Source organism: Micromonospora sp. NPDC051196, assembly GCF_040682415.1.
Taxonomy (GTDB): domain Bacteria; phylum Actinomycetota; class Actinomycetes; order Mycobacteriales; family Micromonosporaceae; genus Micromonospora.
This window is the reverse complement of the sequence record NZ_JBFBAY010000025.1, coordinates 1-49,300: the sequence shown is the minus strand read 5'-3', so window position 1 is coordinate 49,300 and position 49,300 is coordinate 1. Positions and strand designations below refer to the sequence as shown.

At 71.1% G+C, this 49,300-nt stretch carries 27 protein-coding genes; 12 read left to right on the top strand and 15 right to left on the bottom strand.

The window, feature by feature from the left end:
• Nucleotides 1-182 (bottom strand): hypothetical protein (locus AB0M35_RS27525; protein ID WP_363748939.1); only part of this gene is annotated, 182 nt, incomplete at its 3' end.
• Between the two features lie 477 nt (nt 183-659).
• Here AB0M35_RS27525 and AB0M35_RS27520 point away from each other — a divergent pair.
• Both AB0M35_RS27520 and AB0M35_RS27515 read left to right on the top strand, forming a co-directional pair.
• Entirely contained in the window at nt 660-1,178 is a 519-nt protein-coding gene (locus AB0M35_RS27520; protein WP_363748937.1) for a thiamine pyrophosphate-binding protein, read from the top strand.
• Nucleotides 1,175-1,741 (top strand): thiamine pyrophosphate-dependent enzyme, encoded by a 567-nt coding sequence (locus AB0M35_RS27515; protein ID WP_363748935.1) that lies wholly within the window; start codon nt 1,175-1,177, stop codon nt 1,739-1,741. The genes AB0M35_RS27520 and AB0M35_RS27515 overlap by 4 nt, the downstream gene beginning before the upstream one ends.
• A gap of 154 nt (nt 1,742-1,895) precedes the next feature.
• Here AB0M35_RS27515 and AB0M35_RS27510 read toward each other — a convergent pair whose 3' ends face one another.
• The 6 genes from AB0M35_RS27510 to AB0M35_RS27485 all read right to left on the bottom strand — a co-directional run bounded on the left by AB0M35_RS27510 (nt 1,896) and on the right by AB0M35_RS27485 (nt 11,199).
• On the bottom strand, nt 1,896-2,501 hold the full coding sequence (locus AB0M35_RS27510; protein WP_363748933.1) for a hypothetical protein: 606 nt from the start codon (nt 2,499-2,501) through the stop codon (nt 1,896-1,898).
• A 145-nt stretch (nt 2,502-2,646) separates the two neighbouring features.
• The gene (locus tag AB0M35_RS27505; RefSeq protein ID WP_363748932.1) at nt 2,647-4,320 is read right to left on the bottom strand and encodes an amino acid adenylation domain-containing protein; all 1,674 of its coding nucleotides are present in this window, start codon (nt 4,318-4,320) and stop codon (nt 2,647-2,649) included.
• Nucleotides 4,317-7,334 (bottom strand): condensation domain-containing protein, encoded by a 3,018-nt coding sequence (locus AB0M35_RS27500; protein ID WP_363748930.1) that lies wholly within the window; start codon nt 7,332-7,334, stop codon nt 4,317-4,319. Before AB0M35_RS27500 ends, AB0M35_RS27505 begins: the two co-directional genes overlap by 4 nt.
• On the bottom strand, nt 7,331-8,386 hold the full coding sequence (locus AB0M35_RS27495; protein WP_363748928.1) for a 2-oxo acid dehydrogenase subunit E2: 1,056 nt from the start codon (nt 8,384-8,386) through the stop codon (nt 7,331-7,333). The genes AB0M35_RS27500 and AB0M35_RS27495 overlap by 4 nt, the downstream gene beginning before the upstream one ends.
• Nucleotides 8,376-10,358 (bottom strand): thiamine pyrophosphate-dependent enzyme, encoded by a 1,983-nt coding sequence (locus tag AB0M35_RS27490; protein WP_363748926.1) that lies wholly within the window; start codon nt 10,356-10,358, stop codon nt 8,376-8,378. Before AB0M35_RS27490 ends, AB0M35_RS27495 begins: the two co-directional genes overlap by 11 nt.
• 10 nt (nt 10,359-10,368) lie before the next feature.
• On the bottom strand, nt 10,369-11,199 hold the full coding sequence (locus AB0M35_RS27485; protein ID WP_363748924.1) for a methyltransferase domain-containing protein: 831 nt from the start codon (nt 11,197-11,199) through the stop codon (nt 10,369-10,371).
• A gap of 304 nt (nt 11,200-11,503) precedes the next feature.
• On the opposite strand from AB0M35_RS27485, the gene AB0M35_RS27480 reads away from it, so the two are divergent.
• Nucleotides 11,504-13,183 (top strand): condensation domain-containing protein, encoded by a 1,680-nt coding sequence (locus tag AB0M35_RS27480; protein WP_363748922.1) that lies wholly within the window; start codon nt 11,504-11,506, stop codon nt 13,181-13,183.
• A 70-nt stretch (nt 13,184-13,253) separates the two neighbouring features.
• Entirely contained in the window at nt 13,254-14,516 is a 1,263-nt protein-coding gene (locus tag AB0M35_RS27475; RefSeq protein WP_363748920.1) for an MFS transporter, read from the top strand.
• Here the strand turns inward: AB0M35_RS27475 and AB0M35_RS27470 are convergent.
• Nucleotides 14,410-14,670 (bottom strand): hypothetical protein, encoded by a 261-nt coding sequence (locus AB0M35_RS27470; protein ID WP_363748942.1) that lies wholly within the window; start codon nt 14,668-14,670, stop codon nt 14,410-14,412. The genes AB0M35_RS27475 and AB0M35_RS27470 overlap by 107 nt on opposite strands.
• Here AB0M35_RS27470 and AB0M35_RS27465 point away from each other — a divergent pair.
• Together AB0M35_RS27465 and AB0M35_RS27460 are read left to right on the top strand one after the other, a co-directional pair.
• A complete protein-coding gene (locus tag AB0M35_RS27465; protein ID WP_363748940.1) occupies nt 14,555-17,443 on the top strand; it encodes a type I polyketide synthase in 2,889 nt (962 codons plus the stop codon). The genes AB0M35_RS27470 and AB0M35_RS27465 overlap by 116 nt on opposite strands.
• Entirely contained in the window at nt 17,427-19,676 is a 2,250-nt protein-coding gene (locus AB0M35_RS27460) for a lantibiotic dehydratase (protein ID WP_363748918.1), read from the top strand. The genes AB0M35_RS27465 and AB0M35_RS27460 overlap by 17 nt, the downstream gene beginning before the upstream one ends.
• Nucleotides 19,677-19,696: 20 nt before the next feature.
• On the opposite strand, the gene AB0M35_RS27455 is transcribed toward AB0M35_RS27460, so the two are convergent.
• A complete protein-coding gene (locus AB0M35_RS27455; protein ID WP_363748916.1) occupies nt 19,697-22,660 on the bottom strand; it encodes a condensation domain-containing protein in 2,964 nt (987 codons plus the stop codon).
• Between the two features lie 131 nt (nt 22,661-22,791).
• Complete coding sequence (locus tag AB0M35_RS27450) at nt 22,792-23,604, bottom strand: SAM-dependent methyltransferase (protein ID WP_363748914.1); 813 nt, start codon at nt 23,602-23,604, stop codon at nt 22,792-22,794.
• A gap of 429 nt (nt 23,605-24,033) precedes the next feature.
• Here AB0M35_RS27450 and AB0M35_RS27445 point away from each other — a divergent pair, with 429 nt between their 5' ends.
• The 3 genes from AB0M35_RS27445 to AB0M35_RS27435 all read left to right on the top strand — a co-directional run bounded on the left by AB0M35_RS27445 (nt 24,034) and on the right by AB0M35_RS27435 (nt 28,905).
• Nucleotides 24,034-26,850, top strand: a complete 2,817-nt coding sequence (locus AB0M35_RS27445; protein ID WP_363748912.1) for an immunoglobulin-like domain-containing protein — start codon at nt 24,034-24,036, stop codon at nt 26,848-26,850.
• A gap of 256 nt (nt 26,851-27,106) precedes the next feature.
• Nucleotides 27,107-27,817, top strand: coding sequence for a ThuA domain-containing protein (locus tag AB0M35_RS27440; protein ID WP_363748910.1), 711 nt, complete (start codon nt 27,107-27,109; stop codon nt 27,815-27,817).
• Entirely contained in the window at nt 27,787-28,905 is a 1,119-nt protein-coding gene (locus AB0M35_RS27435; protein WP_363748908.1) for a Gfo/Idh/MocA family oxidoreductase, read from the top strand. The genes AB0M35_RS27440 and AB0M35_RS27435 overlap by 31 nt, the downstream gene beginning before the upstream one ends.
• A gap of 19 nt (nt 28,906-28,924) precedes the next feature.
• Here AB0M35_RS27435 and AB0M35_RS27430 read toward each other — a convergent pair whose 3' ends face one another.
• Together AB0M35_RS27430 and AB0M35_RS27425 are read right to left on the bottom strand one after the other, a co-directional pair.
• Complete coding sequence (locus AB0M35_RS27430; protein ID WP_363748906.1) at nt 28,925-29,611, bottom strand: response regulator transcription factor; 687 nt, start codon at nt 29,609-29,611, stop codon at nt 28,925-28,927.
• Complete coding sequence (locus tag AB0M35_RS27425) at nt 29,608-30,840, bottom strand: sensor histidine kinase (protein ID WP_363748905.1); 1,233 nt, start codon at nt 30,838-30,840, stop codon at nt 29,608-29,610. The genes AB0M35_RS27430 and AB0M35_RS27425 overlap by 4 nt, the downstream gene beginning before the upstream one ends.
• Before the next feature lie 193 nt (nt 30,841-31,033).
• Here AB0M35_RS27425 and AB0M35_RS27420 point away from each other — a divergent pair, with 193 nt between their 5' ends.
• Both AB0M35_RS27420 and AB0M35_RS27415 read left to right on the top strand, forming a co-directional pair.
• Nucleotides 31,034-31,492 carry a DUF6223 family protein gene (locus tag AB0M35_RS27420; RefSeq protein ID WP_363748903.1) on the top strand — a complete coding sequence of 153 codons (459 nt, stop codon included), beginning with the start codon at nt 31,034-31,036 and terminating at the stop codon, nt 31,490-31,492.
• Nucleotides 31,493-31,765: 273 nt separating this feature from the next.
• Nucleotides 31,766-33,349, top strand: a complete 1,584-nt coding sequence (locus AB0M35_RS27415; protein ID WP_363748902.1) for a DUF4139 domain-containing protein — start codon at nt 31,766-31,768, stop codon at nt 33,347-33,349.
• 101 nt (nt 33,350-33,450) lie between these two features.
• Here AB0M35_RS27415 and AB0M35_RS27410 read toward each other — a convergent pair whose 3' ends face one another.
• From AB0M35_RS27410 to AB0M35_RS27400, 3 genes are all read right to left on the bottom strand, one after another.
• Nucleotides 33,451-34,518 carry a DUF2855 family protein gene (locus tag AB0M35_RS27410; protein ID WP_363748900.1) on the bottom strand — a complete coding sequence of 356 codons (1,068 nt, stop codon included), beginning with the start codon at nt 34,516-34,518 and terminating at the stop codon, nt 33,451-33,453.
• A 136-nt stretch (nt 34,519-34,654) separates the two neighbouring features.
• Nucleotides 34,655-41,074 (bottom strand): type I polyketide synthase, encoded by a 6,420-nt coding sequence (locus AB0M35_RS27405; RefSeq protein WP_363748899.1) that lies wholly within the window; start codon nt 41,072-41,074, stop codon nt 34,655-34,657.
• A 36-nt stretch (nt 41,075-41,110) separates the two neighbouring features.
• Nucleotides 41,111-48,841, bottom strand: coding sequence for an SDR family NAD(P)-dependent oxidoreductase (locus AB0M35_RS27400; RefSeq protein ID WP_363748898.1), 7,731 nt, complete (start codon nt 48,839-48,841; stop codon nt 41,111-41,113).
• 274 nt (nt 48,842-49,115) lie between these two features.
• Between AB0M35_RS27400 and AB0M35_RS27395 the strand changes: the two genes are divergently transcribed.
• A partial coding sequence (locus AB0M35_RS27395) for a polyketide synthase docking domain-containing protein (RefSeq protein ID WP_363748897.1) occupies nt 49,116-49,300 on the top strand: 185 nt, incomplete at its 3' end.

Genomic DNA, 49,300 nt, shown 5'->3' with positions numbered 1-49,300 from the left:
GCCTCCACGTACTCACGGCGCGCCAGATCGAGCTGCTCCAGGAACCACAACCGCTGCTGACCGAAGGACAACGGCAACACACCATCCCGGGCCACGGGTCCGATTGCGTCGCGGCGTACACCCTTGTAGCTTTCGACCAGAGACATCAGGCGTGCTTCGACATCACTTTCCCGGCCCATCATGCTTGCCTTTCTGTCGGCTGCACGGGCCGTTCGCCTCTCTTTCGTTGCGTCGGCAAGATTGCCATGCAGAAGAGGCATTCTGCTGTTCGACGCGATTCGTCGACGACGGAAAGAGATTTGGATAATGTGCTCGCCGTCCAGTGAAAGGCTTGGCATTCGGCGGCGAAGGGTCCCCGTGCCCTTTCGGTAAATCTAACCAATGCTTTTGATGTCAGTCAATCGGTGGCAGCGCCCATCGTGGCCTTCGTCGACCAGGGTGCGAATCGGGCGTTCCAAGGATCACTTGCGCATCAATCCGTTGTCAACCCCCGGCCTTATGACCGATATCGGGGCTTTTGTTGGAATAGAGAGGATTGCTCGGCGTGTTTGTTGCCGCTCCCGTTTCGGGTTTGCCGGACGGTCGAAAGCCGTTCTATTGATGTGGTAGCCTCCCCGGACGTATGCGTATTGGCAAACGTGAATCAGAGAGGATGAGTGTTGATTCACGCAACCCTGCCGCGCGGCGGGCCGACCGAGCTGCGGCAGCACTTGGACGCGCATGGGTTCGGCCCCCGCTTCGGCACGCCGTGCGGAGTGCTCGCGCCGCTGTACGAGGAGTTGGAGCGTTGCGGGGGAGTGACCACCGTTCCTCGTGAGGACAACGCGGTGGGCATCGCCGCCGGGACCGCACTGGCCGGCCGGGCGCCGGTAGTGCTGATGCAGAATTCCGGCTTCGGGCAATCGGTCAATGCCATTGCCTCACTCGTCGTTCCCTACGGCATTCCGATCCTTTTCATCGTCAGCATGCGAGGCGTGTCCCCGGACGACACCACGGAGAACGAGGGCATGGCTGTGCTCACCGAGCCGATCTGCCGCCTGCTTGGGCTCCATACCGCACACCTCGGCGTGGCCACCAGCAGCGCGGAGATCATCGCCCGGCTGGCCGAGCGTGTGATCGGACGACGCGAACCGGCGGTGCTACTGGTCGCGCCGGACGCGTTCGGGTGGCGCGGGTGAGCAAGACTGCTGCGATCCGGGCCGTCATCGCCGCGACCACCGACGAACCCGTACTGTTCACGACCGGCTACGCCAGCCGCATCGCGCACGGCATCCGCGATCGGGAGAACCACCTCTACATGACCGGGTCGATGGGGTTGGTTGCGTCGATCGGTGTGGGCGTGGCACGGGAGACCCGCGCGACCACTGTGGTCGTCGACGGCGACGGCAGCGTACTGATGAACCCGGTTGGTCTGATCGTCGCTGGTGCCGACCAGGAACTGCCGCTCGTGCACATCGTGCTCGACGATCGGCGGTACGACTCCACCGGCGGCCAGGATGTGCCCTCTGGCCGACTCGATCTCGCGGCTTGGGCGCGCGGCTGCGGATACGGTGCGGTGCACACCGTCGACTCGGCCGCCGCACTCGCCGACCTGTTGGCGAAGGCGTTGATCGACTGTCGGCACCCGGTCTTCATCCGTTGCATCATCGACGAGCCGGACGAGCCGGTGCCGGCTCGGATCGGCCGGGACCTGCGCGGGCACGCCAGCCGTTTCGCCCGATACCTGTGCCGGTCGGGCTGACATCCGAGAGCGGTGTCCCTGACTGACCCCGCCTGGGCGGTGCCGTGCGGCGTGCCGCCGGTGCCCCCCGAAACCCCCGGCCGGCTGGCCGCAGTCGGTGCCGGTGACGCTCTCGGTGACGGTCGTGCCGGAGTAGGTCGCAGAGGTCGGAGTATTAGGTCCAGCAGACCCATTTGCGCGCCTGCCAGAACCAGATCGTCACCTGGGCCACAGACAGGGCTGCTCCAGCGAGCCACGCAGCCCAGTGCCAGCCTGAGTCCAGATAAAGAAGGGCAATGGCAAGACTGGCCACAGGCACTGTGGGAAACAGTAGGAGGTAGGCGAGTTGACCTGCGAGACCGCTACCCCGTCTCGCGTACACCTTTGTGCGGAGCCGTTGCTCCCAAGCCAGAACTCGTTCGTCCTGCGTGTGGTCGATGAGCAGTGGACGAAGGCTATCGTTGATGTAGTCGCCGATATGCTTGGCATGCAGCACGTACCACTGGTACACGAGCCCGATAGCGCCCGATGCCAGTGGAATGACTAGGAGAAGTTGAGGACGCGCCTTTTCGGCTAGAATGAAGCCGGAGATCGCGACTACCACAGTGATATTGAGGCCAATCATCGCGCGATGAGCGTTGGCGAGGTTGTCGATCTCGCTTCGTAGCGCCGAGAACTCGGCAAGCGCGACTTCAACGACCGCGGAGCGCTTCGCGCTCATCGTATGAGACGTCACCTGTAAGGAAGGGCTGTGCTCACGCGGGGCATCGGTAGCTTCCATACCGGGATTATCACGATCACGCGCAACTGCGGGCGTCCTTGATCAATGTTTCTTCCCAGTCCCGCGAGTATGTCCTGCGCGATGTCCAGGGTTTGGGCCAGAATTCCCGCAGGGGGCCCTTGAACGGGCGCTTGCCGTGCCGCAGCTACCGGGGACCGGGCAGCATTCGGTGCAGCGCGCGGCGGTCGACCTTGCCGGTGGAACCGAGCGGCACCTCGGGCAGCACCACCCAGCGGGCCGGGATCATGTAGCCGGGCAGCCGAGCGCCGAGCGCCGAGTTCAGTCGCCGCGGCAGCGTGCCCGGTGCGCCGTCACCGGCGGCCAGGACGAACCCGGCCAGCATCGAGTCGGGGCCGGAACCGATCTTCTCCACGAACGCGGCGTCGACCAGCCCAGTGGCCAGGATCGCGGACTCCACCTCCTCCAGTTCGATTCGGAAGCCCCACAGTTTGATCTGGCGGTCAAGCCGGCCGAGCACCTCGTAATCGCCATCCGGCCGCAGGCGCGCCAGGTCACCGGTGCGGTAGATGGTCTCGCCGGTGGCCGGGTCGGTGACGAACCGCAGCGCGGTAAGGTCGGGCCGGCGCAGGTAGCCGAGCGCGACGCCGGGACCGCCGACGCACAGCTCGCCGGTCTCGCCCGGCGGTATGGGCCGCAGGTCCTCGTCGAGGATCCGCAGCGTGGTCCGCTGCAGCGGCCGGCCGATCGGGATCCGGTCCACATTGGAGAGGCTTGCCTCCGTGCAGTCGAAGTAGGCGGCGAACGTGGTGGTCTCCGTCGGCCCATACCCGTTGACGATCCGGCCGGGCGGACCGGCGGCGAGGACCCGGCGGACCGCAGCCAGTTCCAGCTGCTCGCCGCCGACGACGAGATTGCACAGCGGGGCGAGCGCGGCGGGTCGTTCCCGGGCGATCAGGTGGAACAGCGACGTGGTGAGGAACATGGTGGTGATGCCGGCCGAGGTCAGCAGCGCGCTCCACTGGGCGAACGTCACGTCGGTCAGCGCCGGGAAGACCACCACGGTGCCACCGGCGACCAGCGTGTTCCACACCTCGAACGTGGCGGCGTCGAACGCGGGGTTGGCCGCGTGCGCGACGCGGTCACCGGGAACGATGGTGCAGAACAGCGGGTTGACGGCGAGTCGCCGCACCGCGCGGTGCGGTACCACCACACCCTTCGGCTCGCCGGTGGATCCGGACGTGTACATGACGTAGATCGGGTCGTCCGGGGCGGTCGCCGACGGTAACGGGCTTCCGGCGGATGCGGCGTCCCGGTGCACGGCCAGCCGCAGGCCACGGGTGACCGGCATGCCCTCGTCGGCACCGGCCGGGTGCAGCATCGCGGCGATCTTGGCCTGGTCGAGGATCGAGGTGATCCGGTCCGGTGGCGCGTCCGCATCCAGGCACAGATAGGCCGCGCCAGCCCGGGTGACGGCGAGCATCGCGACCACCAGGTCGACGGAACGGTTCACCCGCAGGCCGACGATGTCACCGGCACCGACGCCCCCGCCGGCCAGATCGACCGCGAGCGCGCCGGCCGCCGACCACAGCCCGGCGTACGTGAGCGTGTCCCCGGTCGTCGTGTCCGTCACGGCCGGATCGTTCGGGCGCGCCGCGACCTGCGCCTCCACCAGGTCGTGGACGCCGTCGCCGCGCGCGCTGCGCGGACGCTGGTCGGTCCACACCCGGCCGATGTGGTCCAAGCACTCCACACGGCTGCCGGTGAACCCGGTCTCGCGCCAGCCGTCCGGTGGCGCGGTGCCGTCGGCCGGCCAGATGGAGTACTGCTCCTCATCGTTGACCACCACGAGGTATGTCATCTCGCGCCCCCGTTCAGGAGTCGAACGATCTCGTCCACGAGCCCTTCGACGGTTGCCGTGCGATGCAGTCCGGTGCCGTGGTGTGCGACGAACCGCAGCCGTCCCTCGCGCAGCTCACCGGCGATGTCGAGCAGATACGGCCAGCGGCCCTGGGGATCCTGGGCAGTGCCGGACGGGTGCGCCGACGGCCGCAGGATGCGGGCGGCCGGCTGCCGGTCCCAGGAGCCGATCTCGCCCAGGTAGTTGAAGCTGACCTGCGGCCCGGCCGACCGGGCCAACTCCTCCCGTACCGCCGGATCAGGGTGCGCGTAGGTGAGCAGGCCGTGCCCGAGCCCGTGCATCGGCACCGCACCGATCTGCTGCCGCAGCTCGCCGGCGAGTTGCGGCAGGGAGGACGTGCGGCCCAGGCGCAGACGGAGGGGGTAGAAGTACTGGAACCAGCCGACCGTCCGCGTCACGTCGACGTCGTGGCCGGGCGGCCCGTTGCGACCCGGTGCGGCCAGCGCGACGGTCAGCTCGTCACCGCCCTGCCACCCGGCGACCGCGACGGCGGCGGCGGCCAGCAGCAGGTCGCTGAGGCCGGTACCGGCCGCGCGTGCGTCCGCGGCAAGCCGCGCGGTGACGTCGGCGGCGAGGACCCGGCGTACCCCGGCCCGCGATCCGAACCGGACGACGGTGCCAGGCAGGTCGACCGGCAGTTCCTCGGCGCGGGCCTGGGCCCGCCAGAATGCGCGCTGGTCGGTCAGCTCCGGCGCGGTGGCCGCGTCTTGGAGCAGGCGTGCCCACGCGGCGTACGGCAGCGACGGCGGCACCGGCCGGACGTCGGGGTCGAGCAGGTCCGCGAGGTCGTTCATGAGCAGCGTGCGGGAGAAACCGTCGATCAGCAGGTGGTGGCAGATGAGTAGGAGCCGGTCGGGTAGCCCGCCGGGCATCCGGAAATGGACGGCCCGCATCGGCGCCGCCGACAGCGACAGGCCTCGCTGTGCCGCATCCGCCATGTTCGCGGCGAGTCGGTCTGCCTTCTCCACGTCGACGTCGCGCAGGTCGTGCGTGTCGAACGGCACCGGCCCGGCGTCCGGGACGCTGATCTGCCGTCGCGGTCCGTCGCCGTCGGGAACCAGTCGCAGCCGCAGCGCGTCGTGCCGGCGGGCCAGCTCGGTCACCGCGCCGGACAGCTCGGTCACGGTCACCGGCCGGAGCAGTTCGGCATGGTACGGATGGTTGAAGTGCCCGGGACGGCTCAGGTGCGGCAGGATCTCGGTCAGGAACCACGCCTGGGCCGGGGTGGGCGGCACGTCACCGGTGAGCACCGTCTGCCGTCCCCGTGGCTGCCGGGGCCCCAGGGCGGCGAGCCCGGCGACGGTGGGGTGACGCAGCAGGTCGCCCGGGGAGAGGGACAGCCCGGCGACGGCCGCCTCGGCGATCACCTGGACCACCTGCATGGAGTCGCCGCCCAGCTGGAAGAAGTTGTCGTCCGCGCCGACCCGGTCCACGCCGAGCACCCGCGCCCAGACAGCGGCCAGCAGTGCCTCCGCCGGAGTGCCCGGAGCCCGGTAGGCGGCGTCCGCGGGTGCCGCCACGGAGGTCCGGACCACGTCCGGTATCGGCGCGAACCGGCTGATCTGTTGGTCCGTGCCGTCGGCCAGCCGATCCAGCAGCCCGGTCAGGTCGGCCGCCCACGCGGCCACGTCCGGCTCGTCGAGGTGGCCGGCGAACCGGCAGGAGCCGACCAGGCCGCCGTCCGTGCCGACCGTGACGGTGACGAACAGGTCCATGTCGGTACGTCCCGCAGGCGCCGGGCCGAGCGTGAACCGCACCCCGCCACCGTGCCGCTCCTCGGCCGGCGCGTCGAGCAGGCTCAGCATGGTCTGGAACAGCGGGTTGTGCCGGTCGCTGCGGGTCGCGCGCAGGGCCCGGACCACGTCCCCGAACGGCACGTCCGCGTTCGCCTGGGCCGCGCCGACGGCGCGGTGGGCGCGATGCAGCAGCTCCCGGACCGTCGGGTCGCCTCCCAGGTCGAGCCGCAGCGCCTGCGGGTTGTAGAAGCAGCCGACCACCCGGGCCAACTCCGGCCGGGTACGCGTGCTCGCCGGCACGCCGACGACCACGGTGTCCTGCCCGTTCGCGCGCCGCAGCGCCAGAGCGGACACGGCAAGCAGTGCCGCGTACCGGGTCACCCGCTCCGCCCGCAGCAGCGCGAACAGCGCATTGGTCCGGCCGGCCGGCAGCCGCAACGGCACCAGCCCGCCCGGCCGGGACTCGGCCCGGGTCCGGGCCGCCGGCAGCGTGGACAGCGGTGGCGCGCCGCGCAGCGTCTCCGTCCAGTACGTCAGCCCGCGTTCCCGATCCGCGGCACGTTCCGCCGCGCAGTGTTCCCCGAACTCGTACCCGGGGCCGGCGGACGTGGCGTGCCGACCGGCTACCGCATCGTCGTACGCTGCGGCCAGGTCGTCGAGGAGGATCGTCACCGAGGTCGCGTCGAAGACGATGTGGTGCACGGCTGCCAGCAGTACGGTTTCCCGATCGCTGAGCCGGACCGCGTGCAGCGCCACCGGCGGCCCCGTGGTCAGGTCGAATGTCCGGACGCCGTGCTCGGCGGCGAGTCGGTCGAACGCGGGGGCGCGCTCCGGCGCCGGCAGCCCGGACAGGTCGGTCCAGGCCAGCGCGGCGTGCAGGTCTTCCCGGACCACCTGCGCCGGGCCTTCCTCGACGATGACGGTGCGCAGCGCGCCGTGCCGGTCCAGCACCGCCCGGATCGCAGTCTCCAACGCCGACCGGTCGAGCGGGCCGGCGATCCGGATCGCGAACGGCACGGTGTACGCCGGGTCGCCCGGTGTCAGCGTCTCCAGCAGCCACAGCCGTTCCTGGGCGTGCGACAGCGGCCAGGACGCGGTCGGTGCCGCTGGGCGTTCCTCGGCGCTCTGCCGACGCCGGCGTATCCGTAGCCGTTGCAGGAACAGCCGCTGCTGCTCCGGGGTGAGCCCGGCCAGCTGCGCGGCGAGCGGGTCGCTCATCGGCCCGCCAACAGCCGCGCGCGTACCCGGGTGAGGAAGTCGGCCACGGCCCGGCCACTGGAGACCCGGTGGTCGAAGACTGCGGTCAGCGTCATCGGGCGACCGGGCAGCGAGGTGTCCGCCCCGACACCGACCGCGAGCGTCTGGTCCTGGTTGATCCGTGGCTGGAACTGCAGGATGTTCTGCCCGGACAGGTCGCTGACGGTGACGGTGGCACCGGCGACGTCGTCCGCGTGGAGGCCACGATCGTGGTACGCGGCGAGCAGGTCGAGCAGCTCCAGCGTGATCTGTTCCGGCCCGAGCCGGTCCGCATGCTTGATCACCGGCACCCGCAGGCCGTGCCCGGCGTCCACCGCCACGCCGACGTTGATGTCGGTGTACTGCTCCACGTGGTCACCGGCGAACCGCGCGTTCAGCTCGGGGAACTCGGTCAGAGCGCCGGCCAGCGCGTGGATGATCAGTGCCAGCGGCAGTGGTGGCACGTCGCCCTCGGCTGGCGCGCGGTCGAGGGCGTCCGCGCCGAACGCGACGGTCAGCGAGCTGGCGAGCGCGGCGCCGCCCGCGTGCAGGCGGGCGATCTCGGTCTGCTTGGCCGGGCCGATCGGCGTGCGCCGCACCGAGGGCCCGGCGTGCGCCAGATCCTCTGCGGTCCGGCGGACCATCGCGCCGGTGACCAGGCCGCGTCCCTGGAAAAGGTCCGCGCTCAGGTCGAGGCGCCGCAGCTCGCGCAGGCCCTCGGCGGAGAAACGCGGCCCGGTCTCGGCCGGTGCGGTCTCGTCCGGGTCGGCCGCGGGGGCGGTCGCGGCCAGCTCGTCCCGCGAGGGGAAGAGCAGCGCGATCGGCGCTCCGGTGGGGACCACGTCGCCCTCGGCGGCGAGCTGTCGCAGGTAGCCGGGGCCGGGTGACTCGATGACGGTGACTGCCTTGGTGGACTCGACCTCGAGCAGGTCGTCGCCGGCCGAGACCTGGTCGCCGTCGGCGACCAGCCAGCGGAGCACTTCGACGGCGTCGTCGTTCGGGTTCTGCTTCGGCAGGATCACTTCAGCCGGCACCGTTGAGCACCTCCAGCGTCGCGGCGACGACCGAGTCGGCTGTGGGCAGGACCGCCCGTTCCAGCGAAGGGGCCGCCGGGATCGGAACCGGCGCGGCGGCGACCCGCGCCAGCCGGGGTGACCCGGCGACCGGGCGCTCGGCGAGCTGGGCCAGGACCTCGGCACCGAAACCGGCGAAGCCCTGCCCCTCCTCGGCGACCACGATCGCGCGGCTGCCGGCCAGCAGTGGGCGCAGCGGACCCAGGTCGAACGGGAAGATCTGGGCCGGGCAGAGGACCTGGGCGAGCACGTCGTGCTCGGCGAAGAGCCGGTCGGCCGCGGTGAGCAGATCGTCGAGCATCCCGCCGTAACCGATGAGCGTGACGTCGGCGCTGGTGTCGGGCGCGGCCACCCGCACGGTCGGCAGCGCGTCCGTGGTCTGCCAGGCGCCGAACCCGTGCGGCAGGCCCGCGCCGAGCCGGCGGCCGTAGAGCAGCTTGTTCTCCAGCACGACCGCGGGGTCACCGTCCGCGTCCAGCAGTCCACGGTAGATGGTGAGTGGATCGAGCAGGCTGTGCAGCGCGGCGACTCGCAGACCGGGCACGCCGACGAGGTGGCGATCGAGGGTCTGGCTGTGCGTCGGCCCGTACCCGCGATGTCCGCCCATCGGGGTGCGCACGATCAGGCGGCCGGGTCCGCCGACGCCGTAGACCGCGCGCAGCTTCGCCGCCTGGTTGATGAGCTGATCGGCGGCGAGCAGCACGAAGTCGCCGAACATGATCTCCACGAGCGCCCGTCGGCCGCCGAGCGCGAGCCCGGTGCCGACCCCGACGATCGCGGCCTCGGAAATCGGCGTGTTGCGAACCCGGCCGGGAAACAGCGTGCTCAACCCGGCCGTGGCCTTGAACGCGCCACCGTAGGGATCCTCGACGTCCTCGCCGAGCAGCAGCATTCCCGGGTCCGAGTCGAGCAGCACCTCGAGGCCGTCACGTAGCGCGGTGACGACACGCCGGCCGTCGGTGGCGGCCATCCGGCGCAAGCGTGCCGGCTCTGGTTCGGCGGGCCGGGCCAGCAGCACGGCCGGGTCCGGGATCGGCGAGGCACGGGCGGTCTCCACCGCCTGCGCCACCCGCTCGCGCGCGGCCCGGTCCAGCGCGGCGACAGCCTCCCCACCCTGGTCCAGCGCCCGGCGCAGCGGGTCATGGGACCAACCTGCGGCGATCTGCGCCGGATCGCGGTGGTCGTCGCCCTTGGAGTGCGGAGCCAACCGGTACGTGTCGATGATCAGCATCACCGGTCCCGCGCCGGAGCGGACCGTCCGAGCGGCGTGCGCCGCAGCGGCGGACAGCGCGGCCGGGTCTCCGGTGACGGATTCCACGACCGGGATGCCGAACGCCTCGGCCCGCCCGGCTGCGGTGCCGGCGGTGGTGGTGCGGGTGTCGGTCGACTGCGCCACGCCGTTGCGCTCCAGGACCAGCAGCAGCGGCAGGTGCCAGAGCGCGGCCAGGTTCATCGTCTCGTAGAGCACGCCCTCGCCGAGCGTGCCGTCGCCGATGACTGCGACCGCGATCCCGGGGGAGGCGTCGAGCCGGTGCGCCATGCCGGCCCCGGCGGCGATCGGCACCAGGCCACCGAGGATGCCGCCGGAGTAGAAGCCGTCCCGGTGCAGGTGCTGGCTGCCGCCGAGGCCGCCGCAGGCCCCGTCGCGGCGGCCCATGATCTCGGCGAACAGCCCTTCCAGGTCGTGCCCAGCGCCGAGGTAGTGCCCGTGACACCGGTGGTTCGAGAAGACGGTGTCGTCCCGGATCAGGACCTCGCCCAGTGCGGCGCCGACCAGCTCCTGACCGATGCAGCAGTGCACGGTGCCGGACAGTTCTCCCTCGGCGAAGAGTTCGAGCAGCCGCTCCTCGGCCCGGCGAATCAGCAGCGCCCGCTGCAGCAGCGGCGCGGCGGGAAGGTCGGTCGCGAACGCTGGCGGAGGCGGTGCGGTCACGGTGCCGCCCTCACTGCTCCGGCTTCGTGGCAACGAACGTGACGACCAGCGGCAGCGGGTCGCCGGGGAGCCGCCAGTACCCGTCCTCGCCCTGCACCATCGACGGGAACCGCTGCCGCATGTCGAACGGCAGTTCACGAAGCCGGTCGATGCGCAGGCCAGCATTGATGAGCGCGGTCGACAGGCTCCCGACCGACCACCGCCAGAAATACTCGGTGTGCGGCTCGACCGGCTTGAGGTCGGCGTAGGTCTTCGCGACCTCCATCCGATTTGGACCATCCTGGAACAGTGAGTACGTAAGGCGCAACTCTCCGTCAATCTCGGTGAAGAGCGGCAGCACCGGGTGAATTTCCACGATGCAGACCTTGCCGCCGGGCTTCAGGTAGGAGGCGGCGATCTCGGCCCACCGGTTGAGGTCGTGCATGAACACGAGCGCGCCGTAGCTGGTGAAGACGATGTCGAACTTCTCGTCCAGCGTGTTCGGCAGCTCCAGGATGTCGCTGCGGATGAACCTGGTGTCCAGCCCCAGCTCGGCCGCGATCGTACGGGCGTTCTCGATCGCCTCGTCGGACAGGTCGACGCCGGTGGCACGCGCGCCCAGCCGGCTCCACGACATCGTGTCCAGCCCAAAATGGCACTGCAGATGCAGAAGCGATTTGCCGGTTACGTCACCGACTTCCTCGATCTCAATTCTCTGCACCGTGTTGCGGCCGTTCTTAAAAGCGTCGACACCATAGAACTCGGTGTCGAGATGCTCTTTTACGCGCAGATTCCAGCCGTTTCTGTTGGCGGCTACGCACTCGTCGATGGAGGGGGTGACATCCGTGTCGAAAGTGGTCATGAAACGATCATCCTTGTTGGTTGATGTTCGTCAGACCAGCGCAATCTAGCCGACCAATCTATGCTCGTCAATGGTGTCCGGATGGCCCGGTTTCGTGGTGTTGCAATGGCTCTGTGGATGTTGTCGGCGGATGTCGGACACCATGCAACGCATCCGCTATGGTCAATTCCTCGAATTTCCGCGACCTCGGTCGGATCCTTTCGTAGCGTCCAGGGTCATGGCATAATTCCCGACGTCGTGCATTCGATCATCGATTTTTCCGTGCCATGGACTTGCCGCCCGACCGACGCATTCGGGGGATTTAATGATCGACGGTGCAGCCGAAGTCGACGACGCAGGCCAACTCTCGGTGTCGCCCGCCCAGGAATCGATGTGGTTCGCCCTGCAGCTCACCCCGGGCCCCGCCTACCACGTGCCCTACCGGGTCCGGCTGGACGGCCCACTCGACCCTGGCGCGCTGCGCGCCGCCCTCGGCGACCTGGTCGCGCACCACGACGCGCTGCGCGCCACGTTCACACTCACCGGCACCGAGCTGCGGCAGCGGATCCGGCCGGCCGGCGCGTTCACCCTGCCGGTCACCGACCTCGGCGGGCTGCCGCCCGGCACCGCGACGGTGCGCGCGCAGGAGCTGGCCCGGGCGCCGTTCGACCTGTCCGGCGGCCCACTGCTGCGGGCCGAGCTGCTGCGGTCGGCACCGGACCGACACGAGCTGATCCTGGTCGTCCACCACCTCGTCTTCGACGGTGGATCGGCGAGGGTGTTCTTCACCCAACTCGCCGAGGCGTACGCGGCCCGCGCCGCGCACCGCCCCCCGAAGCTGCCGCCGCACCCCGCGTCGTACCCGGACCTGATCGAGGCCCAGCGCATCCGTCCGAGCGACGCCGACCTCGCGTACTGGCGGGACCGCCTGCACGATGCGCCGCAGCCCCTCACCCTGCCCGACTCCCCGGCCCCGGGCACCCCGGACGGGCTGCACCGCGTGCGGCTCACCCCCGACCTGGCCGACCGGGTCCGGGCCGCTGGCCGCCGGCACCGGTGCACGTCGTTCATGACCATGCTGGCCGCGTTCGCGGTGCTGCTGCGCACGCACACCGGCAGCACCGACGTGGTGATCGGGTCACCGGCCGCGGACCGTCGACGTCCGGAGTCCGCGCAAGCGGTCGGCCTGTTCGTCAACATGCTGCCGTTGCGCGTGACGATGACCGGCACGCCGGCCTTCGCGGATGTTCTCGCCGGGGTACGAGACGCGGTGCTGGACGGATTCGGTTACCAGATCCCGGTCGAGGACATCGTCCACCACACGGGTCCGGCCCGCGGCACCGGACACAGCCCTCTGTTCCAAGCCGTGTTCTGGCTGCATCCGGCGCAGGCCGAGCCCCCGGCCCTCGGCGACTGCCGCACCACGGTAGAGGAGATCTTCACCGGCGCCGCCAAGTACGACCTGACGCTCGGCGTCCGCGAGACCCCCGACGGCACCGTCTGCGACTTCTTCTACCGAGGCACCGTGCTGGATCCGGCCGCCGTGGACCGGCTCGCCACCGCCTACCTGCGGCTCCTCGACGTCCTGACCAGTCCGGACGCGGTCCTTCCGGGCCTACCCACCGCGACGAGCCAGGCCGCGACGACCACGACGAGCCAGGCCGCGACGACCACGGACACGCCGGTCGCGCAGTCGGCCGGACCGCTCGCCGGCCGGATCGCCGAGGTCTGGCGCGAGGTGCTGGACGTGCCGGTCGTCGGTCCGCAGGACAACTTCTTCGACCTCGGCGGCCACTCCCGACTGATGCTGCGCGTCCGGGGCCTGCTCGCCGAGCGGCTCGGCGCTGAGGTGTCCATGCTGGACCTCTTCGACCACCCGACCGTCGCCACGCTCGCCGGTCACCTGGCCGCCACCACACCACCGGAGACCTCCGGCGACGATCCCGCGGAACGCCGCCGCGCCGGCGCGCTCCGCCTCCGACAGGCGAAGGGGCAGCAGGAATGAGCGAGCTTGCGAGCGCATCATCGGCTCGACGCCGACCAGGGCGCGACCGCAGCGTCGAGGTGAGTCCGGCATGACGCAGGCACCGAGCCGGCTGGGTACGTTCGTGGCGCTCTGGCTGGCCGAGCTGGTGTCGCTGACCGGCACCGCGATGACCGGCTTCGCGCTCGGCGTCTGGGTCTACCGGACCACCGGATCCGCCACCCAGTTCGCCGGCGTCGTGACCGTGCTCTACCTCCCGCAGGTGCTGGTCACACTGGTCGGCGGCGTGCTCGCCGACCGGTACAGCCGGCGCCGGCTGATCCTGCTCGCCAACGCGGGCGGCGCTGCCGTGCTGGCCGTGCTGGCCGTGCTGGTCGCGGCGGACGCGCTGAGCGTGGCGCTGGTCTACGCGGTCACGTTCCTGGTCGCCACCTGCAGCGCCATCCAGTACCCGGCGTTCGCCTCCTCCGTACCGCAGCTGGTTCCGGAGCGTCTGCTGCCCCGCGCGAACAGCATGGTGCAGATGGCGAACGCCTCCTCCCGCCTGCTCGCCCCGGCGCTGGCCGCCGGGCTGATCCCGATCGTCGAAATCCTCGGTGTGGTCCTCATCGACCTGGCCACGTTCGCCGCGATGGTGGTCGTCCTGGCGATGATCCGGATCCCGCAGCCGGCCGCGACCGGGCAGGCCACCGGTGTCCGCCGAATTCTCGGCGACGTCGCCGCCGGCTGGGCCTACATCTCCCGTGAACGCGGCCTGCTGATCCTGCTCGGCTTTTTCTCGATCGCCAACATCGCCGCCGGCTTCACGCTCGCGCTGTTGCCCCCGCTGGTCCTGGAGTTCGGCACGCAGAGCGACCTCGGTCTGATCCTCTCCGCCGAGGGCCTGGGCTGGCTCGCCGGCGCCATCCTCATGATCGTCTGGGGCGGTCCGCGCCGCCGCGTCCACGGCGTGCTCGGCGCCGGCATCGTCTTCGGCATCGGCATCGCGGTGCTCGGCGTGCACGCCGCCGTCCCGGTCATCACGGCCGGCGTGCTCATCTACGCCCTGGCCCTGCCGGTGATCAACGCCTGCAACGCGACGATCTGGCAGGCCAAGGTGCCGGCCGACATGCTCGGCCGTGCGTTCGCGACGCTGCGCGTGGTGGCGCTCGCCTCGGTGCCGGTCTCCGCGCTCACCGCCGGAGTCCTCGCCGACGCGGTCTTCACGCCACTGTTCGGCGAGGAACGCGGCATCGCCAGCCTGCTGATCACCGTCGGATTGCTGCCGATCGCGGTCGGCATCGCCACATTCTTCTCCCGTCATGTCCGTGACCTCGAACGCGAGCCAGCCCCGGCAGCGGGAGCGGCTCGATGACGAACTCGCCGGACGATCTCACCGGCCTGGAGATCGCGGTGATCGGTATGGCCGGCCGATTCCCCGGCGCACCGGACTGCGCGAGCCTCTGGCAGACGGTCCTGGCCGGACGGGAACGGATCACCCGTACCGAGCCGGCCGGGCCCGGCCACATCGGGGCCTGGGGGCGGCTGGACGACATCGACCGGTTCGATGCGGCCTACTTCGGATACTCGCCGCGTGACGCCGCGCTGCTCGACCCGCAGCAGCGGATCTTCCTGGAGACCGCGCAGCACGCGCTGGAGCACGCCGGCCACCACGGCGGGGGTCGTGCCCGCATCGGCGTCTACGCGGGCGCCAGCATCAGCACGTACCTGCTGCGCAACCTGCTCGGCGGCACCACCAACGCCGGCTACGGCGAACTGATCATCGCCAACGACAAGGACATGCTGGCGTCCCGGGTCTCCTACCATCTGAACCTCACCGGGCCCAGCGTGGCCGTGCAGACGGCCTGCTCGACCTCGCTGGTCGCCGTACACCTGGCTGGGCAGGCGCTGCTGGCCGGCGAGTGTGAGCTCGCGATCGCCGGCGGCGTCTCCGTCCAGCCGCCGCAGGGCGGATATCACCCTGAGCCCGGCGGGGTGCTGTCCCCGCGCGGAATCTGCCGGCCGTTCGACGCCACCGCCGACGGCATGGTCCCTGGCAGCGGCGCGGCCGCCGTGGTGCTCAAACCGCTGACTGACGCGCTCCGCGACCGCGACACCGTGTACGCGGTAATCGCGGCCACCGCGGTCAACAACGACGGCGGCGACAAGGTCGGCTTCACCGCACCCCGGATAGACGGACAGGCCGAGATGATCCGGACCGCGCAGCGGCTGGCCGGCGTCGATGTCACCCGGATCGGCTACGTCGAGGCGCACGGCACCGCCACCCCGCTCGGTGACCCGATCGAGGTCGCGGCGCTGACCAGGGCCTTCCGTGCCGCTACCGACCGGACCGGGTTCTGCGCGCTCGGGTCGGTCAAGGCGCTGATCGGTCACCTGGACGCGGCGGCCGGTGTCACCGGTCTGATCAAGACGGTGCTCGCGCTCCGCGCCGGCGTGCTGCCGCCGAGCCCGTACCTCGGCGAGGTCAACCCGGAGCTGTCCCTGGCGGCCAGCCCGTTCTACCTACCCCGGGTCGCGGAGCCGTGGCCGGGTGACGGGCCGCGGATCGCGGCGGTCAGCTCGATCGGCATGGGCGGGACGAACGCGCACGCGATTCTGCGACAGGCGCCCGAGCCCGCGGCCCGGCCGGTCCGGCGGCACCGATGGCACGCCATCGCCGTCTCCGCCCGGTCGCCGGAGGCGCTGGACCGGATGCGGGCCAGCCTGGCCGACCGGTTGACACCCGGCGACGATCTGGCCGACGTGGCGTTCACGTTGCACGCCGGGCGGCCACGGGAGGCGTACCGCGCGGTGGTGGTGGCCGAGGATCCGACCGGTGCCGCCGAAGCGCTCCGCAGCGGTGGGCGGCAGGCGCACGAGCCGGCTGCCGACGTACCCGTGATGTTCCTGTTCCCGGGACAAGGTGCGCAGCGTCCGCGGATGGGACACGGGCTTTATCAGACCGAACCGGTCTATCGGGCTGCGCTGGACGAGGTCGCCGAGCTGGCCCGCGCGCACGACGTACCGTTGCTGGATCGTCTGTTCGACGACGCGCCGGAGGCCGCAGCGCGCCTGACGGACACCAGGATCGCGCAACCCGCGCTGTTCGCGGTGGAGTACGCGCTGGTGCGACTGCTCGGATCGTGGGGGATCAGGCCGACCGCGATGCTCGGGCACAGCGTCGGCGAGTACGTGGCTGCCGCGCTGGCCGGCACGTTCTCGCTGTCCGACGCGGTGACGTTGGTGGTGACGCGCGGGCGGCTGATGGCGGGCCTGCGGCCCGGGGCGATGCTCGCCGTCGCCGTCACCGCGGACGAACTGCCGACACTGCCTGCCGGCGTCTGGTTGGCGGCGGACAACGCGCCGGGCAGTTGCGTCGTGGGGGGCGAGCCCGGCCCGGTCGACGCGTTCGCCGAACGCCTGGCGCGCGAGGCGATTTCGACCCGGCGGCTCGCGGTCTCGCACGCGTTCCACACGCCGATGGTCGAGCCCGCACTGGCCGAGCTGACCGAGGCGGTGGCCGGGGTGCAGGCACGCCCACCGCAGATCCCGTTCGTGTCGTGCCGGACCGGGCGGTGGATCACCCCGGCGGAGGCCGTCGACCCGGGTTACTGGGCCGGGCAGGCCGCCGATCCGGTGCGGTTCCGGCCGGGACTTCGTACGCTGCCCGACGGCGTCCTTCTCGAGGTGGGGCCCGGTACGGCGCTGACCGGCTTCGTCGCCGGCCGCGCCGCGCTACCCACGCTCGGCCGCACAGCTCCCGGCGACAACCCGGATGGCGAGGAGAAAGCCCTGGTCACCGCCCTCGGTCGGCTCTGGTTGGCGGGCGGCACCATCGACTGGACCGTCTTCCACGGTCCCAGCGTTGGCCGGGTGCCGCTGCCCGGGTACCCGTTCGCGGCGAACCGGCACTGGATCGCGCCCGGCGGGCATTCCGAGACGCCGCGCTCGGCGGGTTCTGATGTGGCCGACCTCCCGGCCGAGTCCGCCGACGACGTGACGGTCCGGCTGCGGCGGGTCTTCGCGGAACTGCTGGGTGTCGCCGGAATCCGCGACCACGACGACTTCTTCCAGCTCGGCGGTACGTCGTTCCTGGCCACCCGGGTCGTCGCGGTCGTCAACGACGAGTTCGCGGTACGCCTGACCGCCGGGGACCTCTTCGACGCGCCGACCGTCGACACCCTGGCCGAGCTGGTCTGGCGGCAGCTGGCCGAGGGGGACGACGACTTGCTCGAAGAAATCAGGCGGCTGTCGCCGCAGGAGGTCCGCGCAGCTCTGAGCGACGATGACGGCCGCGGCTGAGCGCGTCACCGCCGGGCACCTCGTGCCGTTCGGCGAGCGGTGGACGATCTGGCGGTGGGTGGCGCTGCGCGGTGCGGGCATGCCCGTCGACTGGCTCGCTCGGCTGAGCCGCCCCGGGCTCGCGGACCTCGGCGAGGAGGAGTTCACGCGGGCTGGCGCGGAGCTCGCGGCGGACCTGCGCGTGCTCGCGGCCGAGCCGGCACTGCGGGAGGCGATCACCTGGCAGAACCGGCACGCGCTGCGGACCGGGGTGGACGTGATGCTGGCGTCGCCGGGGCGCCGCTCCTCCAAATACCGGCAGAAGGAGGCACTGGTCGCCCGCTACCTGCAACGCTACTGCGCGAAGAACGACACGATCGGCTTCTTCGGACCGGTCGGCTGGGCCACCGTCCGTGATGACGGGCCAGCCATCACGGTACGCCCCGGAGCGGGCCTGGTAGCGGACCGGACGACGTACCTCGAGGGCTGGTGCGCGGACGAAATCGCCGCCGTGATCGCCGCGGACGAGCAGCTGCGGCCGTGGTTGGCGCCGCGGATCCCGCCGTTCCTACGACTGGACGGCGAACAACTGCACCGGCCGCTCGCCCCGCCGCTGACGCTCCCGCCGGACGAGGCCGCGGTCCTTGCCCGCTGCGACGGCGTGACCCCGGCGCACGCGATCGCCTCCGCGCTCGTCGGCCACGGCTTCGACACGCCCCGGGAGGTCGTCGAGGTGCTGCACCGGTTGGCCGCCGCCCGCCGGATCGTCTGGGGTCCACAGATCGCCGCCGACGACCCCGACCCGATCCGCGCGCTGCGGGACCTGCTGCGTCCCCTGCCGGCCGGGCCGTCGCGGCAGCACGCCGTATCCATCGTGGACGGTCTGGCCGAGCGGCATCGCGCCGTCGCCGCCGCCAGCGGCGACCCGGATCGGCTCGGCACCGCCCTCACCGCGTTGGAGCAGTGGTTCACCGAGGTCACCGGCGAGGCATCCACCCGCAACCACGGCCGGTTGTACGCCGGTCGCACGCTCGTCTACGAAGACTGCCGCCGGGACCTCGACGCCGAGCTCGGTCCGCAGCTGCTGGCCGGCCTCGCGCCCCCGCTGGAACTGCTGCTCACCTCCGCCCGCTGGTTCACCGAGCGCGCGTTGACGCTCTACCGTCGAGAGCTTCTCGCCCTGCACGACCGGCTTGCCGCGCGGCACGGCCCCGAGGTGCCGTTCGAGAACCTCTGGTTGTACGCCCAGGACCTGGTCTTCCGGGACGCCGGCGACGCGTTCGACGTCCTTGCCACCGAGGTCCGTCAGCGGTGGGCCACCGTGCTCGCCACCGCGCCCGGCCCCGACTACGCCTCCGCCGACCTCCGCGACGCCGTCGACCGTGTCTTCGCCACCACCGTCACCACACCCGGCATCACCCGGTACTGCTGCCCCGACGTGATGATCGACAGCCCGAGTGTCGCCGCGATCCAGGCCGGCGAACACCGATTCGTCCTCGGCGAGCTGCACGCCGGCTTCAACACGCTGACCTCCGCGTTCTTCGCCCGCCAGCATCCCGCGCCGCACGAGTTGACCGAAGCGGTCGAACACGATCTGCCGGAGCCCCAGATCGTCGCGGTCTTCTCCCGCGAGGTGCCGTCCCGCATGATGCGCGGTCTGGTCGCCCCGCGCGACCTGCGCATCCTCTACGCCCAGGACAGCTGCGCCGTGGCACCCGAGGTTGCGGTGCCGGTGAGCTCACTGGTCGCCACGCGTACCGGGGACGAGTTGACGATCTCCAGCCGGGACGGCCGGATCACGTTCGAGAGCATGGTCTTCTTCGGCGAGCTGGTCATGGTCCGGGCCCATCGCGCGTTCGGCGTGTCCACACCGGCCCCGCACACACCCCGGCTGACCGTCGACCGGCTCGTCGTCGAACGCGAGACGTGGCGCTTCGCCCCGCGCGACCTGGCCTTCGCATGGATCGCCGGTGAACACGAACGGTTCCGCGCCGCGCAACGCTGGCGACAGGACCGGAGCCTTCCCCGGTACGTCTTCGTCCGCACCGCCCGCGACGCCAAGCCGCTCTACGCCGACTTCGACTCACCGGTGCTGATCGACCTGCTCAGCCGCGCCGTGCGGCGTGCGGCCGACGACGGTGAAGGTGTGACGATCAGTGAGATGCTCCCCGGCCCGGAGCACGCCTGGCTACCGGATGCGCAGGGCCGCCGCTACACTAGCGAGCTACGCCTGGTCGCCATCGCACGCCCCTGATCCTGCCGGACTACTGGACGTCACGTGAGCCGGGCGGCGAACTCCGGCACCGTGGGGGCGTCGAAGATCCAACGGGCCGGGATCTCCACGCCGAAGGCCTCGCTGACCCGTAGCGCGGCCGACACCGCGAACAGTGAATGCCCGCCCAGCTCGAAGAAGTCCCGGTCGCCAGTCGCCAGTTCGCGTTCCTCGTCCGGCCCGCAGCCGAGCACCTCGGCCCAGATCGCGGCGATCCGGCCGCATACCATCCGGTCGTCCGGGTGATCGTCGACCGGCGGCGCCGCCGCGGCCAGTCCGACCAGCGCGTCGGCGTCGACGCCACCGGCGCCGGTACGCGGTAGCCGGGGCACGACCACCACACCGCCGATGGACTGCCGGCCGGTCGATGTCGCGCGGGTGCGGCGCAGCAGGACCGCAGGCACGATCGTGGCACCCGGTGCGGGCACGACCACCGCCACCCGACGGCCGTCGACGGTGGTGACGGCCGCGTCCGCCACGTTCGGCTCGGCCCGTACGGCATCGGCCGGTGACGCCGCCAGTTCCAGGTCGCCCTTCGGGGTGACCCGGGCGACCTCGTCATCGAGGAACACCCGTGCGCCGGGCCGGTCCCCGAACGGATCCGGGCGGAACCGGTCGGCGGTATGCGCAGGATCTCCCGCGTAGCCGATCGCCAGACCCGCGCCGGTCAGGCACAGCCGCCCGGTGTGCCCGGCGGGCGTCAGCCGTCCCAGATCGTCGACGGTATAAGCGCCGACGGTGCTCTCCGAGGTGTGAGTGGACGTCGTGCCGTTCACCGGGTAGCCCGCTTCGACCGGGCCGGCGAGGCAGTGCACAGGAAACGGAAGCCGGACCCGGTCACGCCCGGCGACCACGGCGGCTCGCAGCCGCGAGCCGTGTGCTGCCGCCCAGACTCCCAGCTCCGCGACGTCCGCGCCGCCCGCGAAGGCGACCGTGGCCCCCCGCATTCTCGCCGTCGCCGAGCATAGGACCGCGCCGGAGAACAGCGCGGCGCACACCTCCAGCAGCCAGGCCGTCGGTCCGACCGCGCGCCACGCCACGACATCGGCTGGTGTGAGCCCGGGCAGCGCGGCGGCGCGCCCGCCGAGGTCCGCGAGGACGGACCGGGCAAGCACGACCGGCGCGGGCGGCGAATCCGCACCCGCCGCGTCCAGCAGCACGGCTGCGGCGGTCGCCCTGATCACACTCGGCAGCACGGGCACGTCCGGCGCAGCATCGGCGGACACCACGGCCAGGCGAGCCGGCCACGCCCCGGTCGCGTCCGAGCCGGCCAGCAGCATCGTGGCACCAGCCCGATCGGCCAGCTCGACTCGTCGCTCAGGAGGCGTCTCCGGGTCGAGCAGCAGGCAGGCCGCACCGGTCCGCAGGATCCCGATCAGCCCCGCAGCCGTTCCCGGCGCCGACTCGGCGTGCAGCGCCACCACAGTTCCCGTCACGCAGCCGGCCGCGCCGAGCGCGCCGGCCACCCGCCACGCCCAGCGGTCCAGCTCACTCCAGCTGACCTCGTGCATGCCAGCGTCCACCGCGACCGCGTCCGGTGCGGCGGTCGCACGCTCCGCGACGACCGTGCTCAGGTCCGGATGCCCGCGTCCGGCGGCGGGTCTGATCACCGCGCGCGCCACCTGCCCCGGCGGCAGCGCCGCGAGGTCCGCGAGCGGCCGGTCCGGGTTGGCCGCAATCGCGGTCAGGATCTCGTGCAGATGCTCGGCGTACCCGGCGACCGACCCGGCCGGGAACCGGGACTCGTCGTGCAGCAGCTTCAACAGGACCGCGCGTTCCGCGAAGACCTGTAGGACCAGCGGGTAGTTCGGCTGGCGCAGCACCCGGAAACGTCGATCCGTCCAGGCGTCTCCCTGCGCCCGTAGGGCCGCGTCGAGCAGGAAGTTTTCATAGACCACGAGCGTGTCGAACAGGCGCTCACCGGCTGCGGTCGCGTCCCGCTGAATCTCCATCAGGGACGCGTGCTGATGGTCGCGGACCCCGACCGCCTGCCCGCGCAACGCGACGAGTAGCTCCCGGACGGTCGACGAGGCGCCGACCCGGGCCCGTACCGGCAGGGTGTTGAGCATGAGGCCGATCATCGTGTCCGATCCGGGCACGGTGTCGCGCCGCACCGACCGTACCGCTCCGAAGACGACATCCTCTCGACCGAGACAGCGGCCGAGCAACACGGCCCAGGCCGCCTGCATCACCGTGTTGAGTGTGCAGCCGCACTCGCGCGCCACCTCGCGCAGCCCCTCGGACAGCTCCTCGGTCAGTCGCCGGTCGTGTTCGGCGTGCCGGACGCCGGAGGCCTCGCCCCGATCCCCGGCGATCAGCGTCGGACCCGGCAGATCGGCCAGCGTCGCGCGCCAGAAGTCGCGCTCGGCCGTACCGTTGCGCGTGGACAGCCAGTCGATGAACGCGCGGTACGGCACGGCCGGCGGCAGGTCGGGGACCGTGCCGTCGCGCAGCGCATCGTACGTGGCGAAGACCTCTCGCAGGAGCAGCAGCAGCGACCGCCCGTCCAGCACCGAGTGGTGGAAGGTCAGCAGGAAACGCACCGCATCCGACTCCCGCCGGACGGCACCGCGCACCAGCGGCAGCCGATCCACCCGGAACCCGCGCGCCCGATCCGCCCGCAGGAACGAATCCCAGTCTCCGGTCACCACCGTGATCGGGAACGGCATCAGCGGATAGAGCTCCTGACGCACCTCGCCGTCCCCGTCGATCCGGAACGCGGTCCGCAGCGCGTCGTGCCGGTCCGCCGCCCGCTGCCATGCCGCCGCGAGGATGTCGACGTCCAGACCAGGCTCCAGGACGCAATCCACCTGAATGGCATCGAGGCTCGGCCCGCCCGCGAGCGGACTGTCCGCGACGATGCCCAGCTGCATGGGGGAGAGGGGATAGGTATCGATCGGGCCGTCGGCCACGGTGTTCCTCCCGGACGCGAGAGTCTGCGCCCAAGGATACGTATCGATATCCATGATCGACATGGTCGAATCTCAGCCGACCGGCCGTCCCTCAGCCCGCTCCATCCGCCGTTGGCCGGTGGCGGTGATGTGGCTGCTGCCGTACTGCCTCGCCCACGTCGAATCGGCCACCGCCGAGCGGGGTGTCACGGTTTGCGGGCGACGAGTCCGATGAAGGTGTGGTAGGTGTCGCTCTGGTCGGGAGTGGTCTCGTCCGGTTCCGGTCGCCATTCGGCCAGCGGTACCAGCCCCGGCTCCAGCACTTCCAGGCCTTCGACGAAGGAGAGGATTTCTTCGTCGGTACGCCAGCGGCCGGTGCCGAGTGACTGGTTGAAGACGCGTTCGACTTCATGGGCCTTGCGAGAGGCGTCCGGGTGCCGTTGGCCGGGGTCACGGAAGTGGGAGATCGCCACGTAGCTGCCGGAGGGAAGGGCCTCGATAAGTGTCGAGGCCACCGCCTTGGGGCTCTCGTCGTCGCTGAGGTGATGCAGGATCGCGAAGAGCAGCAAACCGATCGGGCGGTCGAAGTCCAGGAACTGACGCACCTCGGGGTGTTCCAGGATGGCTTCCGGTGAACGGATGTCGGCCTGGATGACCGTCGCGGTTCCCTCGCTGGCCAGCAACGCGCGCCCGTGGGCCAGCACGATCGGGTCGTTGTCGACGTAGACCACCCGCGCCTGCGCGTCGTGACGCAGGGCCACCTGGTGCACATTGCCTTGCGTGGGCAGACCCGAGCCGATATCGAGGAACTGATTGACGCCCTGCTCGGCGGCGAGGAGACGAACCACCCGGCGCAGGAAAGCACGGTTGGCCTGGGCGGCCTGAGGACCGTCCGGCGTAATCCTGACCGCATGTTCGGCCACAGCGCGGTCAACGGCGAAGTTGTCCTTGCCGCCGAGGAAGAAGTCGTAGACCCGGGCGATGCTCGGCGTGTTCATATCGACCCCGGACGGTGCCACCTCTGGACTGGTCACAGTTGTCTCCTCGTCCTCGCCGAATTGCGGTCGACCGAACCGCTTGAGCCGAGCGCCGGACAGAGTGTAGCCACACACCGAAGTGGATTCAGCTTTCTCCCCATGATCAGTGATTGACGGGCATCCCCGCTGGGACGGGTGACCACCGGCGACCCAACTCCATGACCTCGGGCCGCCACCCGTCGTTCCGTTGACCTGGCAGTACGCCGAAGTTAGCGTTAACAACGCTCTCGTCCACACCAGAGAGTCCACCACCACAAAGGAGGACCATTGAGATCGGGACAGCGAAGGTCACGTCCCAGGCTGAGTCGGAAGGGTAGAACCATCGCGATCCTTGCACTGGGTGCGCTTCTCTCGACCTCGTTCGCGCCGACCCCCTCGTACGCTGCCGACGACCAGCTCAACGAAGGGCTGGTGCACCGCTTCGCCCTTGACGAGACCAGTGGGACGACGCTGGTCAACTCGGGTAGCGCGGGCTCGGCGGCGAATGCCACGCTCGTGAATCCGGAGAAGGCGAGGTTGACCGGGGACGGAGTCAGGTTCAACCCCGATTCGTACGAGGGCGCCCTTGAGGGTGCGTACGTGAAGCTGCCGAACAACCTCACCGCCGGCATGTCGAATCTCACCGTCGACTACGACGTGTGGATCGACCCGGCGAACGTCGGCGAGCACCAGATGTGGAGCTTCGGCGCGAAGTCCGGCTCGTGTGACGTCGACACCGGCGGTCAGGGCTCCATCTTCGCGTCGAACACCCAGCGATTCCGCGTCGCGGTGGGTGCGACGAACCTCCAGCAGAACCGGGTCCGCATGACCGAGGGGGCGTGGACGCACGTCACGTACACCCAGTCGCTGAACTCGAACGGCACGAGCTGGACCGGTCGGCTCTACCTCGACGGCGTGCTGCACGCGACGTCGACGAACCTGACCACGCCGCCGTCGGTGAACGCTGCGGGAACCACCTGCAACTTCCTCGCCCGCTCGCAGAACTCGGGCCACTACTCGTTCCGCGGAACGATCCGGGACTTCCGGGTCTACGACCGGGCCGTGAGCGCCGACGAGACTCTTGCCCTGGCGCAGCGGACCGTCTCCACCGGCGTCCGCGCCGACGCCGAGGCCATCGACCTCGGTCTGACCAGCGCGATCGTACGCGACATCGTCCTGCCCAAGGTGGGCTCGGTGGCGGGCTCGGCGATCACCTGGACGAGTTCGGACCCGTCGGTCGTCGAGGTCTACACCCCGCCGGCGCTCAACAGCGCCCGCAAGGTGCCGGTGACCGGCCGGATCACCCGACCCGCGCAGGGACAGCCCGACGCGACAGCCGTCCTCACGGCGACGGTCCGCAAGGGCGCTACGGAGGTCACCACGCGGGACATTCCCGTCGTGGTGAAGGCCGAGTTCGACAACGCGCAGGCGGTCGACCGTGACACGCTCGACCTGACCCTGTACGCCACCGACGACGTACGCGGGAACATCAACCTCCCGGCGGCCGGCGAATTCGGATCCACGATCACCTGGACGTCGACCACCGACCTCGTCACCGGCACCGGCGAGGTGACCCGTCCCGCCTTCGGTCGTGCGGATGTCGAGGCCACCCTGACGGCGACCCTCACCAAGGGTTCGGCCTCGAAGACGAAGTCGTTCCCGGTGACCATCACCGCCATGCCCCGGACCGAGGAGTACGAGCGGTACTTCATGGGGTACTTCAAGGGTGAGGGGATCGCCGACGGCGAGCAGATCATGTTCGCCACGTCCAACGGCAACACCGCGCTGGACTGGACCGGTCTGACCGGGGGTCGGCCGTCGCTCATCTCCCAGCTGGGCGACCAGGGCCTTCGTGACCCGCACATCGTCCGCTCACCCGACGGCGACACGTTCTACATGATCGCCACCGACCTGAACTGGTACGACCAGGGCGGCTACGCCATCAACGACACCCAGTACATCGAGGTGTTCGAGTCGCACGACCTGGTCAACTGGACTCCGCAGCGGCACGTGAAGGTCGCCCCCGACGACGCGGGCAACGCCTTCGCGCCCGAGTCGTTGTGGGTCGACGAGATCGGCGCCTACGTCGTCTTCTGGGCGCAGTCGTTGTGGAACAACCCGGTGAACCGCACGGGTCAGGGCAACGCGCAGATGTGGTACGCCACGACGCGCGACTTCCAGACGTTCTCCGCTCCCCAGGTCTGGCAGGACCCGGCACCGCTGTCGCGGATCGACACGACCGCGATCAAGGTCGGTGACCACTACTACCGGGTGACCAAGAACGAGGCCGGTAACCAGGGCTCGGACATCTTCTCGGAGAAGCACACCGACTTCCTGGACAGCAACATCAACAACTGGACCCTGCTGGCTCCGGCGCTGGGGCGCACGACGTGGGTCGCCAACCAGGGGTACGAGGGGCCGGTCATCTTCAAGGCCAACCCTGGTGACACCGCCTGCCCCGGCCAGTTCTACCTCTGGGGTGACCGGTACACCAACGGTGGTGGCTACCAGGCCGCCTGCCACGAGGACATCGAGGCGCCGACCTGGAACGCCAAGCCGATCACGATGACCAACGCCGGTGTCGTCCGGCCGCGTCACGGCACGGTGATCCCGCTGACCCTGCGCGAGTGGAACGACATCCGCGGGATCCCGAACAGCGACGTCACGACCACCACCGAGGTGGTTGTCGAGCCGTACGCGAGCGGGGCCCAGACGACCACGGCCACCGCCACGGTCACTGCGGCTGACGGGTTCGAGACCGGCGGTCAGGTGCGGTTCAGCGTCGGCTCGTGGTCGGAGGTCGCCTACCTGACCGACGGCGCGGCCACGGTCACGCTGCCGACGGGGCTGCCTGCGGGCACCCGGTCGGTCAAGGCCGAGTACCTCGGCGTCGACTACCTGAAGGCGTCGGAGGGTACGGCGTCGGTCCAGGTGCCGGCCGGCTCGAAGGCCGTCAAGGTCCACGCGAAGGCCGCGCCGGCCTCGGTCGTCCGTGGGGACACGTTCACGCTGAACGTGACGGTCGAGCCGAAGGGCGGGCCGAAGAAGAACGCTTCGACCCCGACCGGCGAGGTTACGGTCACTTTCGGCGGCACCGTGCAGGTCGTGCCACTGGTCGACGGCAAGGCCGTCGTCACGCTGCAGACCGCCGATCTGAAGCGCGGGAATTACCGGGTCCACGTCGCCTACTCCGGCAACCCGACCTACCAGGGCCACGCCGACACCTATCAGAACCTGACGGTGCGGTAGCCGGCACAGGTACGCCGAGGCGCCGCTGAATCGCGCCACAAGGGAGCGGGCGAGATCAGTTGATCTCGCCCGCTCCTTACTCCGACCTTCACGTTCCCGGTCGCACCTCGCGCACGACGTGAGCCGGCACGGAGCTTCCACCTCCGGGGAGGGACGAGAGGGTGGCGGGCCGAGTACGGTTATCGATGATCGGTAGGTGCGGGTCGGCCGGGCGGGAACGGTGGCCCGGGGCGACGCATCGGGGGAGGGAGCGGGTGTGGCGCGGCGGAGAGCCCTTGTGGTCCGGGGTGGATGGGAAGGACACCGGCCGGTCGAGGCGACCGACTTGTTCATCCCGTTCCTCGAACGCAGCGGATACACGGTACGGGTGGAGGGGACGACGGAGATCTACGCCGACGCCGCCGCACTGGCCGACACCGACCTCATCGTGCAGTGCATGACGATGTCGCAGATCACCGGCGAGCAGGTGGCGGGGCTGGCTGCGGCGATCGCCGCCGGGACGGGTTTCACCGGCTGGCACGGCGGCATCGTCGACTCGTTCCGCGCATCCTCGGACTACCTGCACCTGGTGGGCGGCCAGTTCGCCACCCATCCGGGCGTCGAACCGTGCGAGCGTAGCGGCGGGGAGCAGGACAGCTTCCTGCCCCACACGATCACAATCACCGATCTCGGCCGGGAGCATCCGATCACCGCCGGGATCGAGGACTTCGACCTGGTCACCGAGCAGTACTGGGTGCTGCACGACGACCTGATCGAGGTACTGGCCACCACCACCCATCCGACACGGGCGTGGCACCCGTGGCACCGGCCGGTCACCTCGCCGGCGATCTGGACCCGCAACTGGGGCGCCGGGCGGATCGTCGTGACGACCCCGGGACACAGCCTCGACGTGCTGGAACACCCGAGCGTGCGTACCGTCATCGAGAGGGGGATGGTGTGGGCGACCCGCACGGCGTCGGCATCGTAGGTCTCGGGTTCATCTCCCGCGCGTACCTGAACACCCTCGCCGACCATCCCGCGGTGCGCGTCGTCGCGGTGGCCGACCTGGACGCCTCCCGGGCCGTCGCCGCCGCTGCCACGATTCCCGGCGCCGAGGCGATGAGTGTCGAGCGACTGCTCCACCACCCCGACGTGGCGACGGTGCTCAACCTGACGATCCCGGCGGCGCACGCCGAGATCTCGGGCGCGGCGATCGACGCCGGCCGCAACGTCTACGGCGAGAAACCGCTCACCGCTACATTCCCGGAAGGCCGAACGATCATCGACCGGGCGGCGTCGGCCGGCGTCCTCGTCGGTTGCGCGCCGGACACCGTCCTGGGCACCGGTACGCAGACCGCCCGAGCGGCAATCGACGGTGGACTGATCGGCCGCCCGCAGGCCGCGTCGGCCGTCATGATCACCCCCGGCCACGAGCGCTGGCACCCCAACCCCGACTTCTACTACGTCCCGGGCGGTGGCCCGTTGCTGGACATGGGGCCGTACTACATTTCGGCGCTGGTCCACCTGCTCGGGCCGGTCCGTGCGGTGATCGGGGCGGCCAGCCGACTGCGCGACAGCCGGATCATCGGCTCGGGCCCCCGTCTCGGGCAGCGGATACCGGTCGAGGTGTCGACCCACGTGACCGGTGTGCTGGAACATGCGGGCGGCGTCCTGACCACCCTCACGACCAGCTTCGACGGTGTCGCGACGACGGCCGCGCCGATCGAGGTGCACGGGGAGAACGGCACCCTCACCGTACCCGATCCGAACAACTTCGACGGCGAGGTCCGCCACCTCGCGCTCGGCGGCCCCGGGTGGCGCACCCTTGAACCGCAGGCCGGCTACGTCGGCGCCGCCCGGGGGGTCGGCCTGATCGACCTCGTCCGGGCCGGCGAGACGCGTCCGCCCCGGGCCAGCGGTGAGGTTGCGCTGCACGTACTCGACATCATGACCGCCCTGCTCCGTTCGGCAGCCGAGGGCCGACGGATCGAGCTGACGACGACCGTCGAACGCCCCGCACCCGTCCCGCTCACCCCGCCCGAGGACTGGCTGTCAGCCCCCGCGCCCGGGAGTTGAGGCGTGGTGCGCTGCGCGGTCACATGTCAGGGCTGACCAGTCCGGTCTGATAGGCGATGACCACCAGTTGGGCCCGGTCACGCGCACCCAGTTTTGCCATCGCGTGACTGACATGGGTACGCGCGGTGGCCGGGCTGAGGAACAGTTCGCCGCCGATCTCGTCGTTGTTCAGGCCCCGCCCCACCAGGGCGAGCACCTCCCGCTCGCGTTCGGTGAGCACCGCGAGTCGCTCCTGCGCTGCGGTGGCTGCCGTTCGCCGCGCCGTGAACTGGCTGATGAGGCGTCTGGTGATCCGCGGCGCGAGCAGGGCTTCCCCCGCGGCGACCACCCGGATGGCGTGCAGAAGTTCGGCCGGTCCGGCGTCCTTGAGCAGGAAGCCGCTGGCACCGGCCTGCAGAGCCTCGAAGACGTTGGCGTCGGTGTCGTAGGTGGTGAGAATGAGGATCCGCACCCGCTCCAGCCCGCGCATCCGGGTGATCTGGGCCGTGGCCTGGATTCCGTCCACCTTCGGCATGCGGATGTCCATGAGGACGACGTCGGGACGGGCGACGCGGGCACCCTCCACGGCTTCGGCGCCGTTCGTCGCTACACCGACGACCGTGATGTCGTCCTCGACGTCGAGCAGCAACTTGAACCCGGACCGCACCAGCCCTTCGTCGTCGGCGAGCAGCACCTTGATCGGCGGTGCCGCAGCTGCCGGGTTCACCGGCGTGACCCGTCCGGTGCGAGGGGCAGCCGGGCCCTGACCTCGAAACCTCCGCGCGGGGTCGGCTCGGCGTCGAGTTCTCCGCCGAGCAGCTGACAGCGCTCGCGCATGCCCACGATTCCGCAGCCGGGTCTGGTGCGGGTGTCCGTGGTGTCGCCGGTCGGTCGGTCCGCGCCGCTGTCACCGGACCGACTGCGCGGGCCCTCGTCGGCCACTCGGATCTCCAGGACGTCGATCCCCGGGTGCAGCGCGACCGTCACCCGGGTCGGGCCGACATGGCGGATCACATTGGTGATCGCCTCCTGGATGATGCGGTAGGCGGCACTGCCCACCGCGCTCGGCAGCGGCGAGGCGGGCGAGATCGCCTCAAGCGTGACGTCGAGTCCGGCGTCGCGTGCCTTGGCGGTGAGTTCGTCCAGCTGTTCCAGGCCTGCCTGCGGTACGCGGCCGTCGTTGTCATCCCGGAGTACGCCGAGAATCGTCCGCATCTCCCGCAGCGCCCGGGCACTGGTCAGCTCGATGGCCCGCAACGCTTCGCGCGCCTGCTCCGGTCTCTTGTCCAACACGTGCGCGGTCACTCCGGACTGGACGTTGATGATGGCGATGGCGTGCGCGACGGTGTCGTGGACCTCGCGCGCGATCCGGAGCCGTTCGGCGTCGACCCGCGCTCGCGCTGCTTCCTCACGGGTCCGTTCGGCCAGCTCCGCACGCTCCTGGGCATCGGCTGCGATGACGCGCCGGGACCGGACGGATTCGCCGAGGGCCGCGCTCATGACCGACGCACCGATGCGGAAGAACACCCAGCCGATGGCGGCTCGCGGCTCGATGTCGGCTGCTGCCACCAGCCACCCGGCGGCGAGCACCGTGGTACCGACACCAGCGATCATCAACGACCGGCGCCCGTCACCGTAGGCGGCGAGGGTGTACAGGGCGACGAACAGCCCGAGCCAGCCAGGCGCGTCCGGGAAGTCGAGACCGTAGTACACCAGGCTGGCGAGGGCTGTGGTGACAAACACCGGAACCGGCCACCGGCGGCGGACGGCCAGGACCAGGCCACTCACCACCAGCAGCGCGTATCCGAGGTTTCCGAAGTCGGTGAGCGGCCGGGGTGCACCCTCGATGGCGACCTTGGCGACCGTGCCCTGCACCTGCATCAGGGTGACGAAAAGCGCGAGCACCACGTCATGCGTCACCACCCGCAGGGGCTGCGACCCGGCTCGGTGTTCCATTCCGTGAACCTACCGCTCCGACGCATCGACATTGCTCCGTCCAGGCGCGCGACCGCCTACGACGACAGGCGTGGCGACACAGGTCCCGGCTACGCCCGATTGCGTAGCCGCTGCCGTCCGCCATCGGAGGCCACGACCGCCGCACCGACGCGACGATCTGAGCCATCGCCGATATGCAGAGGGGTGAAAGGACATGAGTTCATCAAGGACCCGAGGAGGGCTGGCCGTCACTGCTGCCGTCCTGACCGGAAGCATCGCACTTGTCGTACTGCTGGGAGGGGCCGGGCTCGGCGGGCCGGCAGCCGCAGACGGACCAGGGGCTGCGGTCGATGCGTACGGCCTGACCACCGGGCGACTCGTGGGCTTCGTGGGCGCACTGGCGGCGCTGGCCGGCGTGGTCGTCGGCGGGCTGGCCATGATCCGCCCCAGCAGTCCCATCGGTACCGGCACCGGGCGACTCGGGGCCACCATCGCCCTGGTGGCGGGGTTGATCGGCGTGGTCCTCGGCGGATACGTGGTGGCCGCCGCCAAGGGTGGGCCCGGCACCGGCTACGGAATAGTCGGAGGCGTCGTAGCCCTGACGGTGGGGCTGGCCAGCCTGGGACTCGGTGGGCTGGCCATGGCCCGCTCCCGGCACCCCCGCTGCGGATGATCCGAGGCGGGCCGAACCGACCGCCACGAAGAGCGACCGGCGATGTATACAGCCAACAAACGCTGGTGAGTCTCGTGCTCCGTCTCAAGCGGTCTCCCACCGCTGCGCAACCCGCCGTTTCGGCGATCCGACGCCGTCACGGTGAGCAGGATGGAACAGCAGTCCGATGCCGACGCCCGGCCGCTGGCACGGTCAGCTCACCATCGTGCTCGGCGGATTCCGGGCTGCCACCGTGACGGTGTCTGCGATGCGGGGCTCGACTACCCTCGCCGCGTGGACACTACGGAGATCGATGCACCGGTCGTCGGCGTCACCGTCTATCCGGACCGGGCCCGGGTCACCCGGCGCGGCGGTGTCCGGCTGGCCGCCGGCCGGCACCGGGTACGCGTCGCGCCGCTCCCGCTCGGCCTGCGGCGGGACTCGGTCCGCGTCGGCGGTCGGGGTCCGGCCGCCGTACTCGGTGTGGACGTGACCACCTGGCGGCAGGCCCGCAGTACCGACGCACAGGTGGTCGGCCTGGAGCAGCGTCGCCGGGAGTTGGCCGACGAGTTGGCCGAGGTGGACGACACGGACGGGATCGAGGAGCAGCGCGGGGAGTTCCTCACCCGACTGGCCGAGCGGGCCGGTGGCACGTACGCCCGGGCGTTGGCGGCCGGTGACGCGGCGCCGAGCGACGTGGCCACCTTCACCGACTCGGTGGCCGCGCAGCTCGCCGACTCGCGGACCCGGCGGCGCGGGCTGGCCCGGCGGCGTACCGAGCTGACGGAGGAGTTGGCCGCGATCGGGCGGGACCTCGACGCCGCACACGGCAAGCGGGAGCCGGATCGGCTGGCCGTCGAGGTGATCGTGACGGTGGAGGCCGACGACGCCGATGTCGAGCTGGAGTTGACCTATCTGGTGGACGGGGCCCGCTGGCAACCCTCCTACGACCTGCGGCTGGTTGACGACACGATGACCGTCACCTGGTTCGGAGCGGTCAGCCAGAACACCGGGGAGGACTGGCCGGAGTGCGAACTCCACCTTTCCACCGCTCGGCCGGCGGTGACGACCGGCGTACCCGAACTGTCGCCGTGGTATCTCGACCGGCTCCGGCCGGTGTCACCGCGCATGGCGGCGGACATGCCGCTCGGGATGCCGGTGCCGTCGGCGCCCGGTGCGGCGCCGGCCGGCGGCTCTCCGGTGCGTGCTGCGGCGGCTCGCCCGCTGCTGCGGGAGAGCGTCGCCGAGGTCGAGCAGGGGGTCAGCGCGGCCACCTACCGGCCCGCGCGGCCGGTGGCGGTGCCGGCCGATGGCAGCGCACACCGGGCCACCATCGCCGTGCTGGAACTACCGGCCCGGCTGGACCACGTCACCGCGCCGGTCCGGTCCGCCGAGGCGCACCTGCGGGCCACCGTACGCAACACGTCCGAGCACACGCTGCTGCCCGGCCCGGCGGCGGTGTTCCACGGCGCCGACTTCGTCGCGTCCACCAGGCTGCCGATGTGGGCGCCGGGGGAGGAGACCGAGTTGGCGCTCGGGGTGGACGACCGGCTGCGGGTGGAGCGGAAGCTGCATCGGCGTGCCGAAACCAAAGCCACCCTCGGGTCGACCCGGCGGCGGGAGGTGGAGTACCTGATCACCGTCGCCAACCACACGCCCCGCCCGGCGAGCGTCGAGGTGCGTGATCAGCTTCCGGTGTCGCGCGACGAGGCGGTCGTGGTGCGGGAGACGACCGTCGTGCCGCCGCCGGTCGAGCGTACGGAGCTGGGTGAGCTGACCTGGCGGCTGTCGCTCGCGCCGGGTGACAGCGGCGAGATCGCGCTGGGCTTCCGGGTGGAGCTGGCCAAAGGGGTCGAGCTGACCGGCTGGCGGGAGTAGGTCGAGTCGGCGTTCGAATCGCGGCTGGATTCGGTGACAGGCTGGATGGTCCGGGCGGGGCGGCGGATTCCTGGGAGGCGATCGTCTCGTGACGGTTGGTTCTACAACTGGACGATGTGGCCCACCCGCGGTGGCGTGCGACCTGCGAGGACGTCGAGCCAGGCGTGCCGTAGCGCCTCGGGACCGTTGCCGACCTGCACGTCGAGCCAGCCGCTGACCAATCGGGTGAACCGTTGCCAGGCTTCGGTGAACCGTTCGTCGAGGCCGTCGCGTCCCCAGTCCTGGCTGCGTTTGCGAATCTGCACCGGCGCGAAGAAGATCTCGTCGGCGGCGTCGGCGTTGGGTGTCTGCTGGGTGAGCCCGACGGCGATGTCCCGGACGAGTCGGTCGCCGAGGTGGTGGCGCAGGGCGTCGCGGGTCGCGGGTGCACCGGACAGGTCGAGGTAGAGGGTGGCGACGGCGTCGAGGGTGTCGATGTCGCCGTAGGTGAGGACTGTGTCGTAGCAGCCGAGGGAGCGGGTGAACGCGAGATTGCCGGGCGAGGTGAGCCCGATCAGGCGTGGACCGCGGCCGTGCAGTTCGAATGCGGCAGCGTACGCCGTCTTGCTCGATGCCGACGACAGCACCAGCGACTGTGCTGCGTAGTAGTCGTTGTCGACGACCTGGTCGGCGAGCATGAACGAGGTGAAGAACAACGGCCGGAACAGGATCAGCAGGTCCTCCTGCTCCGGCCGGTAGGCGGGGTCGCCGGTGGTCGACCGGTACGCGTTGTACGGCGAGGGCAACTCGGCTCGGTGCATGCTCGCGTCGCGGAATCCGGAGGCGTCCACCCGGTCCGGGCGTACCACCAGGTGGCCGGCGGGCGGGAGGTAGCCGTAGACCCGTTGGCCCGGCTCGACGCCGGCCACGGTGGAGGCGGTCACCTCGGCGTAGCCCCACAGCGGCGGGAGCCCCCACTGCCGAGCGAGCCCTCGGGGCTCGGGCGGGAAGAACTCCCAGTAGCGCATCGACTCACCGAGCACCGCATAGGTCACGTTGTTGGCGGTCAGACCGACGCGGTCCACGCGCAGCAGCGCCTCGCCGTCGGTGAGGGTGGGCAACGGGCCGTCGACGAGCGTGGTGCGGGCACGGTCGTCGCGGGCCACCGCGAATGTCCACGAGTCAGCCATGGTGTGACGCTAGGCAGCCGCGCGACCGGAGACAAGTGCACTGAGAGTGCAAAATCCCACTCGGCGGGGATCAGGGTCGGACAGGGCGAGGCGGCGCATCGCCTCAGCATCCGCGCTTACGGCCCGACCCGGCACCTCACATGAACTCGCGGTCGATGAGGCGCAGCAGATCGTCGGTACTGCCCGACGCGAGGACCTCGGTCACGTCGGAGGGGGTGCTCAGGGCGTTGAGCATCGTGCGCATGCGTGCCACCGCCCTTTCCACCGCGTCCTGCTCGGCCGAGGCGAGCCATTTCTCCACCCTGTCCAGGTCGGCGTGGAGTTCCGCCTCCATGCCGCCGTCCCCTGTGTCCGGTGCCAGCTCGTCGAGAAGGTGTCGGGTCAGGGCATGCGGCGTGGGATGGTCGAAGATCGTGGTGGCGGGCAGCCGGAGCCCGGTGGCGGTGTTGAGCCGGTTGCGCAGCTCGATCGCGGTGAGACTGTCCAGCCCTTGGTCGAGGAACCCCTGGTGCGCGCCGATGGTGCTCGGGTCGGGCTTGGCCAGGACGGTCGCGGTGTGGCTCTGGACAAGTTGGAGCACGTGCTGGTGCTGCTGCTCGGCGGTGAGCTGCGCGAGCTGGCCGCCGAGGTCCGTGGCGCCGACACCGGCCATCGGCCGGTGTCGGGTCGCCACGGGCCTGAGCTGCGCGAACAGCGGATGGTCGGGGAGTTGGGCGGTGTTCAGCGGCGCCGCGAGTTGCAGCGCGTGCGGCATGGCGTGGGTGTGGTCGAACAGGTGCAGCGCGTGGGCGGTCGTCATCGGGCTGATCGCGGTGCGGCCCATCCGCGACACGTCGGACATGGACAGGTGGGCGGTCATCGCGCTGGCCTGCGACCAGAGACCCCAGGCGATGCTGGTCGCCGGCCGGCGGCACGTGGCCAGGGCATCGAGGAAGGTGTTGGCGGCGGTGTAGTTGGCCTGTCCCGGGCTGCCGAGGAGACCGCCGGCGCTGGAGAACAACAGGTACGCGCCCAGCTCCAGATGGCGGGTGTAGTGGTGCAGGGTCACCGCGCCGCTGATCTTGGTGGTCAGTACCTCGGTCAGCTGCTGCTGCGTGAGCGTGGCGATCGTGGCGTCCCGCAGCGCGCCGGTGGAGTGCACGACCGCCGTAACCGGATGCGCGGCGGGGATGCCGTCGAGGGCGGCGATCAGCTGATCAGGATCGGTGGTATCGCATGCGGCGATGGTCACCTCGGCACCCAGCTCGGTGAGGCGTTCACGCAGCTCGGCCGCGCCTGGCGCGGCGTCGCCCTGCCGGGAGAGCAGCAGCAGCCGGCGACTGTGGCCCTGCTCGACCAGGCGGGCGGCGACCAGCGCCCCGATGGTGCCAGTGCCGCCGGTGATCACGGTGGTGCCGTCCGGGTCGACCGGCACCGGGATGCGGATGACGTTCTTGCCGGTGTGCTTGGCCTGGCTCATGTGCCGCAGGGCGTGGCGTAGGTCGGCGAGCTCCCAGCTGGTCACTGGCAGGGCGGTCAGGGCGCCGTCGGCGAACAGGTCGACGAGCCGGCCGAGCATCTCGCCGGTGCGCTGCGGGCCGGCTTCCTTGAGATCGAAGGCCCGGTACGTGATACCGGGATAGTCGGAGGCATCGCGGATGTCGGTCTTGCCCATCTCCAGATAGCGGCCGCCCGGCGTGAGCAGCGTGATGGACGCGTCCACCATGTCGCCGGCCAGGGAGCCGAGGACGACGTCCATGACGGGGAACGTCGCGGTGAAGTCGGTGCTGCGCGACGAGGCGATCCGCTCGGCCGGGATGCCCATCTCCCTGAGCACCGGCCACTTGGCGGGGCTTGCGGTCGCGTACACGGTCGCCCCGAGGTGGGTGGCGAGCTGGACGGCGGCCATCCCGACCCCGCCGGTCGCCGCGTGGATCAGCACCTTCTCGCCAGGTTGCAGGTCAGCCAGATCGCGCAGGGCGTAGTAGGCGGTCAGGAACACCGCGGGCACGGAAGCGGCCTGGGGGTACGTCCACCCGTCCGGGATGGCCGTGACCATCCGGGCGTCGGCGGTGGCGAGCGGGGCGAACGCACCGGGGAAGGTGCCCATCACCCGGTCGCCGACCTGCCGGTTGGTGACGCCGGGACCGACCTCGGTGATCACGCCGGCCCCTTCGGCGCCCATGCCGTCGGAGGTGTCGACCATGCCGAGGGCGGTGGCGACATCGTAGAAGTTCAGGCCCGCCGCTCGTACACCGATGCGGACCTCGCCGGGCCGCAGCGGCTGCGTCGCGGCCGGGATACGGTCGACGGAATCGATCGACCCGCCGCCGGTCGTGCCGACCCGCCAGCCGGTGCCGGCACCGAAGCCGCTGGTGCCGGCGATGCGGTCACCGGCCCGCGCTGCGCGGACCAGCCGCGGTGCAAGCAGGACGTCGCCGCGTACGGCGAGCTGCGGTTCGGTTCGTGACGCTGCGATCAGGCGGGACCAGTCCACCCCCGGCTCGTCGGTGGGATCGAGGTCGCAGAGCACGAACCGATCCGGTTCCTCGGCCTGGGCGGTGCGCAGCATGCCCCACACCACCGAGGCGCCGAGATCGTCGACACCGCTGGCGACGCCGACCGCGCCGCGGGTCACCAGGACCAGCCGGGACGACGTCAGCGCCGGACAGCCCAGCCACCGCTGCACCACGGCCAGCACCCCGCCTCCGACACCGCACGCGACGTCGGTAACCGTCCCCGCATCGGTGTCGAGGGCGGCGGCGCCGATGCCGGTGACCGGCAGCAGAACGTGCCCCGGCGCGGGCATCCCGCCGTCGACGGCCGCGATCAGGTCGTCCAGGCCCGGGTACGTGGGGGCGTCGGGCAGCCCCGGCAACCCGGCCGGCGCGAGCTGACCGACCACGGCCCAGTTCTGTGGGCTGCCGACCACGGTCTGCGGGTGGTCGGCGACCCGGATCCAGTCGAGGGTGAAAAGGCCGTCGTCGGCTGAGAACGCCGCGCCGGCCAGCGCCGTGGCGTCGACCCGCCGGGCATGCATTGCCTCGATCCGGGCGACCGGCTGCCCGGCGGCGTCGGCGAGCGCGATCTCGACTGCACCCACGCCGGGTCCAGGGCTCAGCCGCACCCGGATGCGGTCGGCACCGGAGGCGTACAGGGTGACTCCGGTCCAGGAGAACGGGAGCCAGACGCCGTCGGCGGGCAGGAATTCGCCGAACGGGATGGCGTGCGCGGCGGCGTCCAGGAGCGCGGGGTGCAGTCCGAAGCCGGCGGCGTCGGCCGGCAGGGCGACCTCCGCGTAGACGTCATCGCCCAGTCGCCACGCCTTCTGCAGCCCACGGAAGGACGGCCCGTAGTGGTACGTGCGCTCGGCGAGCTGGTCGTACAGCCCGTCGACGTCGATCGGCGTGGCACCGACCGGCGGCCACACCACCATGCCGGGCTCCGGGCTCGTGGCGTCCGGCTGCGTGCTGAGCGTCGCCTGGACGTGTCGGGTCCACACCGCCTGATCGCCGCGGCGGGCGTGGACGGCGACCCGTCGGTAGCCCGCATCGTCTGCGGCGTCGACCACGATCTGCACGTCGGTCGGCGTCACGGGGTCGAGCAGTAGTGGCCGCTCCACCACCAACTCCTTGACATGCGGCAGCCCGACCGCGTCGCCGGCCCGCACCAGCAGCTCGACGAACACCGCACCGGGCAGCAACGTGCTGTCACCGACCGTGTGCTCGCCCAGCCAGGGCTGCGACCGCGTGCAGAGCCGTCCGGACAGCACGTGGGTGCCGCGGTCCCCGGCCACTTCGACGACGCTGGTCAGCAACGGATGCGGGGCGTCCGCGGCCTCGGCGACATGCGTGCGGTCGAGCCAGAAACGCTGGCGGTGGAAGCGGTACGTCGGCAGCTCGACCGTGGCGTGATGGGGGTGCGGGTTGGCCGGGACGAGGCCGCTGGTCCACCCATGGGTCAGGTTCCGGTGCAGCGTCGTGGTGTTGTGGGTGTTGCGTCGCAGCGTGGTGTGCGTGACGATCGGCTGATCGTAGGCGTCGAGCGCCTGCGTGAGGGCGGGATGGGCGCTGATCTCGACGAATGTGTTGTGACCGGTGCCGAGCGCGGCGGTGACGGCCTGGTGGAAGGCGACGGGCTGGCGCAGGTTGTCGTACCAGTAGCGGCCGGTCATCTCGGTGGTGTCGATCCGGGCGCCGGTGAGCGTGGAGATCAGCGGAATCGTGGCCGACCGCGGTGTGACGTGGTCGAGGGCGTCGAGCAGGTGGTCGCGCAGGACGTCGATGTGCGGCGAGTGGCTGGCGTAGGTGACCGGGATCCGCCGGGCGTGGATGTTGTTGGCGGCGCAGTGCGCGAGGAGCGCCTCGGCCGCCGGTACGTCGCCGCTGACGATGGTGGTGCTCGGGCCGTTCACGGCGGCGATGTGCAGCCCCGGGTGCTCGGCGAGCAGCTTGGCGGCACGGTCTGGGGTGGTGGTCAGCGAGATCATGGCCCCGGGTTGCAGCTTGGTGAGAGCAGCGGCGCGGGTGACGACGAGGTGCACGGCGTCGTCCAGCGTGAGCGCCCCGGCGATGTGGGCGGCGGCGATCTCGCCCTGGGAGTGGCCAATGACGGCGTCGGGCTGGATGCCGGCGGCCTGCCAGGTGCGGGCCAGCGCCACCATGACGGTGAACATGACGGGCTGGATGACGTCGACGCGGCCGGTGTCGGGGGCGCCGGGGTCCTGGCGCAGGATGTCGACGACGCTCCAGCCGGTGCGCTGCTCGATCAGCGCCGAGGCCTCAGCGACCGTGGCGGCGAAGACCGGGCACGTGTCGAGCAGGTCGGCGGTCATGCCGTCCCACTGCCAGCCCTGGCCGGGGAATACGAAAGCGACCTTGGGCCGTGAGAGTGCCGTGCCGAGGGTGCTGTTGGCGTCGGCCTCGCCGGTGGCGATGAAGTGCTCCAGGCCGGCATGCAGCTCGTCCCGGGTGGCGGCGGTGATGGCCAGGCGGTGTCGTAACGCCGGACGGTCGAACAGGGCCTGGCCGATCGCGGCGGCATCCGGTCTGCGGTCGCTTTCGCTGAATGCGAGCAACTGGCCGGCCTGCGCGCGTAGCCCGGCGGTGGTGGCGCCGGACAGCCGCCAGGTGATGACCGGGGTGCTGGTCAGCAACGGGTCCTTCGCCGACCCGGGCGGGACCGGCGGGACGGCGGGGGCCTCCTCGATGATGACGTGGGCGTTGGTGCCGGAGACCCCGAAGGAGGAGATTCCGGCCCGGCGGACGTGGTCGGCGGACCTCTGCCACGGCTGGGGCTCGGTCAGCAGCGACACCGCACCGGCCGACCAGTCGATCATCGGCGAGGGCTGGTCGGCGTGCAGCGTCGGCGGCAGCGTTTCCGCCCGTGCGGCCAGCACCATCTTGATCAAGCTGCCGACACCGGCGGCGGCCTGGGTGTGCCCGAGGTTCGACTTGAGCGAGCCGAGGTGCAGGGGACGGTCGGCGGGGCGTTGACCGTACGTGGACAGCAACGCCTGGGCCTCGATCGGGTCACCGAGCTTGGTGCCCGTGCCGTGCGCCTCGACCACGTCGATGTCGGTGACCGTGAGACCGGCGTTGGCGAGCGCGGCCCGGATCACCCGCTGCTGCGACGGGCCGTTCGGCGCGGTCAGCCCGTTGCTGGCGCCGTCCTGATTGGTCGCCGTGCCGCGGATGACCGCCAGGATCGGATGCCCCGCCTGCTGCGCGTCGCTCAGCCGTGCCAAGGCGAGTACGCCGATGCCCTCGGCGGCGGCGAAACCGTCGGCGTCGGCGGAGAACGGCTTGCACCGCCCGTCGCGGGCGAGGCCACGCTGGCGGGAGAACTCGACGAACGCGGTCGGGCTGGCCAGTACGGTCACGCCGCCCGCCAGCGCGAGTGAACACTCACCCTGCCGCAGCGCCTGCACGGCGAGGTGCAGCGCGACCAGCGACGACGAGCACGCCGTGTCGACGGTGACCGCGGGACCCTCGAAGCCGAACGAGTACGCCACCCGTCCGGACAGCACGCTGGCCAGGTTGCCGGTCAGCGCGTAGCCCTCCACGTTCTCGGGCACCCGACTCAGATCCGGGACGTAGGCGGATGTGGATGCGCCGATGAAAACGCCGGTCCGTGAACCGCGCAGCCGCGCCGGCTCCATTCCCGTGCGCTCCAGCGCCTCGTAGGAGACCTCCAACAGCAATCGCTGCTGCGGATCCATCGCGAGCGCCTCGCGTGGCGAGATCCCGAAGAACTCCGCGTCGAACCCGGCGACATCGTCGAGGAACCCGCCCCGGTTCACGTACGAGTGGCCCACCGCTTCGGGATCCGGGTCGTACAGGTCCTCCGGCCACCCCCGGTCGGTCGGGAACTCCGAGGTCGCGTCCCGCCCGGCGGCGACCAGGTCCCACAGCTGTTCGGGGGTGGACACGCCGCCCGGATAGCGGCAGGCCATCGCCACGATCGCGATCGGCTCGCGCGCCGCGGCCAACAGCTCCCGGTTCTGCCGTTGCAGCCGCTCTGTCTCCTTCACCGACGCCCGCAGCGCCTCGACGATCTCTTGACCGGACGTCGTCATGGTCGGAACTCCGCTCTGTGCCGGACGTGCGACGGATCAGGGGGCGTTGCCGCGGGCCAGCCGGACCAGGTCCTCGACGGCCATTTCGTCGATGGCGTCCCAACCCTCGTCGGCTGCGGCCGACGGCTGTTCGGCGGGCGGTCGTGGCGTCAGCGCCTCGTATGTCTCGACCAGATGCCGTGCCAGGGCCAGTGGGTTCGGGTGGTCGAAGACGGCGGTCGCCGACACACGCAGCCCGGTCGAGGCGGTCAGCCGGTTCTTCAGCTCGATCGCGGTCACCGAATCGAAGCCGAGGTCACGGAAGGTCCGGTCGGGATCGGTCCGCTGACCGGAAGCGTGACCGAGCACCGTCGCGACGTCGACGGAGACGATCTCCAGCAGCGCCTCCTCGCGCTCCGCCCCGGACAGGGCGGCGATGTGCTCCAGGGGCTGCGCCGTCGGCCTGGCCTCGGCGACCGGGCCGATCGCGGGCAGCAGCCCGGCGACCAGGGGCTGCGGTCCGCCGCTGCGGGACATCTCAGCGAAGCGTTGCCAGTCCACGTTCGCCACGGCAAGGCTGATGTCGCCGTGGTCCAGCGCCTGGTGCAGCGCGGTGACCGCCAGGTGCGGGGTCATCAGGTCCATGCCGTCGCGGCTTAACCACCGCGCGAAACCCTCGTCGCCGGCCATCCCACCGCCGGACCAGGCGCCCCAGGCCACCGCCAGCGCGGGTAGCCCGGCGGCACGGCGCTGCGCGGCCACGGCTTCCAGGTACGCGTTGCCGGCGGCGTATCCGGCCTGGCCCACGTTCGGCAGCAGCGCCGACCAGGACGAGAACAGCACGAACGCGGTGAGATCATGGCCGCGGGTGAGCTCGTCGAGATTACGCACCGCCGTGGTCTTGGGCCGCAGCACCTCTTCCAGCCGGGCCGGTGTCAGGTCGCGGAGCGGGCGGTCACCGACCACCCCGGCCGTGTGCACCACAGCGCTGAGCGGATGCTCGGCGGGGACCGCGGCCAGCGCCCGGGCCAGGTCGACGCGGTCGGTCAGGTCGCAGGCGACGATGGTGACCTGCGCGCCGAGCTCGACCAACTCGGCGCGCAGCTCCGCGGCGCCGTCCGCCTCGGGGCCGCGGCGGCTGACCAGCAACAGGTGCGGGGCGCCGTTGTGCGCCAGCCAGCGGGCAACATGACCGCCGAGCGCGCCGGTGCCGCCGGTGACCAGGGTCGTACCCGTCGGCTGCCAGCGCTGCGCGGGCGGGGTCTCCGGCAGGGGTGCGCGTTCGAGGCGCCGCGCGTAGAGGCCGTCCGGGCGGATCGCGACCTGATCCTCCGGGCCGCCGTTGGTGAGCGCGGCACGCAGGCGTAACCGGGCATCATGATCCAGAGCCGGCGGTAGGTCGATCAGACCGGCCCTGCGGTCGGGGTTCTCCAGGCGGACCACCCGGTTCAGACCCCACAGCTGGGCCTGGCTCGGGTGGTCGGCCGCTGCACCGCTGGTCGCCGACCACACCTTGGCGTCGCTGTCGGCCTCGTCGAGGGCCTGGAACAGCCGCACGGTGCCGGCCAGCCCTGCGGACACGGCCGGATGACCGGGCAGCGGCGTCTCGTCCAGGGCGAGCAGCGACAGGATCGCTGAGTGCGCGGCGACAGCGTGCAGCCGGGCGCCCAGATCGTCCAGCGCCGGGTCGACGGTCAGCACGTCGGCGTCCAGCGCCTCGACGCTGCCGGTGACCAGCGGATGCGAGGCGAGGGCGGCGGGTGCCACGACGAGCCACGACCCCGGCTGCGCGGCCGGTGTGAGTTCCACCCGCTGCCAGACGGTCCGGTACCGCCACGACTCGGTCACCGCCTCCTCGCGCGTCTGCCGCCACCACGTCGACAACGTGGGCAGCAGTTCACCGAACATGGACAACTGGTCGTCACGTAGGTGGAGCGTGGCCGCGAGGCGCTCGATGTCGCCGCGTTCGATGCTCTGCCAGAAGCGCCGCTCGACCAGGCCGCCCTGCACCGTGGTCGAATCCGGTGCCGCAGCGGCAGGACGATCCGGCAACTGTGCCGGCATCACCGCGGGCAGCAATGTCGACCAGTCGACGGGCAGCCCGCCGGTCCATGCGTGGGCGGCGGCGACGTGCAGCCGGTTCGTCGTGTCGTCGTCGCGGCGCAGCGTGTCCAGCACGGTTGCCTCGGCGTCCGCGTCGGCCACGGTGTCGCTGATGCCGACGCCGAGCACGGGATGCGCGCTGCTCTCGACGAACGTGCGGAAGCCGTCGTCGAGCAGGGCCCGTACCGCCGTCTCGAAACGCACCGGCCGGCGCAGGTTGTCGTACCAGTATTCGGTGGTCATCCGTAGCGGGTCGACCACTGTGCCGGTCACCGTCGAGTAGAGCGGCACGCGGCCGGGCCGGGGCGTGATCGTGCCGAACTTGTCGAGTAGGTGCTCGCGGATCGTCTCGATCTGCGGCCCGTGCGACGCGTAGTCCACCGGGATTCGTCGCACGCGGAGGCCGTCGGCGGTGCAGGCGGTGATGAACGCCTCCGCGGCCTCGGGAGTTCCACTCAGCACCGTGCTGCTAGGACCGTTGTACGCGGCGATGGAAAGGCCGCTGGAGATCAACCCTCGTACCACCTCGGGACTGGCCGCCACCGAGATCATCGCACCCTGGCCAGCCAGCCTGGTCAGCGCCGCCGCGCGGGTCACGACCACCCGGACCGCGTCGGGCAGGTCGAGGATGCCGGCGACGTGCGCCGCGGCAATCTCGCCCTGGCTGTGCCCGACGACGGCCTCCGGCTGCACGCCGATCGACTGCCACCAGCGGGCCAACGCGACCATCACGGTGAACATGACCGGCTGCACGACGTCGACACGGTCCATCGACGGCGCACCGGGAACGCGGCGCAGCACGTCGAGCACCGACCATCCGGTGAGTTCGTGCACTAGCGCCGAGCATTCCTCGACGGTCGCCGCAAACACCGGGGAGACGTCGAGCAGGCGTACGCCCATGCCGGCCCACTGCCAGCCCTGGCCCGGAAAAACGAACGCCGTGCGGGTCGACGCCACGGCTGCGCGCTGAACGAGGTTGCCTGGGCGCTCGCCGAGACAGTGCTGGTCGAGGGCGGCGAGCAGTTGCGCCCGGTCCCCGCCCGTGACGACCAGACGGTGCGCGGCAGCCGGCTCGGCGGCCAACGCGGTGGCCACGGCGGCGGCGTTCACCTCGCCCTCGCGGACGAAGGCGGCCAGCCGGGACCCGCGCCCGCGCAGTTCGTCGGCGTCGGTGGCGCTCAACACCCAGGACAGGGTCGGACGGGGGGAGAGGTCGCGATACCAGTACGGCCGGTGCTCCCACGGATAGGCCGGAAGACTGACGACCCGGCCGGTCACGTTGCCGGTCATCGCTTCGGACGGCTCCGCGTCGTCGGTGCTGCTGGTGTGCGCACCGGCCGGTAGCCCGCCCGCGGCGAAGTCGACCAGTGTCTCGATCAGCTCCTCGCGGTCCGCGCCCGTCACGGTCAGGCGGTGCTGGAGCGTCGCGCGCCGGTGGGTGGCGGTGAACACGATGTCGTCCAGCGGATCCGATGCCGACCGCAGGTGGTCGGCCATCCGGGCGGCGGCGGCCCGCAGTGCTTCCGGGGTGGCGGCGCTGATCGGCAGCACGTACGGCGGTCCGACGGGTGTGTGTTCGCGGGCCGGAATCGCGGGCGCCTGCTCGACCAGGACGTGCGCGTTGCTGCCGCTGAAGCCGAACGCGCTCACCCCGGCGCGGGCCGTTCCGGCCGGCCAGTCCTGCGCCTCGGTGACCAGCGTGACCGGCAAATTGTGCCAGTCGATCCGACTGGTCGGCTCGTCGACCACGTGCGGTGGAAGTTGCCCGTGCGTCATCGCCAGTACGACCTTGAGCAGGCCGACCACGCCGGCGGCGGCGCCCAGGTGGCCCACGTTGGCCTTGACCGAGCCGATCAGCAGCGGGCGGTCCGCGGCTCGGCCGGTGCCCAGGGACTCGGCCAGGGCGCGGGCCTCGATGGGGTCCCCGAGCGGCGTACCCGTGCCGTGGGTCTCCACATAGTCCACATCGGTCGGCGACCACCCGGCGCGGCGGAGCGCCTGCCGGACCACCGACACCTGAGCCGACGCGTTGGGCACGGTCAGGCCGCCGCTCGCGCCGTCCTGGTTGACCGCGGAAGCGGCCAGCACCGCGTAGACCCGGTCGCCGTCGCGCTGCGCGGCCGTCAGCGGTTTGAGCACCAGCACCGCGGAACCCTCACCGCACCCGAAGCCGTCCGCGTCCTCGTCGAAGGCCTTGCACCTCCCGTCCAGCGACAGCGCGCCGCTCGCACCCATCGACGCCATCAGCGGACTGGGCGCGACGATCGCGCTGGCGCCGCCGACGACGGCCACCTCGCAGTCGCCGGAGCGCAGGGCCTGGCAGGCCAGGTGTACCGCGGTGAGCGAGGCGGAGCAGGCGGTGTCGACGGCGAGGCTGGGGCCGCTGAGGCCCAGCACATACGAGAGCCGACCGGCCAACGCCGCGAACGACGTCCCGGTGCCGTGGTGCAGACTCAACCCGCGGGCGTCGCGGGTCATCTCCCGCGCGACCAGATGCTGGTAGTCGGCCATCGCCAGCCCGGCGTAGACACCGACCGGCCGCCCGGCGAGCGCGTCGGCCGGACAGCCCGCGTCTTCGAGGGCCTCCCAGGCGACCTCGAGGAACAGCCGCTGTTGCGGGTCGAGCAGCCGCGCCTCACGCGGCGAGACCCGGAAGAACGGCGCGTCGAACCCGGCGACATCGTCCAGGTACGAGCCCCGGCTTGGAATCTGCGACCCCAACTCGGCCCACATCGGGTCATCTCGCCGCCCCGGCGGCGCATCGCGGACCGTCTCGCCGCCGGCCAACAGCAGATCCCAGAACTCGCCGGGCGACGACGCCCCGGGCAGCCGACAGGCCACACCGATGACCGCGATGGGCTCGGCCGCACCGACCGGCGTATCGGCGCCCGCGACCCGGCCAGCCGGCGCCTGAGCCGTGCCGACGGCTGTGTCGGGTTCCCCAGCCGCACCCGTAGGCGTCTCGGGTGCTGAAGTCGGGCCAACTGGAGAGGCGGGTGAGGTCGACTCCGAAGCGTCCGCGCCGATCTCGGTCAGATACTCCGCGAGCGCTACGATCGTCGGCCGCTCGAAGACGATCGGCACCGGCAGCGCGACCCCGAACGCCTGTTCCAGCCGCTGTCGCAGCGCCACTGCGGTGAGCGAATCGAGGCCCTGCTCGAACAGTCCCCGGCGGCGCGCCACCGGCTGACTGTCGGGAAGCCCGAGAACCTGCCGCACCGCCGCGGTCACCTGGCCGATCAGCGCTGCGCCCGGCTTCTTCGCCGGAGGCGGCGACGCAGGGGTTTCGCGGTCCGGAAGCGAGGGCGCGGGGCTTGCACCAGCCGGCAGTGCCGGCTCGGGTGTTTCGCCTGCCAGAGACGGCTGCGCGAGAGCGTCGGCGGTCGCGGAGGCGGCTCGATCGGACTGCTGTCCGCCGCGCGGTACCCCCGGAAGCCAGTAGCGGCCGTCCCGCCAGGACGGCGTCGGCAGCGCGCGGTAGCGGCGAGGGCGCCCGGTGACCCGGTCCCAGTCGACCGGGGTCCCGGCGACGTGCAGTCGCGCCAGTGCGCGATGCGCGGTGATGACGGCGGGTTCGCCCGGGTGCAGCATGGCCAGGATCGGCGGTTGGCGGCCGTGCCGCCGGGCCGCCTCGATGAGCGTGGCTTCCACGGTCGCGGCGCCGATCTCGACCAGCGGATGATCGTCCTCGGCCAGCAGCGCGTCCAGGGCCTGCTGGAAGTTGGAGGTGCCGTCGGTGCCCGGGGCGAGCGTGCCGGTGGCGTCCACCGATGACAGGCTTCGGTTGACGAGGGCCGCGGCGACGTCACCGGCGCCGAGGCCGAGCACCGCGCCCGGTCGGACTCCACGGTCGGCGAGCCACCGGGTCAGCGCGACCTGGACGGCGAACGTCGCCGACCGGCCGATCGCGACGTCGTCGAGCCGGGTCGCTCGGCGCAGCTCCTCGATTAGTGACGTCCCGGCGGCACATTCGTCGAGCGCGTCCCGGAAGACCGGATCCGCGTCGTACAGATCCATCGCTGCACCAAGCGACGGCCCATCCTGCTCGGAATAGATGAAAACCGGTGCCGGCGCGCTGTCCGGATCCTCGACCATCCCGACGTAAGCGCCGGCCGGGTCATCCAGCCCGGCCAGCAACCCCTCGCGATCGACGGCTACCACCGCGTACCTGTGTGTCTCGTGCGTGCGCCGGGTGGCCGCCGAGGCCAGCAGATCGGCCAGCCCGCTCTCGTCCGCGGCGACCCGGTCGCGCAGCCCGGCCACCTGCTCGGCCAGCGCCGCCTCAGTGAGCGCCGACGCGACCAACACGTGCGGCGGCTCGGCCGGCGGTGTGGCCGGCGACGTCGCGGGGGCGAACGCCTCGACGATCACATGTACGTTCGTGCCGCTGAGCCCGAACGCACTCACCCCGACGCGGGCCGGCCGGTCCAGCCCGTCGAGACGAACTTCTGCCAAGGGCACGCTGAGCGCCCCGTCGCGCCAGTTGACGTTGGTGTTGAGCTGCTCGACATGCGGCTGCCGGGGAACGACGCCGCAACGCGCGATCCACACGCTCTTGAGCAGCCCACCGATGCCGGCCGCCGCGTCCATGTGACCCAGCACCGCCTTGTGCGAACCGACCAGGACCGGCCGACTGGCGGTGTGGCCGGCGCCGTACACCTCGCCCAGCGCGTCCAGTTCCATCAGGTCACCGATCGCAGTGCCGGTGCCGTGCGCCTCGACGTAGTCCACCTCGCCCGGCGCCAACCCGGCACGGGACAGCGCCGTACGCAGCAGATCGACCTGCGCCACCGAGTTCGGCACCGTGAGGCCCATGCTGCGGCCGTCGTTGTTGGCCGCCGAACCCCGGATCACCGCGTACACCCGGTCGCCGTCGGCCACCGCGTCACGCAGCCGTTTGAGGACGACGACGCCGCAACCCTCGCCGCGGACGATGCCGTCGGCCGCCGCGTCGAAGGGGCGGCACCGGCCGGTCTTCGAGATGGCACCGACCCGGCTCAGGAAGACGCTGATGTCCGGCGTCACCAGCAGGCTCACCCCGCCGGCCACGGCCGTGTCGGCGTCGCCGGCGCGCAGGCTCTGGCACGCCTGATGGACCGCCAGCAGCGACGATGAGCAGGCCGAGTTGATCGTGGATACCGGTCCGTGCAGGTCGAACGCGTACGCGAGACGGCCGGCCGCGAAGCTGAACTCGAGCCCGCTGACGTGGTGCTCGCCGATCCGGTCGACGCCCAGCGTGCGCGCGTGCAGCAGGCCGTAGTCGTTGGCCAGCAAGCCGAAAGTCACCGCAGTGCGACTCCCGGCCCACTCGTGCCGTGGCCGCCCGGAGTCGCTCATCGCCTCCCAGGCCACCTCGAGGATCAGCCGGTGCTGCGGATCGAGCACATTGGCCTCGCGCGGCGACACACCGAAGTAGCCTGCGTCGAACCGGTCGATGTCGTCGAGAAACGCGCCACGGTGGTTGCTGATCGTGCCCGGACCGCCGGCCGGATCGAAGCGGTCACGGCTCCAGCGGTCGACCGGCACGTCGCGCAGCACGTCGTCGCCCGAGGTGAGCAGCCGGCCGAACGCGTCGAGGCTCCGAACTCCGCCCGGGAAGCGGCATCCCACTCCGACGATCGCGATCTCGGCATCGGCGGAACGCCTGCCGTCCAGCCGATTACGGTCACCGGAACCGGATCTCATCTGGTCCTCTCCGATCTTTGCGCAGCGCAATTCCGCAGCGGACGGCGGGCGCGGTGCCGAGGCTACTGTCGGGCGAATTCGACGTCATCCCCTGTCGTACCCCTATAACCTCAGCTGGCCTGATCACCGCCCCGCTAGGGGTACGACAGGGGTTGCCGTGCCTCGTTCCTGTCCAGAGGATGACGTCGACGCCGGTGGGTCTTCCGTATACGCGCACGCGAATTCACAAGGCTGCCACCGTCGCGGATTCCACTGATCGGAAGGCTGATTTCTGATGGCGGACGAGCAGAAGGTCGTCGACTATTTGCGGCGGGTCACGGCGGATCTGCACCAGACCCGGCAGCGCCTTTCCGACATCGAGGCCGCGGCGCGTGAGCCGATTGCGATTGTGGGTATGGCGTGTCGGTATCCGGGTGGTGTGTCGAGTCCTGAGCAGTTGTGGGATTTGGTGGTGTCGGG

Bases quoted from the DNA above. Each gene is read 5' to 3' on its own strand.
- AB0M35_RS27510 (WP_363748933.1), bottom strand. From the start codon at position 2,501: ATGGAAGCTACCGATGCCCCGCGTGAGCACAGCCCTTCCTTACAGGTG.
- AB0M35_RS27505 (WP_363748932.1), bottom strand. From the start codon at position 4,320: ATGACATACCTCGTGGTGGTCAACGATGAGGAGCAGTACTCCATCTGG.
- AB0M35_RS27500 (WP_363748930.1), bottom strand. From the start codon at position 7,334: ATGAGCGACCCGCTCGCCGCGCAGCTGGCCGGGCTCACCCCGGAGCAG.
- AB0M35_RS27485 (WP_363748924.1), bottom strand. From the start codon at position 11,199: ATGACCACTTTCGACACGGATGTCACCCCCTCCATCGACGAGTGCGTA.
- AB0M35_RS27480 (WP_363748922.1), top strand. From the start codon at position 11,504: ATGATCGACGGTGCAGCCGAAGTCGACGACGCAGGCCAACTCTCGGTG.
- AB0M35_RS27475 (WP_363748920.1), top strand. From the start codon at position 13,254: ATGACGCAGGCACCGAGCCGGCTGGGTACGTTCGTGGCGCTCTGGCTG.
- AB0M35_RS27470 (WP_363748942.1), bottom strand. From the start codon at position 14,670: ATGTGGCCGGGCCCGGCCGGCTCGGTACGGGTGATCCGTTCCCGTCCG.
- AB0M35_RS27460 (WP_363748918.1), top strand. From the start codon at position 17,427: ATGACGGCCGCGGCTGAGCGCGTCACCGCCGGGCACCTCGTGCCGTTC.
- AB0M35_RS27455 (WP_363748916.1), bottom strand. From the start codon at position 22,660: ATGGATATCGATACGTATCCTTGGGCGCAGACTCTCGCGTCCGGGAGG.
- AB0M35_RS27425 (WP_363748905.1), bottom strand. From the start codon at position 30,840: ATGGAACACCGAGCCGGGTCGCAGCCCCTGCGGGTGGTGACGCATGAC.
- AB0M35_RS27420 (WP_363748903.1), top strand. From the start codon at position 31,034: ATGAGTTCATCAAGGACCCGAGGAGGGCTGGCCGTCACTGCTGCCGTC.
- AB0M35_RS27410 (WP_363748900.1), bottom strand. From the start codon at position 34,518: ATGGCTGACTCGTGGACATTCGCGGTGGCCCGCGACGACCGTGCCCGC.
- AB0M35_RS27405 (WP_363748899.1), bottom strand. From the start codon at position 41,074: ATGACGACGTCCGGTCAAGAGATCGTCGAGGCGCTGCGGGCGTCGGTG.
- AB0M35_RS27400 (WP_363748898.1), bottom strand. From the start codon at position 48,841: ATGAGATCCGGTTCCGGTGACCGTAATCGGCTGGACGGCAGGCGTTCC.